The organism is Thalassolituus sp. (genome assembly GCF_984348125.1).
The window spans coordinates 1-57,671 of the sequence record NZ_CFHJLR010000004.1 but is presented as its reverse complement, the minus strand read 5'-3'; the positions used below and the strand labels follow the sequence as shown (position 1 = coordinate 57,671).

General features: G+C 52.1%; 49 protein-coding genes (1 of these 49 running past the window's edge). 23 read left to right on the top strand and 26 right to left on the bottom strand.

Going from position 1 to position 57,671, the window contains the following annotated elements; translation table 11 throughout:
• The 5 genes from AC5E51_RS04050 to leuC form a co-directional block, all read right to left on the bottom strand.
• On the bottom strand, positions 1-739 hold the start of the coding sequence (locus AC5E51_RS04050; protein WP_491778157.1) for a motility hub landmark protein FimV. 2,588 nt of this gene lie to the left of the window's left edge; only the first 739 of its 3,327 coding nucleotides appear in the window; it begins with the start codon at positions 737-739; its stop codon lies beyond the left edge, outside the window.
• Between the two features lie 248 nt (positions 740-987).
• Positions 988-2,109: an aspartate-semialdehyde dehydrogenase gene (asd, locus tag AC5E51_RS04045; RefSeq protein WP_301376774.1), complete on the bottom strand. Its 1,122-nt coding sequence runs from the start codon at positions 2,107-2,109 to the stop codon at positions 988-990.
• A gap of 4 nt (positions 2,110-2,113) precedes the next feature.
• Positions 2,114-3,199, bottom strand: a complete 1,086-nt coding sequence (gene leuB, locus AC5E51_RS04040) for a 3-isopropylmalate dehydrogenase (protein WP_491778156.1) — start codon at positions 3,197-3,199, stop codon at positions 2,114-2,116.
• 452 nt (positions 3,200-3,651) lie between these two features.
• Positions 3,652-4,290, bottom strand: coding sequence for a 3-isopropylmalate dehydratase small subunit (gene leuD, locus AC5E51_RS04035; protein ID WP_068441740.1), 639 nt, complete (start codon positions 4,288-4,290; stop codon positions 3,652-3,654).
• A gap of 14 nt (positions 4,291-4,304) precedes the next feature.
• Positions 4,305-5,723: a 3-isopropylmalate dehydratase large subunit gene (gene leuC, locus AC5E51_RS04030; protein ID WP_491778155.1), complete on the bottom strand. Its 1,419-nt coding sequence runs from the start codon at positions 5,721-5,723 to the stop codon at positions 4,305-4,307.
• Between the two features lie 156 nt (positions 5,724-5,879).
• Here leuC and AC5E51_RS04025 point away from each other — a divergent pair, with 156 nt between their 5' ends.
• From AC5E51_RS04025 to AC5E51_RS04015, 3 genes are all read left to right on the top strand, one after another.
• The gene (locus AC5E51_RS04025; protein WP_068441738.1) at positions 5,880-6,758 is read left to right on the top strand and encodes a LysR family transcriptional regulator; all 879 of its coding nucleotides are present in this window, start codon (positions 5,880-5,882) and stop codon (positions 6,756-6,758) included.
• A gap of 150 nt (positions 6,759-6,908) precedes the next feature.
• Positions 6,909-7,835 carry a universal stress protein UspE gene (gene uspE, locus AC5E51_RS04020; RefSeq protein WP_491778154.1) on the top strand — a complete coding sequence of 309 codons (927 nt, stop codon included), beginning with the start codon at positions 6,909-6,911 and terminating at the stop codon, positions 7,833-7,835.
• A gap of 35 nt (positions 7,836-7,870) precedes the next feature.
• Positions 7,871-8,350 carry a flavodoxin family protein gene (locus AC5E51_RS04015; RefSeq protein WP_491778153.1) on the top strand — a complete coding sequence of 160 codons (480 nt, stop codon included), beginning with the start codon at positions 7,871-7,873 and terminating at the stop codon, positions 8,348-8,350.
• Positions 8,351-8,464: 114 nt separating this feature from the next.
• Here AC5E51_RS04015 and AC5E51_RS04010 read toward each other — a convergent pair whose 3' ends face one another.
• The 10 genes from AC5E51_RS04010 to sdhC form a co-directional block, all read right to left on the bottom strand.
• Entirely contained in the window at positions 8,465-10,354 is a 1,890-nt protein-coding gene (locus AC5E51_RS04010; protein ID WP_491778152.1) for a propionyl-CoA synthetase, read from the bottom strand.
• A 148-nt stretch (positions 10,355-10,502) separates the two neighbouring features.
• A complete protein-coding gene (gene sucD / locus AC5E51_RS04005) occupies positions 10,503-11,375 on the bottom strand; it encodes a succinate--CoA ligase subunit alpha (protein WP_068436618.1) in 873 nt (290 codons plus the stop codon).
• Positions 11,375-12,541: an ADP-forming succinate--CoA ligase subunit beta gene (gene sucC, locus AC5E51_RS04000; RefSeq protein WP_297533279.1), complete on the bottom strand. Its 1,167-nt coding sequence runs from the start codon at positions 12,539-12,541 to the stop codon at positions 11,375-11,377. The genes sucD and sucC overlap by 1 nt, the downstream gene beginning before the upstream one ends.
• Before the next feature lie 241 nt (positions 12,542-12,782).
• Positions 12,783-14,225: a dihydrolipoyl dehydrogenase gene (gene lpdA, locus AC5E51_RS03995; protein WP_301388718.1), complete on the bottom strand. Its 1,443-nt coding sequence runs from the start codon at positions 14,223-14,225 to the stop codon at positions 12,783-12,785.
• 28 nt (positions 14,226-14,253) lie between these two features.
• On the bottom strand, positions 14,254-15,501 hold the full coding sequence (odhB, locus tag AC5E51_RS03990) for a 2-oxoglutarate dehydrogenase complex dihydrolipoyllysine-residue succinyltransferase (protein ID WP_068441719.1): 1,248 nt from the start codon (positions 15,499-15,501) through the stop codon (positions 14,254-14,256).
• Between the two features lie 29 nt (positions 15,502-15,530).
• The gene (locus AC5E51_RS03985) at positions 15,531-18,368 is read right to left on the bottom strand and encodes a 2-oxoglutarate dehydrogenase E1 component (RefSeq protein WP_076514763.1); all 2,838 of its coding nucleotides are present in this window, start codon (positions 18,366-18,368) and stop codon (positions 15,531-15,533) included.
• A 267-nt stretch (positions 18,369-18,635) separates the two neighbouring features.
• On the bottom strand, positions 18,636-19,346 hold the full coding sequence (locus tag AC5E51_RS03980; RefSeq protein ID WP_068441712.1) for a succinate dehydrogenase iron-sulfur subunit: 711 nt from the start codon (positions 19,344-19,346) through the stop codon (positions 18,636-18,638).
• A 15-nt stretch (positions 19,347-19,361) separates the two neighbouring features.
• Positions 19,362-21,137 (bottom strand): succinate dehydrogenase flavoprotein subunit, encoded by a 1,776-nt coding sequence (gene sdhA / locus AC5E51_RS03975; protein WP_068441708.1) that lies wholly within the window; start codon positions 21,135-21,137, stop codon positions 19,362-19,364.
• Between the two features lie 3 nt (positions 21,138-21,140).
• Complete coding sequence (gene sdhD / locus AC5E51_RS03970; RefSeq protein WP_068441705.1) at positions 21,141-21,491, bottom strand: succinate dehydrogenase, hydrophobic membrane anchor protein; 351 nt, start codon at positions 21,489-21,491, stop codon at positions 21,141-21,143.
• Positions 21,485-21,859, bottom strand: coding sequence for a succinate dehydrogenase, cytochrome b556 subunit (gene sdhC, locus AC5E51_RS03965; RefSeq protein ID WP_068441702.1), 375 nt, complete (start codon positions 21,857-21,859; stop codon positions 21,485-21,487). Before sdhC ends, sdhD begins: the two co-directional genes overlap by 7 nt.
• Before the next feature lie 565 nt (positions 21,860-22,424).
• Here sdhC and gltA point away from each other — a divergent pair.
• From gltA to AC5E51_RS03950, 3 genes are all read left to right on the top strand, one after another.
• Complete coding sequence (gene gltA / locus AC5E51_RS03960) at positions 22,425-23,702, top strand: citrate synthase (protein ID WP_068441699.1); 1,278 nt, start codon at positions 22,425-22,427, stop codon at positions 23,700-23,702.
• 73 nt (positions 23,703-23,775) lie between these two features.
• The gene (locus AC5E51_RS03955; RefSeq protein WP_297533278.1) at positions 23,776-24,642 is read left to right on the top strand and encodes an NAD(P)-dependent oxidoreductase; all 867 of its coding nucleotides are present in this window, start codon (positions 23,776-23,778) and stop codon (positions 24,640-24,642) included.
• Between the two features lie 115 nt (positions 24,643-24,757).
• Complete coding sequence (locus AC5E51_RS03950; protein WP_068441696.1) at positions 24,758-25,333, top strand: hypothetical protein; 576 nt, start codon at positions 24,758-24,760, stop codon at positions 25,331-25,333.
• Here the strand turns inward: AC5E51_RS03950 and AC5E51_RS03945 are convergent.
• Both AC5E51_RS03945 and AC5E51_RS03940 read right to left on the bottom strand, forming a co-directional pair.
• Positions 25,325-26,119: an MOSC domain-containing protein gene (locus AC5E51_RS03945; RefSeq protein WP_301376766.1), complete on the bottom strand. Its 795-nt coding sequence runs from the start codon at positions 26,117-26,119 to the stop codon at positions 25,325-25,327. The genes AC5E51_RS03950 and AC5E51_RS03945 overlap by 9 nt on opposite strands.
• A 57-nt stretch (positions 26,120-26,176) precedes the next feature.
• Positions 26,177-27,124: a chemotaxis protein CheV gene (locus tag AC5E51_RS03940; RefSeq protein WP_297533276.1), complete on the bottom strand. Its 948-nt coding sequence runs from the start codon at positions 27,122-27,124 to the stop codon at positions 26,177-26,179.
• A gap of 154 nt (positions 27,125-27,278) precedes the next feature.
• On the opposite strand from AC5E51_RS03940, the gene AC5E51_RS03935 reads away from it, so the two are divergent.
• Positions 27,279-28,496, top strand: coding sequence for an EAL and HDOD domain-containing protein (locus tag AC5E51_RS03935; protein ID WP_301376765.1), 1,218 nt, complete (start codon positions 27,279-27,281; stop codon positions 28,494-28,496).
• On the opposite strand, the gene AC5E51_RS03930 is transcribed toward AC5E51_RS03935, so the two are convergent.
• A complete protein-coding gene (locus AC5E51_RS03930) occupies positions 28,476-30,113 on the bottom strand; it encodes a glycerol-3-phosphate dehydrogenase/oxidase (RefSeq protein ID WP_301376764.1) in 1,638 nt (545 codons plus the stop codon). The genes AC5E51_RS03935 and AC5E51_RS03930 overlap by 21 nt on opposite strands.
• 208 nt (positions 30,114-30,321) lie before the next feature.
• Here AC5E51_RS03930 and AC5E51_RS03925 point away from each other — a divergent pair, with 208 nt between their 5' ends.
• Positions 30,322-31,398, top strand: coding sequence for an AraC family transcriptional regulator (locus AC5E51_RS03925; protein WP_488046206.1), 1,077 nt, complete (start codon positions 30,322-30,324; stop codon positions 31,396-31,398).
• Positions 31,399-31,438: 40 nt separating this feature from the next.
• Here AC5E51_RS03925 and waaC read toward each other — a convergent pair whose 3' ends face one another.
• A complete protein-coding gene (waaC, locus tag AC5E51_RS03920; RefSeq protein WP_297533272.1) occupies positions 31,439-32,461 on the bottom strand; it encodes a lipopolysaccharide heptosyltransferase I in 1,023 nt (340 codons plus the stop codon).
• A gap of 181 nt (positions 32,462-32,642) precedes the next feature.
• Here waaC and AC5E51_RS03915 point away from each other — a divergent pair, with 181 nt between their 5' ends.
• The 6 genes from AC5E51_RS03915 to AC5E51_RS03890 all read left to right on the top strand — a co-directional run bounded on the left by AC5E51_RS03915 (position 32,643) and on the right by AC5E51_RS03890 (position 43,444).
• On the top strand, positions 32,643-33,557 hold the full coding sequence (locus AC5E51_RS03915; RefSeq protein ID WP_301376761.1) for a lysylphosphatidylglycerol synthase transmembrane domain-containing protein: 915 nt from the start codon (positions 32,643-32,645) through the stop codon (positions 33,555-33,557).
• A 95-nt stretch (positions 33,558-33,652) separates the two neighbouring features.
• The gene (locus tag AC5E51_RS03910; RefSeq protein WP_488046205.1) at positions 33,653-34,723 is read left to right on the top strand and encodes a glycosyltransferase family 2 protein; all 1,071 of its coding nucleotides are present in this window, start codon (positions 33,653-33,655) and stop codon (positions 34,721-34,723) included.
• A gap of 7 nt (positions 34,724-34,730) precedes the next feature.
• Entirely contained in the window at positions 34,731-36,293 is a 1,563-nt protein-coding gene (locus AC5E51_RS03905; RefSeq protein WP_491778151.1) for an ArnT family glycosyltransferase, read from the top strand.
• Positions 36,290-37,048 carry a phosphatase PAP2 family protein gene (locus AC5E51_RS03900; protein WP_297533268.1) on the top strand — a complete coding sequence of 253 codons (759 nt, stop codon included), beginning with the start codon at positions 36,290-36,292 and terminating at the stop codon, positions 37,046-37,048. The genes AC5E51_RS03905 and AC5E51_RS03900 overlap by 4 nt, the downstream gene beginning before the upstream one ends.
• A 151-nt stretch (positions 37,049-37,199) precedes the next feature.
• A complete protein-coding gene (fabB, locus tag AC5E51_RS03895; RefSeq protein WP_491778150.1) occupies positions 37,200-38,411 on the top strand; it encodes a beta-ketoacyl-ACP synthase I in 1,212 nt (403 codons plus the stop codon).
• Positions 38,412-38,551: 140 nt separating this feature from the next.
• On the top strand, positions 38,552-43,444 hold the full coding sequence (locus tag AC5E51_RS03890) for an ATP-binding protein (RefSeq protein ID WP_491778149.1): 4,893 nt from the start codon (positions 38,552-38,554) through the stop codon (positions 43,442-43,444).
• 74 nt (positions 43,445-43,518) lie between these two features.
• Here the strand turns inward: AC5E51_RS03890 and AC5E51_RS03885 are convergent, their stop codons facing one another.
• Entirely contained in the window at positions 43,519-44,070 is a 552-nt protein-coding gene (locus AC5E51_RS03885; protein ID WP_068438844.1) for an RNA polymerase sigma factor, read from the bottom strand.
• A 166-nt stretch (positions 44,071-44,236) separates the two neighbouring features.
• Here AC5E51_RS03885 and AC5E51_RS03880 point away from each other — a divergent pair, with 166 nt between their 5' ends.
• A complete protein-coding gene (locus AC5E51_RS03880) occupies positions 44,237-44,632 on the top strand; it encodes an MAPEG family protein (RefSeq protein ID WP_068438889.1) in 396 nt (131 codons plus the stop codon).
• An 84-nt stretch (positions 44,633-44,716) separates the two neighbouring features.
• Here the strand turns inward: AC5E51_RS03880 and uvrB are convergent, their stop codons facing one another.
• Positions 44,717-46,750 carry an excinuclease ABC subunit UvrB gene (gene uvrB, locus AC5E51_RS03875; protein WP_297533265.1) on the bottom strand — a complete coding sequence of 678 codons (2,034 nt, stop codon included), beginning with the start codon at positions 46,748-46,750 and terminating at the stop codon, positions 44,717-44,719.
• Between the two features lie 111 nt (positions 46,751-46,861).
• On the opposite strand from uvrB, the gene AC5E51_RS03870 reads away from it, so the two are divergent.
• A complete protein-coding gene (locus AC5E51_RS03870) occupies positions 46,862-48,043 on the top strand; it encodes a pyridoxal phosphate-dependent aminotransferase (protein WP_068437466.1) in 1,182 nt (393 codons plus the stop codon).
• Positions 48,044-48,131: 88 nt separating this feature from the next.
• Here AC5E51_RS03870 and AC5E51_RS03865 read toward each other — a convergent pair whose 3' ends face one another.
• Both AC5E51_RS03865 and yaaA read right to left on the bottom strand, forming a co-directional pair.
• A complete protein-coding gene (locus AC5E51_RS03865; RefSeq protein ID WP_076514747.1) occupies positions 48,132-48,728 on the bottom strand; it encodes a YajG family lipoprotein in 597 nt (198 codons plus the stop codon).
• Positions 48,721-49,509: a peroxide stress protein YaaA gene (yaaA, locus tag AC5E51_RS03860; RefSeq protein WP_301376610.1), complete on the bottom strand. Its 789-nt coding sequence runs from the start codon at positions 49,507-49,509 to the stop codon at positions 48,721-48,723. The genes AC5E51_RS03865 and yaaA overlap by 8 nt, the downstream gene beginning before the upstream one ends.
• Before the next feature lie 205 nt (positions 49,510-49,714).
• Here yaaA and AC5E51_RS03855 point away from each other — a divergent pair, with 205 nt between their 5' ends.
• The 6 genes from AC5E51_RS03855 to AC5E51_RS03830 all read left to right on the top strand — a co-directional run bounded on the left by AC5E51_RS03855 (position 49,715) and on the right by AC5E51_RS03830 (position 56,488).
• Positions 49,715-51,016 (top strand): acyl-CoA dehydrogenase family protein, encoded by a 1,302-nt coding sequence (locus AC5E51_RS03855; protein WP_301376611.1) that lies wholly within the window; start codon positions 49,715-49,717, stop codon positions 51,014-51,016.
• Positions 51,017-51,028: 12 nt separating this feature from the next.
• The gene (locus AC5E51_RS03850; protein ID WP_297533262.1) at positions 51,029-52,240 is read left to right on the top strand and encodes an acyl-CoA dehydrogenase family protein; all 1,212 of its coding nucleotides are present in this window, start codon (positions 51,029-51,031) and stop codon (positions 52,238-52,240) included.
• 107 nt (positions 52,241-52,347) lie between these two features.
• On the top strand, positions 52,348-54,177 hold the full coding sequence (locus AC5E51_RS03845) for a long-chain-acyl-CoA synthetase (protein WP_301376612.1): 1,830 nt from the start codon (positions 52,348-52,350) through the stop codon (positions 54,175-54,177).
• A 160-nt stretch (positions 54,178-54,337) separates the two neighbouring features.
• Positions 54,338-54,832 carry a 5-(carboxyamino)imidazole ribonucleotide mutase gene (gene purE, locus AC5E51_RS03840; protein WP_068437450.1) on the top strand — a complete coding sequence of 165 codons (495 nt, stop codon included), beginning with the start codon at positions 54,338-54,340 and terminating at the stop codon, positions 54,830-54,832.
• A gap of 19 nt (positions 54,833-54,851) precedes the next feature.
• Entirely contained in the window at positions 54,852-55,928 is a 1,077-nt protein-coding gene (locus AC5E51_RS03835) for a 5-(carboxyamino)imidazole ribonucleotide synthase (RefSeq protein WP_301376613.1), read from the top strand.
• Positions 55,929-55,945: 17 nt separating this feature from the next.
• Positions 55,946-56,488, top strand: a complete 543-nt coding sequence (locus tag AC5E51_RS03830) for a DUF2058 domain-containing protein (protein WP_491778148.1) — start codon at positions 55,946-55,948, stop codon at positions 56,486-56,488.
• A 45-nt stretch (positions 56,489-56,533) separates the two neighbouring features.
• Here the strand turns inward: AC5E51_RS03830 and AC5E51_RS03825 are convergent, their stop codons facing one another.
• The 3 genes from AC5E51_RS03825 to AC5E51_RS03815 are packed head-to-tail and all read right to left on the bottom strand — an operon-like array spanning position 56,534 to position 57,404.
• A complete protein-coding gene (locus tag AC5E51_RS03825; protein ID WP_068438584.1) occupies positions 56,534-56,800 on the bottom strand; it encodes a hypothetical protein in 267 nt (88 codons plus the stop codon).
• A gap of 9 nt (positions 56,801-56,809) precedes the next feature.
• Positions 56,810-57,187: a hypothetical protein gene (locus tag AC5E51_RS03820; protein WP_068441567.1), complete on the bottom strand. Its 378-nt coding sequence runs from the start codon at positions 57,185-57,187 to the stop codon at positions 56,810-56,812.
• Between the two features lies 1 nt (position 57,188).
• Positions 57,189-57,404, bottom strand: coding sequence for a hypothetical protein (locus tag AC5E51_RS03815; protein ID WP_068438208.1), 216 nt, complete (start codon positions 57,402-57,404; stop codon positions 57,189-57,191).
• A gap of 127 nt (positions 57,405-57,531) precedes the next feature.
• Here AC5E51_RS03815 and AC5E51_RS03810 point away from each other — a divergent pair, with 127 nt between their 5' ends.
• The gene (locus tag AC5E51_RS03810) at positions 57,532-57,588 is read left to right on the top strand and encodes a DUF2058 family protein (protein WP_374047322.1); all 57 of its coding nucleotides are present in this window, start codon (positions 57,532-57,534) and stop codon (positions 57,586-57,588) included.
• The last annotated feature ends 83 nt before the right edge of the window (positions 57,589-57,671 follow it).

Below are 57,671 nucleotides of genomic sequence, written 5' to 3'. Positions count from 1 at the left end.
CAGCTTCGCGGTTATTTACCGTTTCAATGATGGAAGCATCAGGGATATCAAGAACAGTGTGGGTTTTGAGGCGATTGATATTGCCATTGATGAAAGCTCCAGGGTTAACGTCCTGCAGAGCGATCATCATTTGTTGTGGAGTCACAGACGCATCTGGCCGGGTTGCCAGAGCGATTTCCCAGAGGGTGTCGTTCGGCTGAACCTTGTAGGTGCCCGGCGCAGCTGGAGTCTGCCAGCTATTTGAGCGCTTAGGTGTAGGCTTCGGTTCTGGACGCGACTGAGGTGCTGTTACCGTCGTCTGTGACTGAACAGAGCCCGCAGGCACTGCAATTAATGGTTGAACCCGTCCTTCTTCGAATACCGGTGGATCAAGAAGAACGGTGTATTCGCGGAGCACACGACCTGCCGGCCAGTTGAGCTCTACGAGGAAATTCAGAAAAGGTTCATTAACGGGATCACGGGTCGTGATCAGAATGCGGTCGCCATTGACCGAAAACTTCATCTGCGTAAGGAACTGGTAGCGATCAATACCTGCGCGTTCGAAGTCAGCAGCACTGGCAAGCTTCGGTTTAATCTCCGAGCTGGTCAGACCTTGCTTATCAATAAGCTTGATCTCTGCGCTCAGGGGTTGATTCAGTGCAGAGTCCAGTTCCATCTCGCCCAGGCCCAACGCCAGAATATGAGATGATAAGGACATTCCCCCAGCCAACAGAATGCTTTTAGCAAGTAGGCGCTTCATTATTGCTTCCTTGTTGTCGTTCGCGACGATGTATCGCAGGTTTTCGAAAAACCGCTTTCTTTTTAGATGATCCTGACCCAGCTTACTTATAGATTCCGTTCATAAGCGATTCGTAGTATCAAATATAAAGAGAGCTAACGCAATATTTTGCCCGGTTTGCGGGGGATAAAAGCGTGACGTATGAAACACTTAGAGCATTTTTCTATCAGCCACCATGAAAAAAGCGGGGCAAATGCCCCGCTTTCTCATCACTGATTCAACAAAATGCGCAACATTCTGCGAAGTGGCTCAGCTGCGCCCCAAAGGAGCTGATCGCCGACGGTAAACGCAGAAATGTATTCCGGCCCCATATTCAGCTTACGAATACGGCCTACCGGGATACTCAATGTGCCAGTCACTTTTGCCGGAGTAAGTTCCGTCATGCTGGCATCACGATCATTCGGAATCACTTTCACCCAGTCATTATGACCGGCAAGAATCTCTTCGATTTCACTGACCGGAATGTCTTTCTTCAGCTTCAGTGTCATCGCCTGGCTGTGACAGCGCATCGCACCCACACGAACACACAGACCATCGACAGGAACCTGATCATCGCTGCGGCCCATGATCTTATTTGCTTCGACCTGGGCTTTCCATTCTTCGCGGCTCTGGCCAGATTCCAGCTGAGAGTCGATATAAGGGATCAGGCTGCCCGCCAGGGGCACACCAAACTGCTCTGTTGGCAATGCATCGCTACGGATGAAGTCAGCAACCTGACGGTCGATTTCAAGAATCGCGCTGGCAGGGTCATCAAGCTTATCTTTAACTTCGTCGCGAATCGCACCCATCTGGGAAATCAGTTCACGCATGTGGCGTGCACCTGAACCAGACGCTGCCTGATAAGTCTGAGGAGCAACCCACTCCACCAGATCTTTCTCGAACAGACCGCCCAATGCGAGCAGCATCAGGCTGACAGTACAGTTACCGCCAACGTAGGTTTTAACACCTGACTCAATGCCTTTTTCGATCACATCTTTGTTCACTGGGTCGAGCACGATGATGGCGCTATCATCCATACGCAGCGAGGACGCAGCATCAATCCAGTAACCGTTCCAACCTGATTCACGCAGCTTACCGTACACTTCTTTGGTGTAATCACCGCCCTGACAGGTCAGGATCACGTCCTGTGCTTTCAGCGCGTCGATATCGAATGCATCTTCGAGCGTGCCGCAATCTTTACCTGCAAAGTCCGGAGCAGGCTTACCTTTTTGGGATGTGGTAAAAAATACCGGGTTAATCTGATCGAAGTCTTTCTCTTCCTGCATGCGCTGCATCAGGACAGAGCCGACCATTCCGCGCCAGCCGACCAGGCCAACATTCAACTGTGACATGTAATTAAACCTCCTGCAGGGCGGCTACAACCGCTTCGCCCATTTCAACGGTGGAAACTTTCTGCGTACCTTCAGAGAAGATGTCGCCAGTACGCAGACCTTTATCGAGCACGTTGCTTACCGCCTGCTCAATCGCATCAGCAGCAGTACCTTCACCCAATGAATAACGCAACATCATCGCAGCTGACAGGATGGTTGCCAATGGGTTAGCGATGCCCTGACCAGCAATGTCTGGTGCAGAACCGTGGCATGGCTCGTACATGCCTTTATTGTCTTTATCCAGAGAGGCGGAAGGCAGCATGCCGATAGAACCAGTCAGCATTGCAGCTGCATCTGACAGGATGTCACCGAACATGTTCCCGGTAACCATCACGTCGAACTGCTTAGGTGCACGTACCAGCTGCATCGCCGCGTTATCAACATACATGTGTGACAGTTCAACTTCTGGGTATTCTTTGCCCACTTCTTCCAGAATTTCGCGCCACAGCACGGTCACTTCCAGAACGTTCGCTTTGTCGACTGAGCACAGCTTTTTGTTACGCTTCATTGCCGACTGGAAAGCTACGTGAGCAATACGCTTAATTTCAGACTCGCTGTAAACGTAGGTGTTGTAGCCTTCGCGCTCGCCGTTTTCCAGAGTACGGATGCCACGTGGTTTACCGAAGTAAATACCACCGGTCAGTTCACGTACGATCAGAATATCCAGACCAGACACCACTTCAGGCTTCAGTGAAGACGCGTCCGCCAGCTGTGGGTAAAGAATTGCAGGACGCAGATTACCGAACAATTCCAGACCAGAGCGCAGACCCAGCAGACCTTTCTCAGGACGCAGTTCGCGATCTTCCAGGTTATCCCACTTAGGACCACCCACTGCGCCCAGCAGAATTGCGTCTGCTGCGCGAGCTTTGTCCATGGTTTCTTCTGGCAGTGGCGTACCGTGTACGTCGTAGGCAGAACCACCGACCAGGCCGTCCACCAGCTCCAGACCGAGATTGAATTTTTCGTTCGCTACGTTCAGAACCTTAACGGCTTCTGCAACGATTTCCGGGCCAATACCATCGCCTGGCAGAATCAGTACGTTTTTGCTCATTTCTATTTCCTGTATGCACGCCGACCTTCTGGTCTGACGTGATAATTTTGTTAACCCGGGTTGTCACTGGGGCTTTTAATCCAGCTCGCCGTAAACCCATCCATGGGGGCTCCCTTGTGCTCTCCGACCACCATGGATGGTGGAAGTGCCGGGATCTGTATGGAACAGATCTGGCCATGGCACAAAGGGCTGGCTTAAAAGCCCCAGCAACACCCCTTAAATATTCCTAGCCGCAAGAGCTGTTGTTTCGATACACATACTCGTCGGCTTCTACAGTTAGAGTGAGTCGCATATCCGCTCGGGGACTGTGTGCCGTAAGGCCGAATCTGTTCCCGACAGATTTCGGCATTTCCTCCATCCCTGGAGGTCAGACGCGGCATCCGAGCCTACAGGGACGTATTCACGGCGAGTCCCGGAGTGGAAATCGAATCACTCTTTTAGCGGCAGCTCCCCTACGCAAACAACCAAGGAGAGCTTGCGCGACGCTTCTCCTCGTACGCTTTAATTTCGTCAGCGTCCTGCAACGTCAGGCCGATATCGTCCAGACCATTCAGTAAACAGTGACGACGGAAATCATCCACTTCAAAAGCGATCTCTTCACCTGAAGGCGTCACCACCTTCTTGTTCTCCAGATCGACCGTCAGCTGATAACCTTCGCTTGCTTCAGTCTCTTTAAACAGACGATCAACCGTCTCTTCATCCAGAACAATCGGCAACAGGCCATTCTTAAAGCTGTTGTTGTAAAAAATGTCCGCATAGCTTGGCGCAATAATCGCGCGGAAACCGAAGTCTTCCAGCGCCCAGGGTGCGTGCTCACGGCTTGAACCACAACCGAAATTTTCACGCGCCAGCAGAACGGATGCACCGGCATAACGAGGCTGGTTCAGTACGAAATCAGGATTCAGCGGACGACCACTATTATCCGCATCCGGCTGCCCCTCATCCAGATAACGCAGTTCATCGAACAGGTTCGGACCGAAGCCAGAACGTTTGATCGACTTCAGAAACTGCTTAGGAATGATCATATCGGTATCGATGTTGGCGCGGTCCATAGGAGCGACAACACCCTGATGTACAGTAAATGCTTTCATCTCAGGTTCTCCTATTAAAATTCACGCACGTCGACAAAGTGACCAGCAATCGCAGCTGCTGCAGCCATCGCCGGGCTCACCAGATGCGTGCGGCCACCGTAGCCCTGACGACCTTCGAAGTTACGGTTAGAGGTAGAAGCACAATGCTCACCGCTGCCCAGTTTATCGGCGTTCATCGCCAGACACATAGAGCAGCCTGGCTCACGCCATTCGAAACCAGCTTCAACGAAAATCTTATCCAGACCTTCTTTCTCTGCCTGCTCTTTCACCAGACCAGAACCCGGTACGACTAAAGCCTGAATCAGGCTATCCGCCACTTTACGGCCTTTAGCTACTTCAGCGGCGGCACGCAGATCTTCAATACGGGAGTTGGTGCAAGAACCGATGAATACACGATCCAGCTTAATGTCCGTAATTTTCTGCCCCGGCTTTAAGCCCATGTACTCATAAGCACGAGTAAAGCCTGAACGCTCCACATCGTCTTCAGCGTCTTCAAGCGTTGGAACCGTGCCATCGACAGTAGTCACCATCTCTGGAGAGGTACCCCAGGTCACCTGAGGCTTGATATCTTCTGCGCGGATTTCCACCACTTTGTCAAATTCAGCATCGTCGTCTGACTTCAGATCAGACCAGGCCTCCAGTGCCTGTTCCCAGAGCTCGCCTTTTGGTGCAAACGGACGACCTTTCACGTATTCCGCGGTGATGTCATCGAACGCTACCATACCCACACGGGCACCGGCTTCGATGGCCATGTTACACATGGTCATACGGCCTTCCATGCTCATAGAGCGGATAGCAGAACCACCGAATTCCATGGCACAACCGTTACCACCAGCGGTACCGATCACACCAATCACATGCAGAACCACGTCTTTACCAGTGATGCCTTTGCCCAGCTCACCGTCGACCTTAATCAGCAGGTTTTTCATTTTTCGCTGAATCAGGCACTGAGTGGCCAGAACGTGCTCAACTTCTGACGTGCCAATACCATGCGCGAGTGCAGCGAACGCGCCGTGGGTTGCCGTATGGGAGTCACCGCACACAACCGTCATGCCCGGCAGTGTCGCGCCCTGCTCAGGACCAACGACGTGCACGATGCCCTGACGCTTGTCGGCCATTTTGAATTCGTTAATACCGAAGTGATCGCAGTTGTCATCTAAGGTTTTCACCTGAATGCGCGATACCGGGTCCTGAATACCTTCGATACCTGATTTACGCTCAAGTACGGTGGTCGGAACGTTATGGTCAGGTGTCGCCAGGTTAGCGTCTAAGCGCCATGGCTTGCGACCTGCAATACGCAGACCTTCAAACGCCTGTGGAGACGTCACTTCGTGCAGAAGCTGACGATCGATGTATATCAACGCTGTGCCATCTTCACGGATTTTCACCACGTGCTGATCCCAGAGTTTGTCGTAAAGAGTCTTGCCGGCCATGCTCGGTACTCCCATATCTTTAGTTAGGTTCTCATCATTAATCACTTGCTGAATGATACCTGAGCTGATAAACAACAGAAATTCATATTTTTTCTAGTTTGAATTCCTACTGGGAATACCAGCTACTATTTAGTATCAGCTCTTCCGGGGTGTGACATGGATACACAATCGTTAAAGGCGTTTATAGCAGTCGCTGAGCAAAAGTCATTTTCAGCGGCAGCAGAGTCTTTGTATCTGACGCAATCAGCGGTCAGTAAACGTATCAAGCAACTGGAAGAACAGCTAGGCACCACTCTGTTTGATCGTCACAACAGAACCATCAGCCTGACCGAGGCTGGCGAAGCCCTGCTCCCCCGAGCGCAACATATTCTGGATCTTGTCTCAGACACAGAACTTGAACTGGAGAATATTTCCGGCGATATCAGCGGCAGCCTGACCTTAGCGACCAGCCACCATATAGGCCTGCACCGACTACCGCCTGTTCTCAGAAAATTTGTACATGCTCACCCAAATGTGGATCTCGACCTGCAGTTTATGGGCTCTGAGCGTGCCTACCAGGCGGTGAGACTACGTCAGGTCGACCTCGCACTGACAACACTGGAGCAAACACCCAAAAGCGATATTGCTGCCATCCCTCTCTGGCAAGACGACATGGTGTGCGTCTGTGCAGCCAATCATCGGCTGGCTGGTATCCCTCAGGTCTCACTTCAGGATCTGTCGTCCGAGCCCGCCATACTGCCCGAGCCAGATACGATTACCTATCAGCTCATAAACAATGTCTTTGCTGCCGAAGGACTGACCTTAAAGGCACCCATGCCTACCAACTATCTCGAAACCATTAAGATGCTTGTCTCGGTCGGGATGGGCTGGTCGGTGCTGCCCTCATCAATGGTGAATGATGACGCTTTAACCGTAATCAACTGGCCGGGGACGAGTCTTCGCCGACAGCTTGGCGCCGTATTCCTGAAACATCGAACGCAAAGCAATGCAGCTACCGCACTGATGGACCTCCTGCACGCCAGTGCCGACGACTAAAGTAAGAACCTGACCGGCCAATAGGGGTCGTACCTTAAGGCGATTTACCTTGAGACTACTTACCTTGAGGCAGAGCAAGACGCTGACACCTGAAAGCGATATGCTCACTAAGAGAACGGACTACGCCATTGCGGCGCTGAGGAGAATATCATGCTCGATATCAATCACATTCTGGTAGTGCTGGATAAACACGACGAAGAGCAGCCTGGCCTGCAGCGCGCATGCTGGCTGGCGAACGCGCTTGATGCCGACCTGACATTAATCACCTCAGCCTGGGACAGCTTTAGCGACCAGGCCTCACAATTGGCAGACACGACCGCAAGTAGTGTGAAGCAAGCCCTCCTGCGTCAGGCGCAACTCTGGCTGGATTCGCTTACTGAGCTGGATAGCTGCAAAGGCCTGCGCGTAAATACAGAAGTTCATTGGCAGAAGCACCTGCACGATGCCGCCATTGAATCGGCTCGCGATACGGAGTTTGACCTGGTTATTAAGTCGACTCAGAAACACGGCCTGATCGATCGGCTGTTCTCGCACTCTGACTGGAACCTGATGCGCCACTGCCCGGCGCCTGTCATGATGGTTAAATCATCCGATGCCTGGAAGCACAACCGTATACTCGCCAGTATTGATGCCACCAGCTCAGACAAAGGGCACACTCTTATCAATGACAACATTTTGTCTTATGCAGAGCATCTGGCTGATCACTTTGATACGGACCTGCATATTGCAAACGCTTACCCTATGGTCGCTGTCGCCCTCGCCATGGTGCCTGAGGTTTCTCCACCAGAAGACATTCAGAATTACATTACTGACCAGCATAAAGAGGCAACAGCTCGCTGGGCCAAAAAGTTCAACGTCGCTGAAGATCATGTCCACGTACTTGAAGGTGATGCTGAACAAGTCGTGCCGGATGTGGCCGCAGAGATTGAAGCCGATCTCGTCGTCGTTGGCACTGTCGGTCGCGAAGGTCTGAGCGGTGTCCTGATTGGCAACACAGCAGAAGCGCTCGTCGATAAACTCAGTTGCGATGTATTAATCATTAAACCCAAAGACGGCGTTAATCCTGATATTGAATAACCCACATATCGCGTAACCCCGTAAGTCGAGAGAATATGAAATCCGCTGATAAGCAGACAAAGAACCTCCTGATTATTGCGCACTGCCCCTCTGAAAATCTGGCCCGTCTCCGTGACGGGCTTATTTCTGGCATAGAAAAAGCTGGCGTTAATCTCACATTCACCGCCAAAGCACCGTTAGATGCAGGCGTCGATGAACTCATGCACGCCGATGGGGTTGTGTTATTGACCCCTGAAAACCTGAGCTATATGTCAGGTGCAATGAAGGACTGGTTTGACCGCGTTTATTACCCGGTCCTGGACGACAAACAGGGGCTCCCCTGTATTGCCATCGTACGTGCAGGCCACGACGGCACGGGCACTGTCCGCGCCCTGCAAACCATCACAACCGGATTGCGCTGGCGCTGGGCTCAGGAACCAGTGGTGCTCAGAGGTACGTGGCAGGAAGCATGGCTGGAAGAAGTCGGTGAGATTGGTGAGGCCATCGCAACCGCTCTGTCGGAAGGTATTATTTAGCAGGATAAAAAAACGCCGACCCGAAGGCCGGCGTAGAGGGGGAGCAATCATAAAGGTTGTTTTGCAACAACCGTAAGCTCAGATACGGCATTCACGTATCAGTTCCTCAGAGTTTCATTTTCTTAAACCTTTTTTCGATAAAACCTCTTCGATTTCGACAAGACACGCCGGATCATCGATAGTTGACGGAGTTTGGTACTCCTCACTGTTAGCGATGTTGCGCAACACCTTACGCAGAATCTTCCCTGAGCGGGTTTTCGGTAGACGCTGGACAACCACAGCATGACGGAAACTGGCAACGGCACCGATGTTGTCACGCACTCGCTGAATGACTTCGGACTCCAGAGTCGCTTCATCGATTGTCACACCATCTTTTAACAGAAGAAGACCCAGGGGTTCTTCGCCTTTGAGGTCACTGGCCTGGCCAATCACAGCGCACTCCGCAATTGCATCATGACCAGCCACAACCTCCTCCATTTCACCGGTCGACAGGCGGTGGCCTGCGACATTGATGATGTCATCGGTGCGCCCCTGAACAAACAGGTAGCCATCCTTATCGATGTAACCACCATCACCCGAAACGTAGTAGCCGTCGAAGGTGCTCAGGTAACCATCCACAAAGCGGTCGTGATTGTTCCAGATCGTTGGCAGGCAGCCCGGGGGCATAGGTAATTTGATGGCAATACTGCCCTGCTCACCGGCAGGCACAGGCTTGCCGTGACCATCCAGAATTTCAACATTAAAACCAGGAGACGGACGCGTTACCGAGCCAGGCTTCGTTTCCGCAAGACCATAGCCCACGTGATTTCCCGCAATCGCCCAGCCAGTTTCCGTCTGCCACCAATGATCCACGACGGGCCGTTTCAGATGCCCAACCACCCAGTCGTAAGTGGGTGGATCAAGACGCTCACCGGCCATAAAAATGGTTGTTAATGCGCTGAGGTCGTACTGTCCAGCAAGAGCACACTCCGGGTCTTCCTTCCGTACAGCACGAAACGCCGTTGGTGCAGCAAATAAGGCCTTAACCTTATATTCAGCACACACTCGCCAGAAGGCTCCAGCGTCTGGCGTTTTCACCGGCTTACCTTCATAAAAGACCGTAGTACAGCCGGTAATCAAAGGCGCATAAACAATATACGAATGCCCAACGACCCAGCCGACATCCGAAGCCGCCCAGAAGACATCCCCCGGACCTATGTTATAGACGGAATCCATGGAATAACGCATCGCCACGGCATGGCCGCCATTATCGCGGACAACCCCTTTGGGCTTACCGGTAGTCCCTGAGGTATAAAGAACATACAGGGGATCTGTAGACAACACAGGCACACAGTCCGCCGGAGATGCCGACGCCAGCGCCTCTTGCCAATCCAGATCAAAACCAGCAGTCAGATCACAAGGATGCTGCTCTCGTTGCAGTACCAAACAGGAATCAGGTCGGTGACTCGCCATGGATAGCGCATCATTCACAATCGGTTTGTAGGGGATAATCCGGTCGACTTCTATTCCGCAGGAGGCCGTGACAAGCACTTTAGGCGTTGCATCATCAATACGGACGGCTAATTCGTTGGGCGCAAATCCACCAAACACCACCGAATGAACCGCCCCGAGACGAGCGCAAGCCAGCATAGCAATCGCGGCTTCAGGCACCATCGGCATATAGATAACAACCCGATCCCCCTTTTCTACGCCCCGGGCAGCCAGCACGCCTGCGAAAAGCGCCACTTCTTGGGTTAATTCACGATAGGTATAAGAGCGTTTGCTTCCAGTAACAGGCGAGTCGTAAATAAGTGCAGCCTGATCGCCACGGCCATTCAGAACGTGATAATCGAGTGCCAGAAAAGAAGTGTTCAATTCACCATCGGCAAACCAACGGTCTATTCCATTTTCATCCTGACTGAGTACCTTGGTTGGTTTTTTAAACCAGTGCACTTTCTCTGCCTGTGCAGACCAGAACGCCTTTGGATTGTCGCGAGCCTCGCGGTAATCGGTTTCATACATCATTAGCCACCTCCAGGTATTCATTCAGAATACGAAAGTCGACTAACAGCGCCTATTCGACTTAGGGATAGAATCGCGGTTGCTCTTAAAATAAAAAAGCCCGCGACTGAAACAGTGGCGGGCTTTTATATTGTCTGACTTCAGCTAAGACTTACCAGCCAGTCAGTTCCTTCAGTGTCTTACCGATATCAGCAAGGCTCTTACAGGTTGCTACACCAGCATCATTGAGCGCCGCGAATTTCTCGTCTGCTGTGCCTTTGCCGCCCGAGATAATCGCGCCGGCATGGCCCATACGCTTACCTGGAGGTGCAGTCACACCTGCAATGTAAGAAACCACAGGTTTAGTCACGTTCTCTTTGATGAAGGCTGCTGCTTCTTCTTCGGCAGTACCACCAATTTCACCAATCATTACGATGGCTTCAGTGGCAGGGTCTTCCTGGAACATTTTCAGGATATCAATGAAGTTAGAGCCCGGAATCGGGTCACCACCGATACCAACACAAGTCGACTGGCCGAAACCTTCGTCAGTGGTTTGCTTAACCGCTTCGTAAGTCAGGGTACCCGAGCGGGATACAATACCCACTTTGCCTGGCAGGTGAATATGACCAGGCATAATACCGATCTTACATTCTCCCGGAGTAATAACCCCTGGGCAGTTCGGACCGATCAGCTGCACACCAAGCTCATCGCACTTAACTTTTGCATCCAGCATATCCAGAGTAGGAATGCCTTCAGTAATACAAACGATCAGTTTGATACCGGCATTTGCCGCCTCAAGGATTGAGTCCTTACAGAACGGCGCAGGTACATAAATCACAGATGCCTCAGCCCCTGTAGCGTCAACGGCTTCAGCGACAGTATTAAACACTGGAAGGCCAAGGTGCTCAGTGCCACCTTTACCCGGTGTAACACCGCCAACCATCTTTGTGCCGTACTCAATGGCCTGCTCAGAATGGAAGGTACCTTGAGAGCCAGTGAAGCCCTGACAAATAACCTTGGTATCTTTATTAATTAAAATACTCATTATTTGCCCCCCGCAGCTTTAACCGCTTGCTCCGCAGCATCCGCAAGGCTGGTTGCTGCAATAATATTTAAACCACTTTCAGCCAGAACTTTAGAACCAAGTTCCGCATTGTTACCTTCGAGACGTACAACCACCGGCACTTTCACACCGACTTCTTTTACCGCCCCGATTACGCCTTCAGCGATCATGTCGCAGCGTACAATACCGCCGAAAATATTAATCAGAACGGCGCTGACATTTTCGTCGGAGAGAATAATTTTGAATGCTTCAACAACACGCTCTTTCGTCGCGCCGCCGCCCACATCCAGGAAGTTCGCAGGCTGGCCACCGTGCAACTTAACGATGTCCATGGTACCCATCGCCAGACCTGCACCATTCACCATACAACCAATGTTGCCATCAAGGGCGACATAGTTAAGTTCGAATTTCGCTGCGTGTGCTTCACGCTCATCTTCCTGAGAAGGATCGTGCATTTCCTGCAGATCTTTGTGGCGATACACAGCATTGCTATCGATGTTAATTTTCGCGTCGAGGCAGTGGAGATCGCCCTCATTGGTAACTACCAGAGGGTTAATTTCCAGCAATGCCAGATCTTTTTCGTGGAATAATTTAGACAGACCAAGGAAGATTTTTACAAATTGCCCTACTTGTTTTCCTTCAAGACCCAATTTAAAGGCCAGATCCCGGCCTTGGTACGGCTGCGCGCCTACTAAGGGATCAATCTCGGCTTTCAGGATTTTTTCAGGTGTTTCGTGTGCGACTTTCTCAATCTCCACACCACCTTCGGTCGATGCCATGAACACAACACGACGGGAAGAACGATCAACAACGGCACCGAGGTAGAGTTCCTGATCAATATCTGTGCAGGATTCAACCAGAATGCGAGAAACCGGCTGGCCGTTTTCATCTGTCTGATAGGTCACCAGGTTTTTACCCAGCCACTGATTAGCAAAATCGCTGATCTCTTCTTTTGAGCTGACCAGTTTCACACCACCGGCCTTACCGCGACCACCCGCATGTACCTGTGCTTTTACGACCCAACGGTCGCCACCGATTGTGTCGGCTGCTGCAGCTGCCTCTTCCGCTGTTTTTGCCGCCACTCCTTTTGAGACTGGCAGGCCGTACTGAGCGAACAGCTGCTTACCCTGATATTCGTGTAGGTTCATCGCTTTGTCCTGTTCTTACAATTTAACGTTCAGGTCTTGTCTGACGGAGACACATTGTATGGGTTCCGCCATTTCAGAAACTTGTGTGGAAAAGATAGTCCTGATTTTCTGATTAGAGAAATAAGGGGCCAATCCACCGTCGCTGTTACAGTTTAGACAGGTTGTAATAAAGCCACAAAAAAAAAGCCCGGTAAACCGGGCTTTAGTATTATGTCCTGCACACTGTGGTGCATAGACCAGCTTACTTGGCTTTAGGGCGACGATTGGCCTTATGAATGGCCTGATTGTTCACCGCAAGCGCAGCTTCATGCACAGCTTCAGAAATGGTTGGGTGTGCGAACACCATCATACCCACGTCTTCAGCGCTGGAACCGAATTCCATAGCAACAACGATCTGCTGACAAAGATCACCAGCATTCGGACCGATCACACTGGCACCAAGAATACGGTCAGTTTCAGCATCGGCGATAATCTTCACGAAGCCATCCGTATCTGCAGCGGCCATCGCCCGGCCATTAGCAGCGAACGGGAACATACCAACGTTATATTTTTCGCCATTTGCTTTCAGTTCATCTTCGGTTTTACCGACCCAGGCAATTTCTGGGTGCGTGTAAATAACAGAAGGAATGCAGTCGTAATTAATCTGCGCTTTATGACCGGCGATGCGCTCAGCAACCATGACGCCTTCTTCAGACGCTTTATGTGCCAACATAGGACCACGTACTACGTCACCTACAGCCCAGACTCCAGGAGCGTCTGTTTTACAGGTTTCGTCGACGTGAATAAAACCACGCTCATCAAGGTTAACGCCGCAGTCACCTGACAGCAGACCTTCAGTGTAAGGACGACGACCAACCGCTACGATCAGCTTATCGAACTCTTCTGACTTTTCACCTTCAGAATCCTGATAGGTCACGGTCACTTTCTTACGCTTAACATCCGTACCAGTGACTCGTGCACCGACGCGAATATCCATGCCTTGCTTGCCAAACAGCTTCTTAGCTTCTTTAGCTACCGTCTGGTCAACAAGGTGAAGGAAATTATCCTGCGCTTCGAGAACCGTAACTTCTGAACCGAGACGACCCCATACAGAACCAAGCTCAAGACCGATAACACCGGCACCAATAACACCAAGGCGCTTAGGCACCTTAGTAAATTCCAGCGCACCGGTAGAATCAACAATAACGTCGTCGGCCAATGGCGCTGGTGGAATTTCAACCGGCACAGAACCCGTCGCGATAATTACGTTTTCTGCATCAAGCACTTCAACGTTACCGCTGTGGTCAGTGAACTCTACCTGCTTGTTAGCAAGCAGTTTACCTGTCCCTTCAAACGACGTTACACCGTTTGCTTTAAACAGCGTCGCAACACCCATGGTCAGGTTTTTAACGATCTGTTCTTTGCGGGCCATCATCTTTTCGATATCGATGGAGACCTTACCGGTAGAAATACCGTGCAGTTCAAACTTCTCGTGCGCTTCTTCATATTTGTGAGAGCTGTCGAGAAGTGCCTTTGAAGGGATACAACCTACGTTCAGGCAGGTGCCGCCCAGCACAGGCTTATCTTCTTTGCTGACCCATTTTTCAACACACGCAGTCTTCAGACCAAGCTGCGCACAGCGAATAGCTGCTACATAACCACCAGGACCACCACCGATGACTACAACATCAAATTGTTTGCTCATAATAAATCCTTAAATTTCCGAAACCCTATCAGATATCCAGCAACAGACGCGCTGGATCTTCGAGCAACTCTTTAATGGTTACCAGGAACTGTACTGCTTCTTTGCCATCGATCATTCTGTGATCGTATGACAGAGCAAGATACATCATTGGCTGAATAACAACTTCACCATTCACTGCCATCGGACGTTCCTGAATTTTGTGCATTCCCAGAATAGCAGTCTGAGGAGGATTCAGAATAGGCGTCGACATCAGTGACCCGAAAATACCACCATTTGTGATGGTAAAGGTGCCACCCTGCATATCATTGATACCCAGCTTACCTTCGCGGCCACGCTTACCGAAATCACCAATAGTGCTTTCAATTTCCGCCAGACCCATGCTGTCAGTATCACGCAGAACTGGAACAACCAGACCGCGTTCAGTAGAAACGGCGACACCGATATCCTGATATCCGTGGTAAACCATGTCGTTACCATCGATAGATGCGTTAACCGCAGGGAAACGCTTCAGGGCTTCAGTAGCCGCTTTCACGAAGAAAGACATGAAACCGAGTTTCACACCGTGCGCTTTTTCAAAAGTATCTTTGTACTTTTTACGCAGCTCCATAACCGGGCCCATGTTCACTTCGTTGTAGGTCGTGAGCATGGCAGCGTTCTGTTGCGCCTCGACTAAGCGACGAGCGATGGTTGCACGGAGACGAGTCATAGGAACACGTTTCTCAATGCGGTCACCTTCATCAGCCATAGGTGCAGCGGCGGCAGGTGCAGCAGGTGCCGACTTAGGCGCTTCTGCTTTTGGTTCTGGAGCAGCGGCAGGCGCCGGCGCAGAACCACCCTTCAGATGATTAACGACATCTTCTTTGGTAACACGACCGTCTTTGCCAGTCGCCTTGATCGATGACGGAGCAATACCATTTTCTTCAACCAGCTTACGCGCAGCCGGGCTCATGATGATGTCACCATCATCAGATGCTTCTGCAGTTTCAGCAGGCGCCGATTCGGTTTCATCAGGCGCTGAAGAAGACGCAGCATCCACCGCGCCCTCTTCAAAGATTGCCAGCACTTCGTCACTCAGAACCACATCGCCCTCTTCTTTATGAACGGTTTTTAATGAACCGTCCGCAGGAGCGACAACTTCGAGTACGACTTTATCCGTTTCAATATCCACCAGAAGCTCGTCGCGCTGGATGGGTTCACCCGGTTTTTTGTGCCAGGTTGCCACAGTGCCATCAGCGACAGATTCAGGAAAGGTGGGTGCCTTAATTTCGATGCTCATTCGATTTTCCTTAGAGTTCCTGCGATACGTCAGCCCTGGAGATCCAGAGCGTCACGGATTAATTTTTCCTGTTGCTCCAGATGGAGCGCCATGTAACCAGCAGCTGGAGACGCAGAGTGATCACGCCCTGCGTACTCAAGATGCCACTTTGGATTCAGGTCATGCGCGACTTTGCGCATATGGTGCTGGCTGCTGTACCAGGCGCCCATGTTCATCGGTTCCTCCTGCACCCAGTAAATGTCCTTGGCGCCTTTGTATGGCTCCAGAATCTTACCGAGGAAGTTATGAGGAAACGGATAAATCTGCTCAATCCGAATGATCGCAATATCGTCGATCTCTTCCGCGCGGCGGCGTTCAAGTAAATCGTAGTAGACCTTACCGGAACAGAGCAAAATTCTGCGGACTTTTTTCGGATTAATATCATCAATTTCGTCGAGACAAGTACGGAAGCGGCCTTCAGCCAGCTCTTCAAGCGTACTGGTCGCCAATTTATGGCGCAGTAACGACTTGGGCGACATCACAACCATTGGCTTACGCAGTGGGCGAATCATCTGACGACGTAGCATATGGTAAACCTGCGCCGGTGTTGAAGGCACACAGATCTGAACATTGTGTTCTGCACAAAGCTGCAAATAACGTTCAAGACGCGCAGACGAGTGCTCTGGCCCCTGGCCTTCGTAGCCGTGTGGCAGCAGCATAGTCAGACCACACAGACGGCCCCACTTGTGTTCACCTGACGAAATAAACTGGTCGAATACCACCTGGGCACCGTTGGCAAAGTCACCAAACTGCGCTTCCCAGATAACCAGAGTCCCTGGTGTCGTGGTTGCATAGCCGTATTCAAATGCCAGTACGGCTTCTTCAGAGAGAAGCGAGTCGTAGATATCAAACTTCGGCTGACCTTCTTCGATATGCTGAAGCGGCACATGAGTGCTCGCATCTTTCTGGTTATGCAGCACGGCGTGACGGTGAGAGAACGTACCGCGACCTACGTCCTGCCCCGTAAGGCGGATTCCGTAGCCCTGTTTAATCAGAGTGGCGTACGCCATGGTTTCTGCGAAACCCCAGTTGATTGGCAGAGCGCCTGCAGCCATCTTACGACGGTCCTCAAGAATCTTGCCGACCTGACGCTGAACTGCAAAGCCTTCTGGCGGTTCCTGAAGCTGATGCGCGAGTTCCTGCAGCTGCTTCATATCAAACTTAGTATCGCCTTTGGTCGTCCACTCATGGCCGAGGTACGGACTCCAGTCGACGAACAATTCTTTGTTCGGCTCCTTAACCAAGGACTTAACCACGTGAAGACCATTATCCAGAGCCAGTCGATACTCTTCTTCGAGCTGCTTACTGGTGTCTTCAGTCAGGACGCCCTCTTCAACCAGACGCTTCGCGTAAAGTGTACGGGTTGTCGGGTGGCTCTTAATTTTCGAGTACATCAGCGGCTGAGTACCTGATGGCTCGTCAGCTTCGTTGTGACCGCGACGGCGATAGCAAACAAGGTCAATCACCACGTCTTTACGGAACTCGTTACGATAATCAACGGCCAGCTGAGTAACAAAAAGCACCGCTTCAGGGTCATCGCCATTCACGTGCAAAATCGGCGCCTCAACCATTTTTGCAACGTCAGTGCAGTATTCCGTTGAGCGGGTATCTTCACGCTTAGAAGTCGTAAAACCGACCTGGTTGTTAATGACGATGTGAACAGTACCGCCGGTTTTGTAAGCGCGTGTCTGAGACATCTGGAATGTCTCCATAACAACACCCTGCCCCGCGAATGCTGAGTCACCGTGAATACTGACAGGAACAACCTTTTCACCCACAGGATCACTACGACGATCCTGACGCGCACGCACCGAACCCTCAACCACTGGAGAAACAATCTCAAGGTGAGATGGGTTGAATGCCAGCGCCAGGTGAACTTCACCGCCCGGTGTCATCACGTTCGAGGAGAAGCCCTGGTGATACTTCACGTCGCCGTGAGATTCGTATTCTGCTTTACCATCAAACTCATCGAAAAGATCTGAGGTTTTCTTACCCAGTGTATTAATCAGGGTATTCAGTCGGCCACGGTGGGCCATACCGATCACGATCTCTTTTGCACCGTACGTACCGCTGCGCTGAATCAGCTCATCCATTAACGGGATAAGAGACTCACCACCTTCCAGGCCGAAACGCTTAACACCCGGATAACGAGAGCCCAGGTATTTTTCCAGGCCTTCTGCAGCCGTCAGACGCTCCAGCAGGTGCATTTTGATTTCTTCACCGTATTTCGGGTGAGAGCGGACGCTTTCAAGACGTTGCTGGAACCAGCGCTGCTCTGCGGTATTGACGATGTGCATGTATTCAGCACCCACCGTTCCGCAATAAGTGGTTTCTAACGCATCAATGATTTCTTTCAGTGTCGCCTGATCCTGACCGACAAACAGGTTTCCAGTCTGGAACACTGTATCGAGGTCAGAGCGGGTCAGGCCATGAAAATGCAGATCAAGATCAGGAACAGTCTCGCGAGTCATCAACGCCAGAGGATCAAGCTTAGCGTGCTGGTGACCACGGCCGCGATACGCATTGATCAGCTGCAGTACTTTCATCTGCTTGCGCTCGTGTTCGCTGCTCACTGGCGCGGACATCATAGGCTTAGCGCGACGCTGATTCTTTGAAATGAGTAGAAATTGATCCCGGATGGGCTTATGCGGGGTGTCGACGGTGCTGTTTTCGTCAACGCGAGGGAGTTTGTCGAAATAGTTGCGCCACTCTTCGGGCACTTCGTTTGGATCGCGGAGATAGGTTTCGAACAACTCCTCGATGTAAGCAACATTACCACCCGCTAGCTGCGAAGTGCTCCATAGTTGCTCCATTGTCAGTTCGTGCATGTATGACCACCCTGTGTCAATTTCTGAACAAGGGAATGCCACCACAGAGATGCATGCACCGACTCTAGCACAAGGCGAAGTAGAGGGTCGATCGGATAGATCGCAAGGCCTCTGAGGTAGCACCGGGATGCCCGGTTCCCTCAACTGTAAACTAGCTTAGTCAACAATGGGACTTTTTGGGTTCCATTGCGAATAAAATTGTCGACGTAAGCGGGTTGTATGTCCAACCCGACTTACGTCTCATACCACCGGTCGGAAGTGGTACCGTTACACCTGCTGTGACAGCAGCATGTTACGGATGTGTCCAATGGCGCGTGTTGGGTTCAGACCCTTCGGGCACACATTGACACAGTTCATGATTCCGCGGCAACGGAATACAGAGAACGGATCGCTCAAACCTGCCAATCGCTCTTCAGTTGACGTATCGCGGCTGTCTGCCAGGAAACGATAAGCCTGAAGAAGACCTGCCGGGCCAACGAACTTGTCTGGGTTCCACCAGAATGAGGGACAAGACGTTGAACAACATGCACACAGGATACACTCATACAGACCATCGAGCTTCGCACGCTCTTCTGGCGACTGCAGACGCTCGATAGCTGGCGCCGGAGTATCGTTATGCAGGTACGGCTTGATCTTCTCATACTGCTGATAGAACAGCGACATGTCGATAACCAGGTCGCGGATTACAGGCATGCCTGGCAGCGGGCGCAGAACCAACTTGTCCATTTTGCCTTTGGTCGCTTCAGAAATCGGAGTAATACACGCCAGACCATTCTTACCATTGATGTTCATACCATCAGAACCACACACACCTTCACGGCATGAGCGGCGGTAAGCAACAGAAACGTCCTGTTCCTTAACCAGGTGCAGCACATCCAGCACCATTACGTCTTTACCACCAGGAATGGTAATTTCGTAATCCTGCATGTATGGGGCTTCATCCTTCTCAGGGTTGTAACGATAAACACTAACTAACATATCAACACTCCCCTCTTAATAGGTACGGACTTTAGGTGGGAAGGCCTCAACGGTCTTAGGCGCGAAGTTCACCGCACGCTTGCCGATCGTCTTGGTTTCCGGGAAGTACAGTGAGTGACACAGCCAGTTTTCGTCATCACGCTCGGTGAAGTCGTTACGGGCGTGGGCACCACGTGACTCTTTACGCTCAATCGCAGCAACCGCGGTTGCATACGCAGTTTCGTAAAGGTTATCCAGTTCCAGAGCTTCAATACGCGCGGTATTGAATGCATTGCTCTTGTCGTCGAGAACCGTGTTCTTAACACGCTCACCGATTTCTTTGAGCATCTCCAGACCTTTCTCCATGCTTGGACCTTCGCGGAATACCCCGAAGTACAGCTGCATGGTTTTCTGAAGATCAGCACGAACAGCAGCAACGCTGTCACCAGAAGTCTGAGTATTCAGACGATTCAGGCGAGCCATTGCACGCTCAATGTCTTCTTCTGTTGGATCAACAAAGTCGAAACCATCTTTAAAGTTCTGCTCAACCTGCAGACCCACCGCACGACCAAATACAACCAGGTCAAGCAGAGAGTTACCACCAAGGCGGTTCGCACCGTGTACAGATACACAAGCGATCTCGCCAGCAGCGTAGAGACCTTCTACTACCACGTCGTTACCGTCCGCATCAACGGTCAGTGCCTGACCACCGATGTTTGTCGGAACACCACCCATCATGTAGTGACAGGTTGGAACAACAGGGATTGGTTCTTTAACAGGGTCAGCGTGCGCAAATGTGCGAGACAGCTCAAGAATACCCGGAAGCTTAGCGTTCAGGGTTTCTTCGCCCAGGTGATCCAGTTTCAGGAACACGTGGTCGCCATCTTCACCACAACCGCGACCTTCAAGAATTTCCATAACCATGGAGCGTGCAACAACGTCACGACCTGCAAGGTCTTTCGCGTTAGGTGCATAACGTTCCATGAAACGCTCGCCGTCTTTATTGATGAGGTAACCACCTTCACCACGACAACCTTCAGTCACCAGAGTACCAGCACCCGCAATACCTGTTGGGTGGAACTGCCACATTTCCATGTCCTGCATAGGAACGCCAGCACGAACCGCCATACCAACACCGTCACCAGTGTTGATCAGAGCGTTAGTCGTGGACTGATAGATACGACCCGCACCACCAGTCGCCAGTACAGTTGCCTTAGCTTTGATGTAAACAGTTTCGCCAGATTCGATATCGATAGCGATAACGCCCGCTACCTGACCGTTAGCATTTTTAACCAGATCAACGGCATACCATTCATTCAGGAAGGTAGTACCGCCTTTCAGGTTGCCTTGGTACAGGGCGTGCAGAAGCGCGTGACCTGTACGGTCAGCAGCTGCACAGGTACGGGCTGCCTGAGTAGGATCGTTAGGACCTTTCGACTGACCACCGAATGGGCGCTGATAAATACGGCCTTCTTCAGTACGGGAGAAAGGCAGACCCATGTGCTCAAGCTCGAATACCGCCTGAGGGCCTACGGAACACATGTATTCGATAGCGTCCTGGTCACCGATGTAGTCGGAACCTTTAACGGTATCGTACATGTGCCAACGCCAATCATCGTTTGGATCAGCAGACGCGATCGCACAAGTAATACCGCCCTGGGCAGATACAGTGTGCGAACGGGTTGGGAATACTTTAGTAACACACGCGGTTTTGATGCCTGACTCAGTCAGCTGCAGTGCAGCGCGCATGCCCGCACCACCACCACCGATTACGATGGCGTCAAACGACATAGTTCTGATTTTGCTGCTCATGACTTACACGCTCCAGAGAATATCGATGCCCCAGACCAGGTACGTGAACAGGAAACCTGCCATTACCAGCTGGAAAATAAAACGAAGAGACGTCGACCCGGTGATGTAGTCAGTGGAAATTGTCCACATACCAACCCAGGCGTGAGCACAGATAGAGATCAGTGCTGCCAGGCTGAATACTTTCATCCACACCTGAGAAAAAAGACCGTGCCACTCAGCAAAAGTCAGGTCCGGAGTAGCGACTACGAATCCAAACAGGAACAGAGTGTAAATAGCAAGAATGACAGCTGACAGACGCTGAATCACCCAATCGTAAAGGCCACTACGGCCAAAGTTTGTAACACTGTTTACCATACCCAGACTCCCGCCAGAACGATCACTACGACACCGGCAATCAAAGTAATGATTGCGCCGGTACGACCGCTTTCTTTGGTTTCACCAATTCCCATGTCCATCAACAGGTGTTTTACACCCGCCACAAAGTGATAACCCAAAGCAGACAGAATGCCCCAGGTGATGAACTTGGCCAGGCCACCATTCATTACTTCTTTCAGCTCATTGAAAGATTGCTCAGACTCCAGCGAAGCTCCAAGTGCACGGAGCATGAAGGCCACTGCAAAAAACAGAGCAAAGCCAGAAATACGGTGCAGGATGGACGCCTTGGCAGGAAGTGGGAGCTCAATAGTAGTCAGATCCAGATTTTTAGGTCTATTGCTATTCACGGCTCTATTACACTCTTATATGGGCCCGAAACTCCTGTCCGAAATCACTCAGACTGGCCCCGGGCACAGGCTCACGAAGGTTGACGATCCCCCTGTACAAGTCTTGCACAAGTTTGTCGCCGCGACAAATTATAAGCAGCGTAACCGTGTTTTACAAATGGCATGACAGCCTTATGACAGAGCATTCGGCAATTTCACCCCGTATATCTACACTGTTGACTGGTTGAGGTATCCCTGATGATGCGAGCAGTAACCGCAGCACCAGCAAATCCCGGCTCCAACGTCAGACATTAGTCGCAGGCTCCGGGTTAACAATCTGAACCATCTATACTTGACTCGAACCAGAAACTTATCATTGCCCTGGCGACAATTGACAAACCAGCTCCACAATCTATAGTTGTGCCCCTTTGTTTGGGGGTAACACCTTAAAAAGTGTTCTCTCCTGTGCTGAAATTCTGGCTGACCAGGCTGAATTTCGCAGCTGTAAAAAGCACAGCGACCGGGAGAGTTGGAGAACTTACAATGTTCTCTGGGGTATTAATCAGATAGCAGGAGGCCTCATTTCATGGCTGACAAGAAAGCAACACTGAAAGTCGATGGCGTAGAAGAAACATTAGAACTGCCGGTATACGAAGGCACCGTAGGACCTGATGTCGTCGACGTTCGCAGTCTGACTGGCAAAGGCCTGTTTACATACGACCCTGGCTTTGTATCAACCGCAGCAACCGAATCTGCGATTACATACATCGACGGCGCAGCTGGCGTACTGCTTCACCGCGGTTACCCAATTGATCAACTGGCTGAGAAGTCAGACTACCTGGAAACCTGCTACCTGCTGCTGCACGGCGAGCTGCCTGATGCAGAGCAAAAAGAAACATTCGTCAGCACCATTAAGAACCACACTATGGTTCATGAGCAGCTGAGCCATTTCTTCAACGGCTTCCGACGTGATGCTCACCCGATGGCTGTTATGTGTGGTGTTGTTGGTGCACTCTCTGCGTTCTATCACGACTCACTGGATATCCATGACGAGCATTCCCGCATGGTATCTGCACACCGTCTGATCGCGAAAATGCCGACACTCGCTGCAATGGTTTACAAGTACAGTATCGGCCAGCCGTTCATGTACCCGCGCAACGACCTGAGCTACGCAGAAAACTTCCTGCACATGATGTTCAACACGCCATGTGAAGAGAAGAAAGTAAGTCCGGTTCTGGCAAAAGCAATGGACCGTATCTTCCTGTTGCACGCTGACCACGAACAGAATGCATCGACCTCAACCGTACGCCTGGCTGGCTCTACTGGCGCCAACCCGTTCGCATGTATTGCGTCTGGTATCGCTGCACTCTGGGGCCCCGCCCACGGTGGTGCAAACGAAGCCGTTCTGAACATGCTGAATGAGATCGGCGACGAGTCAAACATCGACAAGTTCGTTGCAAAAGCGAAAGACAAAGAAGATCCATTCCGTCTGATGGGCTTCGGTCACCGCGTTTACAAGAACTTCGACCCACGCGCTAAAGTCATGAAGCAGACCTGTGACGAAGTTCTGGCTGAGCTCGGTATGGAAGATGATCCACTGCTGAAGATCGCGATGAAGCTGGAGAAGATTGCGACTGAAGACGAGTACTTCATTAAACGTGGTCTGTATCCTAACGTTGACTTCTACTCGGGTATCATCCTGAAAGCCATCGGCATCCCGACTGAGATGTTCACTGTGATCTTTGCAACTGGCCGTACTCCGGGCTGGATTGCACACTGGAACGAAATGATCAGCGGCAACTACCGTATCGGTCGCCCGCGTCAGCTGTACACTGGTTACGCTAAGCGTGACTACCCAGGCTAACGCCAGGGATAAGAAAAGCCGCTGACCAGCGGCTTTTTTTTTCGCCTCGAAAAACTGCACATAAGGATACCCCGTGAATATTCTCTTTATCGGCCTTGGCAATATGGGCGCCCCCATGGCTGCGCACCTCGCCAGCGCAGGCCACTCCCTGACCGTAGCAAACCGCAGCCCTGCCAAGGTTGCCCAGTGGCTCGCCAGCAACCAGGGGCAGGCATTAGCAACGCCCTCTACCCTCCCCGTGCAGACGGACGCTGTCATACTCTGCGTGAGCCGGGATGAAGACGTCGAAGAGTGGCTGATAGATAACGGTATAATAAATCAACTCAAGCCGGGTGCACTGATCGTCGATCACAGCACCACGAGTGCAGGCCTGGCCGAACGGATGGCCGCCGAAGCCTCAGAGAATGGCGTATATTTCTGTGATGTTCCCGTATCAGGCGGTCAGCAAGGTGCTCAGAATGGTCAGTTATCACTTATGGCGGGATGTGATTCCAACGCCTACGAGCGACTGGTAGATCTCACAGCACCATACACCAAAGCCATTGCGCACATGGGCGATCCGGGCTGTGGCCAGAAGACCAAGATGGTCAATCAGATCTGTGTCGCCGGACTGATTCAGTCTCTGGCCGAAGGGATCCACTTCGCTCAGGAAAGCGGCCTTGATCCAAAGAAGGTCATGGAGCTTGTCGGGCAAGGCGCCGCCAGTAGCTGGCAACTGATCAACCGCCACCAAACCATGATAGACGGCGACTACGACCACGGATTTGCTGTCTCGCTAATGCACAAGGACCTGCAAATCTGCCTCCACGAAGCCAGAGCTGAAGGCGTTTCTCTGCCCATCACCGAGATTGTGGATAGCTATTACCAACAACTCGAATCGGATGGCAACGGCCATAAAGACACGTCATCCCTGCTTTTACGACTACAGAAGCGCGAATAAAAGCAAGAGCCAGAAGGACACAGAACCTGACTATTGCATGACTTACACTGTTATGACTGGCTCCGGTGCGTACTTGTACTAAGCTAAGTTCAAACCTTTTCCGGATGCGAACTCCATGGCGCAACTTGAACGACATTCTCTCAGCCGCTCCGTCCCGGACGATCAGCTGAACTGGAGCCAGATAGGCGAAACCCTGACCTTGCTGGCACTGGCCGTCGCGCAGATCGATACCTCAATGAAAGAAGGTAATGATTCGGTAGATACTCTGACGCACAGCTTTACCTCAATCGCCAGCAAGTCGCGTCTGCTACTCGACCACTTTGCAAAGGTAGACCCGAACGCTCCTCAAGAAATTAAAAACGCCGCTGAAATCATCCACGCAGAAGTAGGCAAAGCCGTTGTCGCTTTTCAGTTTTACGATCGCTTGTCCCAGCGCATGGAACACGTAGGTGAGAGTCTCGAGAAGATGGGCCACCTGATCAGTGATCCCAAGGGCCGGTATATTGAAAAAGAATGGGTTCAGCTACAGAGCGAGATTAAAGCGAACTACACCATGGAAGCCGAACGTATTATGTTCGAGCACATCCTTGCGGGACGTTCAATCGCTGAAGCGCTCGAAATCTACCACCACCATTTTAACAAACCGATGGACGACTCCTTCGGTACTGATGACGACATCGAATTATTCTGATTCCGCGTAAAGCGCCTCACCTACCCCGAGGCGCTTCCCGGTGAATATTGCGTTCTGACCGAATATTATCCGGCCCTCAATCCGGCACCATTCTTTTAGTGCACTCATGACTTCAGGGCTGCGCTCAAGCGTGTCGGGATCACGTGTTGGAATAACACAACGCTCACAAGGCTTCACCAATGGCAGAACCTCGCCCAGATTCGTCGTTAACCTCGTCCAATCACGCTCTGCAAATGCGATATCAGCGCCTTCAATGACAATATTAGGCCTGAAACGACGCACATCGACAGGTACCTGTGCTGCCTCAGTCAACGCATCAAGGCTTTCCTGAGTAACCACAAGGAGCGGAAATCCATCCGCGTAACCTACTGCCGTATCGTCCGGGGCGTATTTGTTATCCGCCCTACGGGGGTTATTGTCCGGAAGCATAAACAAACGCGCAGGCTGCTCCAGAATGTCCGACAACCAGACTGCGACGTCATCGCCACAATTAACGCCAGTCACTTCATCACTCCAGATACGGACACGTTGTGGCTCCGCTGACGACGTCGTTGATACCTGCATCTCCCCTCGTTCCGGGTATCCAAGTACGAGTTTATCCGCCTCAAACCTAGGTTGAATGTACGCCATCGCTGGCACTTCTCTCTGAGTAATAAAGTCACCGCTGGGTGAGGCAATGACGAATCTGCGATCGCCGACCGGTCCATTCTGATCGAAACTTAATGACTCCACTTCGATACCAGAGCAGGACTTAACCGGATAGATAAACAGGCGGGATATTTTCATAAGAGCTCCTCAGAGAGCCCCCTAGTTTATACATCAGATCAGGCGGGGTATATGCCGTCAGCCTGCCGCGGACTGCTCGACTTTCATACGGATCAGTTTCTGCACTTCCTCAGCCAGACTGTGCGGTTTGAATTTCGACAGGAATCCATCGCAACCAACCTTCTCAACCATGGCTTTGTTGAAGTTGCCCGACAGTGACGTATGCAGTATCACAAAGGTATCTTTCAACTCAGGGTCTTGCCGGATTTCGGTAGTCAACATATAACCATCCATTTCCGGCATCTCAGCGTCTGTAATGATCATCAGCAGCCGGTCGCGGATATCCCTCCCCTCCTGTTTCCAGTGCATCAGAGTCTGATACGCTTCCAGGCCGTTACGCGCCTGAACAATATTCAGCCCCATCGGCGCGATCACGTTTTTCATCTGCTCCAACGCGACGTTAGAATCATCGACAATCAGAATATCTTTGCCGTGCACCTGTTCAAGCAACTCACGATCATAGGCATCCTCTGTGAGCTCAAGCTCATAAGGACTGATCTCAGCCAGGACCTTTTCTACGTCGATAATCTCAACGATGCGCTCGTCAATCCGGGTAATCGCCGTCAGGTAGTGTTGCCGACCCGCACCACCCGGAGGCGGCAGAATTTCATTCCAGTTCATATTCACAATACGATCCACACCACCAACGAGAAACGCCTGAATCGTCATGTTGTACTCAGTGACGATGATATTGCAGTTGCTGGTATCCCCTATCATCGGGCCCATCTTCACGGCCGCCCTGAGGTCAACAACAGGCACGGTTTGCCCCCTGACATGACAGACGCCGCGGATACAGGGGTGACTGTCCGGAATCTTGGTTAGTTCAGGCAGGCGCATAACCTCCTGCACCTTAAACACATTGATTGCAAAGTATTGCTGGCCACCCAAATGGAACAGCAGTAGTTCCAGCCTGTTCTGCCCAACGAGCTGGGTTCGGGCGTCAACACTGCTGAGTACGTTGCTCATAATCTACTCCGGACATCGTTACTCAGAAAAGTGTAGTCAAGCATCACCAAAACGCAGAACAAAATACCAGCTACACTCATTTTAATTGCCGGACAAACGTACGCTCCGGTGCGACAGATTTCGAAAAAACTCAACCAGACAGTCAGGATCACATATGCAAGACCGCCCATTACTGGCACGACAGCCCATTCTGGACAGCAACAAAGCGATATATGCCTACGAATTGCTATGTCGCCCCATCCCTGACGCATCAGAAGCCTGGCAGGATGCACACGGTAACAGTGCCACTACCGAAGTTGTCATTGGCGCGCTCCACGAAATTGGCATGGCACTGGTGACCGGCGGCCGCCCTGCGTTTGTTAATTTCACGGCAGACTTTCTCAGCATTGATCTACCGCTATCGCCCGACGAGATGGTCATTGAATTGCTGGAACATATCCCGGCGACAGATAAGAACATCAACGCGGTTACCCGGCTTAAGCAGCAGGGCTTCCGTATCGCTGTCGACGATTTCACAGGTGATGAGGCACAGGCTACCTGGCTCAAGTACGCAGATATCGTCAAGGTTGACCTCCCCGCGCTTGGCTCTCCTGATAATGCTGGAGCGGTTCGCAAAAAGTTTCACCGTGAAGGCTTACTCTGGCTGGCGGAAAAGGTAGAAACCCACGAAGAATTCGAGCACTGCAAGGCTGCAGGTTACGACTTATTTCAAGGCTATTTTTTCTCAAAGCCTGTGATTCTGTTCGGGCGACGAACACCTGACTCTCACCTTGCGGTCATGCAGTTGCTAGGCGCATTAAATCAGGAAGAAGCCGATTTCGACGATATCGTCGACACCGTGCGCCGCGACCCTCAGTTAAGCTATCGGTTGCTGCAAATGGCGAACTCACCGCAAGTGAATCACGGAGCCCCCATCACCACTCTACAGAGAGCAGCAACCGCACTCGGGCTCAGCCGAATACGTAATTGGGCGAATCTACTCGCCCTGGGCAAGCTCTCCGACAAACCGGCAGTGCTTCAACAACAGGCCCTGTTTCGTGGTTACCTGATGCAGAGCCTGTCAGCCGGAACAGACACAATGGAGCCGGATACCGCGTTCACTCTGGGGCTCTTTTCCCTTCTTGATGCCATGCTGGATATGCCCATCGATGAAGTCTGCGCCCGCGTAAATCTGCCAAAAGAGCTCACCCAGGCAATTACCGAAAACGCGGGGGTATACGGTCAACATCTGAAAGCATTGATGCAGTGGGAAAAAGGAGCCGCCGACACGATCGACTGGGCGTCACTTGAAGTCACGCCCAGCGAGCTGGAAGCAAGCATTGAGCAAGCAATCCTTACGGTGTCACAGCAATCAGGCGATCTCGGCCTCTGAAGTCTTTGCAGCCTGCTCAGACTGTGCGGATGGCAACGAATAGAATTGCGACCACAGGCGACGATAGCGCTCGACTTCGGCGGCCCAATGTTCATCAGACCAGCCAAGGATTGGCTGCAGCCTTTCTTTCAGATCAGGCAACAGATCAAGCCCTCCATTTTTGAGCAAGAGTCCAAGACGGCTGCGCCTGAGCAGCAGATCATCCAGATGCACAACGGCCTCACTCGCGGCCTGCCAGCGAAGCTCGGCCCAGCAAGTATGAGTCCCTGGGATAGGCTCCAGATCCTCCGCGCCACCGTGTGCTTTCGCAGCGCCAATGATCTCAGCCGCATCGCGGCCATAGAACCCAGCCAGCCGATGCGCCATCTGTTCGCTTGCGAGAGAAGCAATGCCTGGATCGGTAATACTGAAAACCGGCGCTTTCTTATCGACTTCGTACCCTGGCAGCTCTTCGCGAGCCTCTTTAAGAACATCAAGCGCAATCAAGCGGAAAGTCGTCAGCTTACCCCCACTAACGGACACCACACGCCCATCTTTCCAGACGGTATGGTCACGACTCTCTTTTGAACTGTTCTTGGCGCCGCTGGCCACCAGAGGGCGAACTCCTGCCCAGCTGGAGATAACATCCTGCTCCTGAATTGCAGCCTCAGGAAACTGGAACGATGCCAGGGCAAGCAGGTAGTCCATCTCGCGACGGGTAATGCCCACTTCGCCATTATCGGGTTTTGGGTGATCGAGATCGGTAGTGCCGATCACCGTACGGCCCTCCCATGGATACACAAAGATGGGACGCTGATCCTGAGGATGAAGGATGGTAAAGGAAACATCCACCGGCAGGCGCTCTGCCGGAATCACAATGTGACTCCCCCTCGCCGGTCGCACATTGGCACTCTGGCCCAGCTGTTCGCGCAGTTCGTTGACCCAGACCCCCGTCGCATTCACAAGCACTGAGGCGGTGACCTTGCAACTGGCGCCGCCCACTGTATCCCGTAGCGAAATGGTCACGCTATCTGCATTCTGCTCAGTACGATCAACGGCGACATAATTCAGCACTTCCGCACCGTCACGCCGGGCCTCGTGGAGAATACGCATCACCAGGCGGCTATCGTCCGTGACGGCGTCTGCAAATTCCGATGCACCGGTGAGTCCATCCGGATTAAGGAAAGGATAGCGCTCACGGACGGCATCGGCCCCATGGAAAGTGTGATACTTGCGCCTTGCCAACAGATCATAAACCTTCAGCAACATGCCGAACGCAAAGCGACCCGGAAAACGGCCTTCGTAATGCGGCATCATGTAAGGCATCAGGTCCACCAGCCCCGGAGCCTCCTGCATCAGACGCTCGCGCTCTTTAACCGAATGCAGCGTCGTCCGGACATCTCCCTGAGCGATGTAACGAAGTCCACCGTGAACCATTTTGGAAGAGCGGCTGGAGGTCCCCCAAGAAAAGTCCTGACGGTCAACGAGTAACACACGCAGCCCCCGCCGGGCGGCCTCTCTGGCCACGCCTGCGCCGGTGACACCACCACCAGCAATAACAATATCCCAGTGTGTATTCTCCGTCAGCGCTCGCCAGCTCTGCTCTCTTCCACCAGATTTCCAATCAGTTATGGACATAGACCTCCCCCTTTTTTGTGCATTCTGCGCCATCTCACCTCAGGAATGAAAGGCCGGAGACTATATAACCGAGCACTAACATTCTGTAACACACATGTGCTTGCCGCATACGAAGCGTTAAATCAGTATAACGATCATCCTATGTTTCTGCTGATCTACCCTTAGGTGCGGTTCTGACACAGAATGTTCCAGATACATGGAAGAACTTATGAACAAGAATAATAATTATGTCCCCGGCACAGTGTCGTCGGCGTTCGTTCGTTTGTTTCTGCGCACTGCGCAGGACTACGGTATAGCGCCTACCGATGTACTCAACGCATGCTCTGTTAATCACGGAGTGCTGGACAATCGCCTGGCCAGAGTAGAGGCATGTGATTTCGAAGCCATGATGCGCTGGATGATCACTAAGGCAAGCGATCCGGAGTTTGGTTTCAAAAGTGCCCGATACGTCGCGCCCGGCGCATTTGGTCTTGTCGGCTATCTGATCATGAACTGCCAGAGCGGAGGAGAAGCTTTCCGGCTGGTTCCCCGCTACGAGGCACTGATTGGCAATCTCGGCACGACCGATCTCGCTGAAGGTGAGCACATTGTTTCAGTGCGCTGGAACTGCTATTGCCGCGACACACTGGTCCGCCCTCATCTGATTGATGAATATTTGGCCACCACCGTGGAGTATGCGCGCTGGGTGACCGGCCGGGACGATATCGCACCGATAAGAATCTATTTCGAACACAAAGCCCCACCGGCGGAGACACTTGAACGCTATCAAGAGTACTTCCGCTGTGAACTGATCTTTGATTCAGGAGTAAACGTAATGGAGTTTGACGCATCACTGATGGACCTGCCGATTCGCCACCCCGATCCAACACTGCTTAAAACGCTGCAGGAGCAGGCAGAGAAGCAACACCAGGAGCTGCAACAGTGTGACCCTGTTGTGATTCAGGTTCGCTCTACACTGCAGAATATGATGGAACGGACGATCCCTCGCCGGGAACGCGTCGCCAGCCAGCTGGGCATGTCTGAACGAACTCTGCAGCGACGTCTTCTGGAGGCTGAATCTTCTTATCAGCAGATCCTCGACGAACTCCGACTCGAACTCTCTCAGGAATGGCTGACAACAAAGGAATGGTCAGTGTCCGACATCGCGTTACGACTTGGCTTCACGGAACCACGTTCATTTCAACGCCGTTTCAAAACCTGGACAGGCATCTCGCCGGGTGAATTCCGTCGTCGCGAGCTGAACTCATCGATGGAGCAGTCAGCGCGTCACGTGCGTAGCGCCTGATGGCAGATAGGGACAACTGATGAACAAAAGCGAGGCCTGTTCAGGCCTCGCTTATTTGTATCAGTAACTGATCTTTAACGCGCTCAGGGGTAATTTCCCGATAGCATGGCGGCTGGATGTCTCCGGGCTCGTTCAACAAGCATTGCTTGGAACGACACGGAGCACATTCCAGCTCACTCTTAATGATTTCACAATGCGGCCCAAGCACGCCGGTCAGTGTCGCATCGGTTGATCCGAAAATAGCGATCATGCCTGTCTCCATTGCCGCAGCAAGATGAGACAAACCAGAATCCACACCGACGACGCCTTCGGCATAGGCGAGCCAGGCACTGACTTCGTTCAACGGCATACGAGGGAGGACCTGGGCCCCCTCAATCCCATCAACAATGCGTTCAGCCCGTTCACGCTCTTCGTCATTGCCCCAGAGTAAGACCACTTTCTTCCCCTGAGCGACGCCAAGCTCAGCCAGCGAACGCCAGTAGGCTTCTGGCCAGAGCTTTGTTACCCATGTTGTTCCATGCAGAAATACCCAATACTCACCTTCGATATCCGGGCGTTCCCACCGTGACTTATCAATACCGTAAGCCAGCTGCTCCGGCAGGCGATAATTCAGTGCGCGGGCGAACAACTGACGCGTTCGGAGAATCGCGTGCTGGCCCTTAGGCACACGAATGCGACGTTTATAGGCTAGCGCTGCCAAAGGTTCTCTCAGACTCGCCCGGTCAAGGCCAGCTTTAGTTCCGCGCGCCAGACGAGTATACACAGCACTTTTGATCAACCCCTGAGCATCCAGTACCAGATCGTATTTTTCCTCGCGGATGGAGCGGTAGAAGGCCTTCATCTCTGCGCGTACGGCCGGATCTTTTAACGACTTACGCCAGCGCCGCCACGCTACAGGAATAACGCGCGTGACCGCAGGGTGCCACTCAGGCACTTCGCTGAAACCTTCTTCAACCACCCAATGAAATTCAATATCGGGCACCTGCCGGAACGCATCCTGCACCGCAGGAAGCGTATGAAAGACATCTCCAAGAGACGATGTTTTTACCAACAGAACTTTCAACTGAATTTCTCCAACAACGAGCAGTCAGCCTGACCCTTCAGGCGCTATGATCGCCAAATTGTAGCGGAATGGTGCAATCCACAACAGGTGCGAATAGCAGACGTGGTTTTTAAGCGGTATTGCCACGATGGTGCTCAACATAGAGAATACGCGCCAGCTTCATTACAGGACACTTCTTCTCGTGCTGACTTCGTGGAAATTCTGGCTGGGTACGGCCCTACTCTTTGGTCTGGTCTGGCTGGTAGAGGCACACTATGGCTGGGCCAGGATCGCTGAGAGCTGGCAAGCAATTGAACCACGCCAACTGGGCATCGCACTGTCATTGATGCTCGTGAGCTACCTGCTGCGTGCGCTGCGTTTCTACGATTTCTTCGGCAGTTACACGAAAGGACAGTTTGCCCCACTGTTAAGAATCACCGTCCTGCATAACTTCTTTAATAATCTCCTGCCGATGCGCAGCGGTGAGGCAACCTTCCCGCTATTAATGAAACAGCAGTATCAGGTTCCTTACCGTCATTCCGGTCCTGCTCTGCTCTGGCTAAGACTGCTCGACCTATATGTTTTGCTGGCTCTGGCGTTTATCAGCCTGCAAAGCCTGATGCCCTGGGGATCAGAAGTCCGCTACGCGCTGGCAGGCGCGGTACTCGCGGCCCCTCTGCTCGCGCTGATTTTACAGGAGACTGTCCGCAAGCATCTTCAGTCAGGCCAGGGCTGGAAGGTCAAAGCGCTTGAACTGATGACGGCACTGCCGGACAACCCCTTTACCTTTATCCGCGCCCTGCTCTGGACCATCATCAACTGGGTGGTAAAACTCGCCGTGTTCAGTTGGCTACTCAGTGCCTTCACTGGCCTCACGCTCAGTGCCAGCTGGAGTGGTGCGACGACAGGCGAGCTCAGCTCGGTATTGCCCATCCACGGATTAGCAGGCGCCGGCACCTACGAAGCTGGCGTACTGGCTGGCCTCCTGCCCTGGGGGATTGAGAGCGGCCCAGCTCTCGCAGCAGCGGTAAACCTGCACCTGTTCGTGCTCGGCAGTACATTTATCCTCACTGGCATACTAACCCTTGCAACTCAGCGTTCGGTTATTAAGCACTGAAGTCCCGGAATTCTGAGGGACGCGGTTATTTTACCGGGTACGAGTTTCCGGTATCATCGCGCACGACTTTCTAAAGACTAAGCGTGGTATCTCCCTTGACTGAGGCAAAAAACGCCAAGCCATCTCTCTCCATCGTTATTCCTATGTATAACGAAATAGAAAATGTAAAACCAATGGTGGAAGCGGTTCATAATGCTCTGTCTGCTTACGAAGGTAAGTGGGAGCTACTGGTCGTCGACGACGGCTCGACTGACGGCACGCCTCAGGCCCTGCAACGCGAAGCCGACGACTACGGCCGCCATGTCCGTGTGATCGAACTGCGCCGTAACTTCGGCCAGACCGCAGCCATGCAGGCGGGCATCGATGAAGCCCGCGGTGACCTGATCGCTACCCTCGATGGTGACCTGCAGAATGATCCGAATGATATTCCACGTATGGTCGACCACCTGATTGAGCGCGACCTCGATCTGCTTACTGGCTGGCGTAAAAACCGCAAGGACGACCTGTTCCTGCGTAAGATTCCATCACGCATTGCAAACCGCCTGATCGGCAAGATCACAGGCGTGCGTATCAATGATTACGGCTGCTCTCTGAAAATCTACAAGTCGTCTGTTATCAAGCAAGTGCGCCTCTACGGTGAAATGCACCGTTTTATCCCAGCCTGGGTAGCTGCGGTTGTGCCACCAAGCCGCATCGGTGAAATTGTTGTTAATCACAACGCACGGACCGCAGGCGAGTCGAAGTACGGTATCTCACGTACTTTCCGGGTGATTCTGGATCTGCTGTCTGTCTATTTCTTTATGCGCTACCGCGCCCGCCCGGGTCACTTCTTCGGGTCTATCGGCCTGGCGCTCGGCTCTGTGAGCTCTTTGTTGCTGGTGTACCTCGCGATTGTTAAGTTCGCTATGGGCGAAGATATAGGAGGTCGACCACTATTCCTCATCGCGGTGGTCTTCCTGATTGCCTCGCTGCAGTTCCTGACAACCGGTGTACTCTCAGAGCTGATCTCGCGTACTTACTTCGAATCTTCGAAACGTGAACAGTACGTCATCTACCACAGAGACGATGAAGTACCAGCAGGTGAAGACGACTGGGCTGAAGCCAACACAACAGCGCAGGCATCCGACACGGGCGCTTCCGAGACAACGAACTCATCTACCAGTTGATTTCTTTATGAGCCGTACTGCACTGCCTCTCTGGCTGCTGGGGTTTGTCATCGTCCTGATGACTATGAACCTCAACGGCTTCCTGCTGTTTGACCATGACGAAGGCGCATTCAGCGAAGCGACACGGGGAATGTTCGAGCGTGGTGATTTCATCACCACTTACCTCAATGATCGCATCCGTTTCGATAAACCCATTCTGATTTACTGGCTCCAGGCCGCCTCTGTCGCAGCCTTCGGCACAGATGCCTGGGTATTCCGGCTGCCATCCGCTCTGGCTGGCATTTTGTGGGTGCTTGCGATCTTTGCCTTCACCCGCAAAGTAACAGACCAGCAAACCGCCATTGCCGCCGCGCTTATGGCAGCGACCGCTGCAGGCATCAATGCCATTACCCACGTTGCCACGGCTGACGGCCTGCTCAACATGATTCTGGCCACCACCATGCTGGCCATGTATCTCTATTCTCAGGCGCCGTCGCGCGGCCTGCTGATTGGGATCTATGTACTCATGGCACTCGGCACACTGACTAAAGGCCCAGTGGCAGTTGCTATTCCGTTTATGGCCGGAGGCCTGTTCTACCTGAGCAGTGGCTACCGACAGGAATTCCTGCGGGCGATTTTTTATATTCCCGGCTGGATCATATTCCTGCTGATCGCAGCCCCATGGTATATCGCGGCGTATCAGATTCACGGTCAGGAGTTTATCGACGGCTTCTTTATGAAGCACAACGTCAACCGTTTCAATAACGCGATGGAAGGACACGATGGCGGGCTTCTGTTTTACCCCATGGTACTGCCTTACGTGCTTGCCCCTTTTGGTGGCCTTCTGCTGCGCATACTGCCATCCATCAAAACCACACTGGCAGGCGGCGATCATCTGAACCGCTTCCTGTGGATCTGGTTCCTGGTCGTACTGGTCTTATTCAGTCTCGCCAGTACTAAGCTGCCACACTACATCCTCTATGGGGTAACACCGCTGGTTATTCTGATGGCACGTTATCGTAACTGGCTACAGAGCCGCCTTCTGGCCGCCCTTTTCCCACTGATTCTGTTTGGCCTTATGGTCGCCTTCCCTCTGCTGATCCCGATTGTAGAGGCGCGATTGACCAACCCGATTGAGATCGCCACTGCGCAGCGTGCTGCGGAGTACTTTAATATTGATTTTGTGATTCTGGCGGCCCTTGGAACGATCGCGGCGCTGGCTCTGATTTTCTGGAAGCGCTTCAGCCCATGGTTTGGCCTGGTTATGGCGGGCGTCGTGCAGTCTGTTCTGCTTTGGTTCCTGTTCATCCCGACCTTCAGTGAAACCCAACAGCGTCCGGTTTGGGACGCCGCAATGTTTGCCAAAGAACTGGGCGAGCCGGTGGTTACTCAATCCATTGATATGCCGAGTTTCAACGTCTATCTCGATACCTGGACTGAGCGCCGTCGATTGAAGCCGGGCGAGGTAGGTTTTGCCCGCGAAGACAGAGTGAAACGTATTGAACATCCTTTTGATGTTTTATATCAGTCAGGCCCGATCATGATCATTCGCCACAGCGGCGGCCAACCGGAAAGTGAAGCGACCGAATGAAGACAGATACGCTGCTCATCAGCCTCGCCATGCTGCTGCTTGTTCTGGCAGCAGGCGTAACGTCGCAAGGCTCTAATCAGGAAATATTCCTCTGGTTCAACGCTAACGCGGGCGTTCTACCAGATGCCTTCTGGGCCAACATGACCTTTGTTGCCGACACCTTGTTTGCCGTTGCTGTGATCGCGATTGTTGCCAGCCGTTACCCGCATATTTTCAATTCCGGGTTTGTACTGCTGATTATCGGCGCCCTGTTCGTTCATGGTCTGAAGAACCTGCTTGAAATACCGCGTCCGCCTGCCGTGTTAGATGCCGACGTTTTCAAGGTCATCGGTCCCGTCGTTAAGAACCACGCGTTCCCGTCCGGGCATTCCTTTACCGCATTAGCGACCGCTGGTTTGCTCGCCCTCAACATGCGAAGCATCGGCGGTACGATTGCGCTTCTCGTGATCGCTCTGGTTGCCGCGATCAGCCGTGCCGCGGTTGGCGCGCACTGGCCGCTGGATATTCTGGTCGGTTCTGCCGCAGGCCTCATCTTTGCACTGATCGCTCAAAAGCTGACGGATGAGATCTGGTGGCTTCAGGGCAAAGGGCTTGAACGCTTCGCAGCTGGCCTGATGACCATCACCTGTATCACTATGTTATTTCACGACAGCCGCTACCCCGACACCCGAATTCTGACGGTTGCCGCGGCTGTCATTGCCCTGCTGTCACTCGCCTCATATTGGCGCCAGACAGTCGCAACGTTGCGCAAGTGAGCCAAATCCGGCCCCTCTCCACCGAAAACACACATTTTAATTTGTTCCCGGCGCCCAGTGCTTTATAGTGAGGGGCTTCTGTGGGAGGAGGCGTCCGTGAGCCTTCCACGTGTGTTTAAGGTATCAGAACAGAAGGCAAGGTTTAGTCGTAATGCGCCGCGTCGTTATCACTGGGTTAGGAATTGTTAGTTGCATCGGCAACAATAAGGAAGAGGTACTGACCTCCCTTAGAGGCCAGACATCGGGTATCCGTTACATCCCCGAATACGAAGACGCGGGCTTCAGAAGCCACATCGCTGGCAGACCACAAATAAACCCAGATGATCATATCGATCGCAAGCAGCGCCGCTTCATGGGCGACTCTGCTGCCTACTCCTACATTGCTCTGAAAGAAGCCATCGCAGATGCAGACCTCAGCGAAGATATGGTCAGCAGCCCGCGTACTGGCCTGATTGCAGGTTCTGGCGGTGCATCATCCAGCGACATCGTTGAAGCCGTCGACACCCTGCGCGAAAAAGGCATCCGTCGTGTAGGCCCATACCGTGTGACCCGCTCTATGGGCAGCACCGTATCGGCCAACCTGGCCACCCCATTTTCTATTCGTGGTGTGAACTACTCCATTACCTCCGCGTGTGCGACCAGCGCCCATTGTATCGGTAATGCAATGGAGCTTATCCAGTGGGGTAAGCAGGACATTATGTTCGCTGGCGGCGGCGAAGAAGAACACTGGACGCTGACCATGCAGTTTGATGCGATGGGCGCCCTTTCGACCAAGTACAACGACACCCCGGATAAGGCCTCTCGTCCTTACGATGCGACTCGCGATGGCTTTGTTATTGCCGGCGGTGCGGGCATGGTCGTTCTTGAAGAATACGAACACGCGGTCAAACGTGGCGCGACGATTTATGCCGAAATCATAGGCTATGGCGCGACCTCTGACGGCGCTGACATGGTTGCTCCTTCAGGCGAAGGCGCCGAGCGTTGCATGCGCGATGCTCTGGAAATGGCCGGCAACCCGAACATCGATTATCTGAACACCCATGGCACCAGTACGCCAGCGGGTGATATTTGCGAGCTTGACGCTGTTAAGCGTGCCTTCAGTGGTAACGTGCCCCCTTTCAGCTCAACCAAATCTCTGACTGGCCACTCTCTTGGAGCGGCGGGTGTTCAGGAAGCTATCTACTGCCTGTTAATGCAGAAAGACGGCTTTATCACCGGAAGCGCGAACGTGACTGAACGCGATCCGGGCGCGGCGGACGTGCCGCTTGTTACCGAAAACCGCGATGCCAGTTTGACGACGATCATGTCAAACAGCTTTGGCTTTGGTGGTACAAACGCCACCCTGGTATTTAAAAAGGTGTAACAAGCGGATCACCGTGGCATACCTCTATCCGGGATACCGGAGCTTACTTAATGGGGCATAAAAACTAAAAAAGTCAGGCATGTAACCCAGTGACATCGGGTTCAGTGAAACGCCTGAAAATGACCAACGGAATACAACGCATGACACAACAAGAATTACCGAATCATACGGACCCGTTATTTCAGATCGCCGAAAAATTATCGGCGGACTTCTCGCTTTTTCCCGAGTATGAAGACAACGCGGTTGATCACAAAGTTAAAGGCCTGATTGCTCCTCAGCAATGCGCTATTGAGCTGGATCGACTGAGAAAGCTCAACATCGACGACTACATTCAGAGCGTCGTTGCACCCAGCGAAAATCCTCAGCGCACTGACGCAAAGAGTATCGTTCAGCATCTCGTTGTTCGTGTAGTCTCAGAGGTCGAAGACGGGCCACTGTACTGCGCTGAAGCTGATCTCGATTTCGGTGGTCAGATTCGCCGTGTTGGCTTTATCTGCCAGAACCGCTCCCACTCCAATGGCGCGTGGGGGCCGATTCATCACAACCGTGCGGCACAACAGGCAAAGAATTACGCCAGTCGTGCGATGCCGATCATCACCTTTATCGATACCCCAGGGGCCGACGCTGGTGAGTTGGCCAATGCCAATAACCAGGCGCACTCAATCAGTCATCTTATCACCGAGATGGTGAACAACGATGTACCGACCATCGGTATTATCTGGGGCGCAGGTTACTCTGGCGGTGCTATTCCTCTGGCCGCAACCAATATTCTGCTGTCAGTACGCGATGGTATTTTCAATACGATTCAGCCGCAGGGGCTTGCCAGTATCGCTCGCAAGTACAACCTGTCATGGCAGGAATGTGCAAAGTACGTCGGCGTATCCGGCTACCAGCTGCGCGAATCCGGCGTGATTGATGGCATCATTGATTACGCACCGACCGATGCCGATGAAAAGCGTGCAAATCTGCTGCGTGCAATTACCAGTGGCATTCAATCCATCGAAGAAGGTGCGAAAGAATTTACGCGCAATAACCCTTACCTGATGGATCACTACAAGCGCAGTATTGATCGTTTTCTGAACCCATCAGAAAAACTGTCAACGCTTGAGAATAACGCGAATTTCTTCCTTGCTCAGAGCCCGACAGAACATATCAATATTTTCGGCCTGTGCTATCGCTATACTCGCTACCTGACCCTGCGTCGTCGTATTCACTCGACCACGGTTGAGAACTACGGCCGCCTTGCGGACAAAGAAATCCCAGCGGGTCAGCTGGAGCAACGCATCCAGAATGAGCAGAACCGTAAGTTCCAGAAATGGCTACAGGCGCCTGAAAAAATCGTGTACGACGATGGCCTGCAAAAGAGCTGGAAAACCTTCTGGGCGAAATACGAAGAACGTGACGAAAGCCGTAATACCATCGTCCGTCTTTTCCTGGGTGAACCAAAGAATAACTACCTGAAAGCAAAGCAGGACCTTTGCTTTAATTTCGGCCTGTATCTGTTTAACCGCTGGAAGTCTGATGCCGCGGTTAATTTCCAGGGCCTGCTTAATTACCTTGAAGACTATCGCCAGAGCCGCTTTTTGCTGCGCTCGTCCGATATTCTTGATGCCGGCGCCGTTGCCGATTTTATTGAAGACAATCCGCACCCACTGGCGGCTTATATTCGTGAGCAGTTACCACACGAAACCCGTCAGGAGCTGACCTCCGAGCGCAACGCCGAAAAAGGCAAAGGGACCCTGCGTCAGTCTCTGGCGACCGCGCTGAATACCATTCTTTCAGACGAACTACTGCCAGAAAGCATCCGTGCCGAACTGAAACTCTCGACACGTTCAGAAGCTCTGTGCAACAACGAAGAAACACAAGCGACTGAAGCCAACCGCCGAATTATTGAAGAAGCGCTGGCACCGTATATTCAGTTCCGTCAGGAAAATATTCAGAACCCGGCTAATCCAGACATCACGATTCTGGATGCCATTCTGCATGACGAACTGCGCGAAGAGTTCCGTCACGTCTGCCAGAACATGCTGGTGTTCGGCAGCCTCTACGACAACTTTATTCATAACCTGGTCAGTGTCGCGAAAGAAGCGAACAACAACCGTGCGCTTTCCCGCGACTCTGTGAAAGCACTGTTGGATAAGTCTCTGTCGGAAGCGACCAAAGGCGAAAGCTACACCATGAAGGAGCTCGAGTCTTTCAATTACTGGCTCAGCTATTTCATCAAGAGTTCGCAGAGCGGTGAATTCCTGAAGTCTGTCGAAGAGTGGAAAAAGCTCGCGTTCCCGCGCTTGTCCGAAACTCTCTTCGTGGTGATCACGTTTATTTTCGAGAAGCTTCTGCCTGAGTACTACAACGCAGAGCAATCAGGAAAGAGCTATAACGGGCGCATCAACCCGGTCAGCATCGGTCGTCGTAAAGATTTCTGGAACCGTCTGACCATGGCGTATCACGACCTGCTTATTCAGGACGTACTTGATGACACCAAACGTCAGAAGCGCACATCACCGAAGGCCATCATTGACCGTTTCTTTAATAACTTTGAAGAAATCAATGCCAACCTGATGTCAGCTGACCCAGTGGCCTTTCCGGGTTTCCGTTCTTCTATCGAAAAAGCGCTGAAAAATAATATTCAGCCATGTGGTGTTATCACCGGCCTTGCGGATATTAATATCGGTGGCAAGACACAGCGCGTCGGTGCGCTGGTATCGAACCTGGATTTCCAGGCTGGCGCATTTGATATGGCCAGTGCCGAGAAATTCTGCAAATTAATGGTCGAATGCGCTCGCCAGCAATTGCCTGTCGTTTGCTTCGTATCCTCCGGCGGCATGCAAACCAAAGAAGGTGCCGCGGCGCTCTTCTCAATGGCTGTTGTTAACGACCGTATTACCCGCTTTGTTCGCGACAATGACCTGCCTCTGGTGGTCTTTGGTTTTGGCGACTGTACCGGTGGTGCTCAGGCGAGTTTCGTAACGCACCCGCTGGCGCAAACCTATTATTTCTCAGGTACAAATATGCCGTTCGCTGGGCAGATCGTTGTACCTAGTTACCTGCCAAGTACCTGCACTCTGTCGAACTATTTATCCGTTTCTTCAGATTCAATGGACGGACTGGTTTCGAACCCATTCTTCGACGATCTCGATGAACGCCTGCGCGAAATTGACCCGGATATGCCGGTGGCACGCTATAGCGTTAACGACGTACTCGAACGCGTCCTTGAAGGTTATGTTTCTGCCGCACGCATGGCACCACTGACCGCCGAAGACGAAGTCAGCCAGAAAAAATACGGCAAGATCAACAAGGTCATGGTTCACGCACGTGGTTGTACCGCTGTTAAGCTGATCCGTAAGGCACAGGAAAACGACATTAAAGTCGTACTGATCCAGTCTGATCCGGATATGGAATCCGTACCTGTTGATATGCTTGGGCCACAGGATCGCGTTGTCTGTATTGGTGGTAACACACCGGATGAAAGTTATCTCAACGCCAAGTCTGTCTTGCGCATTGCTCATCACGAAGGGGTTGATGCACTGCACCCAGGGATTGGCTTCCTGTCAGAAAGCAGCCAGTTCGCTGCACTCTGTGGCAACCACGACATTAATTTTGTTGGCCCACCGGTCTCCTCAATGGAAACCATGGGTAACAAATCGAACGCCATTAACACCGCGATGCGCGTGAACGTGCCTGTTGTCCCCGGCTCTCACGGTATTCTGACCAGCTCCGCGAATGCCGCGAGCGTTGCAGATGAAATTGGCTACCCGGTACTGCTTAAAGCCGTACATGGTGGTGGCGGTAAAGGGATTCAGGTTGTTGAATCAGCAGACCGCATTCACGCCCTGTTCCACCAGATTTCTACCGAAGCAAAAGCCGCCTTTGGTAATGGTGATGTTTACCTCGAGAAATATGTGACGTCTCTGCGCCACATTGAGGTTCAGGTTCTGCGTGACTCTCAGGGCAACACCAAAATCCTTGGCCTGCGTGACTGCTCCGTTCAGCGCAATAACCAGAAAATTTTCGAAGAGTCAGGCTCTACCATGCTGCCGCGCGAGCTGGAGCAAGGTGCCTACGATTACGCAGAAAAACTGGCAGACGCTGTCGACTATGTTGGCGCCGGTACCGTTGAGTTTATTTTTGACCTCGACAACATGGCGATCTACTTCATGGAGATGAACACCCGTCTTCAGGTTGAACACCCTGTGACCGAACTGGTTTCTGGTATCGACATTGTCTCGACTCAGTTCCGTATTGCGGAAGGTGGTGATATCGCTGATCTGAAACCAGATCACAAAGGCTACGCCATTGAAGTTCGTATCAACGCCGAAAAAGCCGTATTCAAAGGCGATGACGTGGAGTTTGTTCCAACACCAGGAACGATCCGCGAATGTGTATTACCGAAATACGACCACATCGAATTAATTTCGATGGCTGCCGCAGGCAAGCAGGTATCGCCGTTCTACGACAGCATGGTCGCGCAGATCATCTGTTATGGCGAAGACCGTAACGACACCATCGCAAAATTGCGTAAGTACCTGGATGAAGTAAAAATCACCGGCGTATGCACCAACATCCCGCTTCTCAAGCGCGTGCTGGACGACAACGTATTTGTTGATGGCGTTTACGATACGACTTATCTGCCGAAATTCCTGGATCGGATTGATCTCGATGCACTGATTAAAGACATCGAAGACGCGGCAGACATGAACGCAGATGCCGTCGACGCCTCGCAGCTCAAAATTGAAGGCTCAGACGAACTGAAAGTACTTTCACCGTCGACCAGTATTTTCTACGGTTCATCTTCTCCGAGTGAGCCTGCCTTTGTGAAAGAAGGTGACGTGATTGATGTTTCTCAGACCCTGTGTCTGATGGAAGCCATGAAAATGTTCACACCGCTGAGCCTTAAACAGTTTAACCGTGCTGGCAGTCAGCTCTATCCGGCTAAGCAGAAGTTTAAGGTAACTCGTGTTATGAACACGGATGGTCAGCAAGTGAATCAGGGCGACCTGCTCTTCGTTGTGAAACCTGTCGCTGAGGCCTGATCGCTCGTCTCACGCTTGTGATCAGCTCAGTTAATAAAAAAGCCCGCAATTGCGGGCTCTTTTATGTGTTCTTTTTATTGATAGGCTTCGTTGATCAGATTACTGGTTTCCTGCAGGAGCTGATCTCTGACCATAGTTCTCGCCCGGTGCAGACGGCTCTTAACCGCCGCGACTGACTGCCCTGTTTTATCCGCGATTTCACGATTAGTCAGCTGTTCATAATCCTTCATCAGCAGTACTTCGCGATATGTATCGGGAAGATCACGGATAGCCCGCGTCAGGTCGATCAATTGATCCTGCTCAGGCGTCGTGTTCAACCACTCCAGGGCGGTACCATCACCATGCGGGTCGAAATCAAAGGCAACACGCCCCAACCTGCGACACTCGCGCCGAGTTGTCGTAAAAAGCCATGAAGATAACGCTGCTACGATTTTAAGACTGTCTAAGCGGCGCGATACAGTGATCAGTACTTCCTGCACGGCATCATCGACGTCATTAATCACACAGTGCTTCATTGCGTAGTTGTGAATATTCGGGCGAACTGCCTTCAGCAGCTCAGATAAGGCCTTATCATCCCCCGCCTGAGCGCGCTCAATAACCGCTTCCTGAATTTCCTTAATAGTCACCGAACCAACTCCTTATCCCTTTCAGTGAAATATTTTTTCTCGCTGGTGAATCCTTTTTGAATCCTGCCGCCTCTTATAGAGACCTACCGCCAGACTGTCACCTCATTACGAGCACAGCGGCCTAGTTTTATAGAAGTTTGACTATTTTTCTACAGGAGAAACCCGAATGACGACCGAAATGATGTCACTGCTGACGTTTGCGATGACCTGCCTGATTGTTCTGTTACTTCAGGCCACCATTGCAATGAAAGCGTATGGGATATCGTACTTTATGAGCAACCGCGATGAAGCACCCGCTGAGGAAAGCCCTCTCGCGCAACGCTTTAACCGGATTGTCAGCAACAACATTGAAACAGGTTTCATCTTTGTCGCTCTGGTTCTGGTCGCTGCACAAACAGAGATTTCAAACGGGCTGACCGTTTTGGGCTCAATTGTGTTTGCCGCAGCACGTATTGTTTACCCTGTGATCTATGCGGCGGGCATCCCTGTAGTCCGTACCCTGGTCTGGGACACTGGCATCGTTGCCCTGTTTGTTATCTTCACAGGCATCGTGACTGCCTGATAGCGCACAACCTTTGCCAAAACACTAAAAAAGCCCTCGGTACAGACAGAGGGCTTTTTGATTTAAGCAGTGAGAAGAACCCGCTCAGCTATTCTGGATCATTTTCTCTTTCATTGAATGCAGCAGGTCACGCAGTTTGGCCGCCTCTTCAAAGTTCAGATCCTTCGCAGCTTTAAACATATCGTCCTCAATTTTGGATATGCGTTTCCCGAGTTCCGCTGCGTTCAGGTGCTGCCAATCGTCCGCCGAATAGCCTGCTTCCTTCTCTGCCACCTGCTGACGAGCACGTCCTCGCTGCTTGCCTTTTTTACCCGGAGGCGGAGCAGCCTCAAGAATATCTTCGACTGACTTCATAACACCTTTCGGTGTAATACCATGCTCTTCATTAAAGGCGAGCTGCTTCTCACGACGGCGATCAGTTTCATCCATTGCCCGCTGCATTGAATCGGTCACACGGTCAGCGTACAAAATCGCTTTACCATTCAGGTTACGTGCCGCCCGACCTATGGTCTGAATCAGAGAGCGCTCAGAACGCAAAAAGCCTTCTTTATCGGCATCGAAAATAGCAACCAGAGAAACTTCCGGAATATCCAGACCTTCCCGCAGGAGGTTAATCCCCACCAGCACATCGAACTCACCTAAGCGCAGATCGCGGATGATCTCAACCCGCTCAACCGTATCAATATCGCTGTGCAGATACCGAACGCGAACCTGCTGTTCATGCAGGAACTCGGTCAGATCTTCGGCCATCCGCTTCGTCAGTACGGTAATCAGAATCCGCTCGCCCTTCTCAACCCGCTGATGAATTTCATGCAGAGAGTCATCCACCTGACCTGTGGCCGGGCGAATTTCAATTTCAGGGTCCACCAGCCCGGTCGGGCGAACTACCTGCTCGACGACGTTGTCCTGATGATCCTTCTCATAAGGCCCTGGAGTCGCGGAAACAAATATGCACTGTGGCACAATCGATTCCCACTCTTCAAAACGCATAGGCCGGTTGTCCAGTGCCGATGGCAAACGGAAACCGAACTGAACCAGAGTTTCTTTACGAGAGCGGTCCCCCCGGTACATGCCGCCAATCTGCGGAATCGTCACGTGCGACTCATCAACGAACACCAGGGCATCGTTGGGAATGTAATCAAACAAGGTCGGCGGCGCATCGCCTGCTGCGCGCCCCGACAGATATCGGGAGTAATTCTCGATACCCGAGCAGTACCCAAGCTCCTGCATCATTTCAAGATCGTACTTGGTGCGCTGCTCAAGTCGTTGCGCTTCTACCAGAAGATTCTCTTTGCGATAGTACTCAAGGCGCTCTTTCAGCTCTTCCTTAATACCTTCAATGGCATCCAGAATTTTCTCGCGTGGCGTCACATAGTGCGTTTTCGGGTACACAGTGACACGCGCCAGGCGGCTGTAGATCTGGCCAGTCAGCGGGTCGAACGTGCTTAACTGCTCGACCTCATCATCAAATAACTCCACACGGATAGCTTCATCATCGCTTTCCGCCGGGAAGATATCGATCACCTCACCGCGCACACGATAAGTACCGCGATGGAAGTCTGCGTCATTGCGGGTGTACTGCAACTCCGCCAGTCTGCGCAGAATGTCACGTTGATTGACCTGATCACCGCGCACAAGGTGCAACATCATCTTAAGGTAAGAATCAGGATCACCCAGACCATAAATAGCCGACACGGTGCAGACGATAATGGCATCACGACGCTCCATCAGCGCTTTAGTCGCAGACAAACGCATCTGCTCAATGTGCTCGTTCACCGAGGCGTCTTTATCAATGAAAGTATCAGACGACGGGACGTAGGCTTCTGGCTGGTAGTAGTCGTAGTACGACACGAAGTATTCAACGGAGTTATTCGGGAAGAACTCTTTGAACTCCCCGTACAACTGCGCTGCTAATGTTTTATTGTGGGCCATTATGATGGCCGGACGCCCACACCGGGCAATCACGTTGGCCATGGTGTAGGTCTTACCGGAGCCCGTTACACCCAGCAAAGTTTGTTTGAGCAGGCCGGCATCGACACCTTTCACAAGGCCATCAATAGCTTTTGGCTGGTCGCCTGCGGGCGAATATTTGGATGACAGCTCGAATGGCTTACTCATGAGGATTCCAGTTAACGTCTAAATCCAGTAAGATTATACGTTGTTTTAGGGCCTATTTTGAGGCCCGCTATTTTTTAGGCACACATCGTGGCCGTGCTAGAGGAAAGTACATTGGATCTTAAATTGTCTGATCGCGTTCAACTGATCAAGCCATCCCCGACCCTGGCGGTGACCAACCGTGCAGCAGAGTTACGAGCGGAAGGCAAAGACATTATCGGGCTCGGTGCTGGCGAACCGGATTTTGATACTCCGGACCACATCAAAGCAGCGGCTGCAGAAGCTATCGATAAGGGCTTCACCAAGTACACAGCCGTTGACGGTACCCCCGGTCTCAAGTCTGCCATTATCGACAAGCTGAAAGCAGACAATGGCCTCAGTTACGAACCGAACCAAATTCTGGTTTCCTGTGGTGGTAAGCAGAGCTTCTTCAACATGGCTCTCGCGCTGATCAACCCAGGTGACGAAGTCGTGATTCCAGCGCCGTACTGGGTATCTTACCCGGATATGGTCAAAATCGCGGAAGGCGAACCTGTCATCATCGAGACCGATGAATCGACTCGTTTTAAAATCACCCCAGAGCAGCTGGACGCGGCCATCACAGACAAAACCCGTCTGGTGGTACTGAACAGCCCGTCAAACCCATCTGGCGTGGCATACACCAAAGATGAATTTATTGCTCTCGGCGACGTTCTGCGTAAATACCCAGACGTACTGATCGCAACCGACGACATGTACGAGTACATCTGGTGGGCTGACTTTGGTTTCGAAAACATCGTTACTGCCAACCCAGACCTGTACGAGCGCACTATCGTTCTGAACGGTGTCTCAAAAGCCTACAGCATGACTGGCTGGCGCATCGGCTACGCGGCAGGCCCGGCTAAGCTGATCGGCGCAATGAAGAAAATTCAGTCACAGAGCACGTCTAACCCTGCGTCTATCTCTCAGGTTGCTGCAGAAGCAGCACTGCGTGGCGGCCGTGATTGCGTGACTCCGATGGTTACCGCATTTAAAGAACGTCACGATTACATCGTTGATGCACTGAACGGTATTCCGGGCATCACCTGTATCCCAGGCGATGGTGCTTTCTATGCCTACCCTTGCGTGAAAGGCGCTATGGAAAAACTGGGCATTACTGACGACGTTGAATTTGCTGAGAAGCTTCTCAGTGATGCAGGCGTTGCTCTGGTTCCTGGCTCAGCCTTCGGTACACCGGGTTATATGCGTCTGTCGTTCGCGACTAGCATGAATACTCTTCGTGATGCCGTTGCCCGACTGAGTAAAGCGTTGAGCTAATTGCTCAAGCTATCAGTTAGCAACTCTCATAAAAAAGCCCGCTGATGCGGGCTTTTTTATTGGTAGAACTGCCAGTTCAGCAATGAGCTTAAACGCCCAGATATTCGCGTAGCTCTGGGTCGCTGAAGATGTATTCCCACAGACGGTCGAGTACATCGTTTACCCATTTTTCGTTGTATTCTTTCACCGGTGCCGCAGCCACACGACGCGATTCGCTCAGACCATACGGCTTAGTGAACGTCGTATTACCATCCAGTACCGTCATATTGAATCGAATACTGACACTGCAGGCTGTGACCAGAAAACCTTCATTACAGCTGTAACGGAAACGATTCACCGCCAGCTCAAGCTTCACCGGATCAAGCGGGCTTTCACCACCGAACCCGAGTTGCGTCATGCTGTCCTGCAAGCGACGCGTCAGCACCGCCGACAATTCATCCTGAACATACAAAGGAGAGTTTTCGGCCAGACGTCCACCACGGCTACCCAGCGACTGACGCTCGTCAGGGCTGATTTCTTCGCGGTTGTCGACCACACGAATCAAGGCACCACGGGACACCGACGCAGCGGGCTGCTCGATTTCATAGTTCTCGCTCAGTTCAATGGTCTGCGGTGCAAGAACACACCCCGTCAGGCCGGTGGCCAGCACAGTGCTGGCCAGCAAAGTCAGAACGCTCTTACGCATTCGGTACATCCTTCTCTGCACGTTTAAATACCCACTCTGTGGCGGTCGATTCTTCTTCAGAAAAGCGATAGCCCGCCACATCAAATTTCTTCAGATCTTCAGGGTTATCAATACGCTGAGTGATCTGGTACGCCGCCATCAGGCCTCGCGCTTTTTTCGCATAAAAACTGATAATTTTGTACTTACCGTTTTTCTCATCACGAAACACTGGCGTGATCAGGTCTGCTTTTAACGCCTTCGGCTTCACCGACTTGAAGTACTCGTTCGACGCCAGGTTCACGATGGTATTGATACCAGATTGCTCAGTGAGTTCATTCAGAGCGTCGGTGATCTTGTCGCCCCAGAAAGCATAAAGATCCTTGCCGCGATCGTTGCCGAGTTTCGTACCCATCTCAAGGCGATACGGCAGAATCAGATCCAGCGGACGCAGCAAACCATACAAACCTGAAAGAATACGCAGGTGACCCTGTGCGTAATCCAGGTCGTCTTTGCTCATATTGTCGGCATCAAGGCCGGTATAAACGTCCCCTTTAAACGCCAGCACAGCGGCTTTTGATTCCCCTTCAGGAAAAGGAATCTTCCAATCACTGTAACGCTGCACGTTCAGCTCAGACAATTTCGGGCTCAGCTTCATCAGAGCGCCGATTTCGTCCGGAGAATACTTACGCAATACATCGATCAACTCAGCCGAATCATCCAGATAATCTGGCAGACTGTACTGATCCGTAACCGGCGGTGTCTCAAAATCCAGAGTCTTGGCGGGTGAAAGCAATGTAAGCATGTCGATCCTCAGCAGATATTGGTTGCGGTCATGATACCTTGTGCCCGCGTAACTCCCAAACGTGTCCTGTGTTTTGGCATTCCGGCCCGTTATGTCCGGTCAGGGCTGCCAATGCAGCCACTGTAATAAAGATGTGAGAATGGCCGACACAGGATAAATTCACTCTGTCGTGTTTCCTCAAACGAGTCATCAAGAGGTGTTATAAATGGCAAAAGATATTCAGGGGCTGGGCTTAGGTCTGGCGGTACGCTTTTCTGGCAGTGAGTTCGCCAGGAAGTACAAGCTCCGCCGTCCGGCAGAAAAGCTGGCCTACGCAGGCACCAAGAAAGGCTTCGAAGTCATCGGTCAGATGGTGGCAAAGAAGAAAGCTAAGAAATCCGAAGATCCTAAAATGCTGCCAGAGCCGAGCACGGCTGGCCTGTTCGACCTGACCCTGTCAGAAGAACAACAGATGATCAAAGACACCGTGCGTTCATACGCCGAAGAAGTTGTCCGCGGTCTGGCGCACGATGCCAACGAAGACATGAAACTGCCGGAAACTTACCTGCAGGACATCATGGACCTCGGCCTGAACTACTTCTCAGTGCCAGAAAGCATGGGCGGCGCGGCTCAGAGCTACAGCCCGACCACCAACGCCATCATTGCTGAAGAGCTCGCCTGGGGCGACTTCTCACTGGCCTACGCCACACTGGCCCCCGTTGCAGTCGCAAATGCCATCGTTAAATGGGGCAACCAGAAGCAGAAAGAAAAGTACCTGCCTGAGTACCTGGCAGAAACGCCTGTTAAAGCAGCGATTGCGGTACAGGAACCTACCCCTCTGTTTGATCCGGCAAAACTGTCAGCAAAAGCGAAGAAAACCAAAGCCGGTTACACCATCTCAGGGGTTAAGAGCCTGGTACCGTTTGGCGGCGAAGCGTCAATGTATCTGGTGGCAGCGCGCTACAAGCGTCGTAACCGTCTGTTTATTGTTCCGGGTGATGCACCAGGCGTTCAGTGGCAAGCAGCTCCGGCCATGGGCCTGCGCGCTACCGCAACGGGCACACTGACTCTCGACAAAGTACTGCTCGGCCCGGATGCCCTGCTCGGCGATGACAGCTTTAACTTTGAAGCCTTTATGGACCTCGGCCAACTGCACTGGTGTGCACTGGCCATCGGTGCCTGTCAGGCAGCACTCGATTATCTGATTCCTTACGTGAATGAGCGTGAAGCCTTCGGCGAGCCAATTTCTCACCGTCAGGCGGTAGCCTTTATGGTTGCGAATATCGGTATCGAACTCGAATCTATGCGCCTGATGGTCTGGCGCGCAGCGGCACTTGCTGAAGCTGGCAAGCCATTCCATCGCGAAGCCTACCTTGCACACATCCTGTGTTCTGAAAAAGCCATGGAAATCGGCACCAACGCAGTTCAGCTGCTGGGTGGCCATGGTTTCACCAAAGAACACCCAGCTGAGCGCTGGTATCGTGATCTGCGGGTTCTGGCCTGCATCAACGGCGGCATGCACCTGTAAGGAGAAGCACAGATGATTAATTTAGAAAATCCGAAAAAATTCCGTGCCCTTGTTAACCAGGCACACCAGGTGGCGGCGAGTGTTTTCCGTCCGGTATCGCGTAAGTACGACCGTTCTGAGCACGCTTACCCAGTCGAACTGGACATGCTGGCCTCCATCATGGACGGCATGAACGACGGCACCACAGGCGAAGGCGCCGGTGCTGGCAAACTGAAGCAGGATAACGGCCCGAAGAAAGAAGGCATCCAGAACGGCACCAATATGTCGACAGTACTGTCTCTGGCGGAGCTGTGCTGGGGTGACGTTGGCCTGTCTCTGACATTGCCACGTCAGGGCCTGGGTAACGCCGCGATTGCAGCAGTTGCCGACGACGAGCAGTTTGCACGTTTCGGTGGTAAGTGGGCAGCGATGGCCATTACTGAACCAGGTTTCGGTTCTGACTCGGCAGCTGTTCGTACCACGGCGATTCGTGATGGCGACGAGTACATCATCAACGGTGAAAAAATCTACGTTACCTCAGGCGAACGTGCTGACTGCGTTGTGGTCTGGGCGAGCGTTGACCGCTCTCTTGGCCGTGCGGCGATTAAGTCGTTCATCGTAGAGAAAGGCACGCCGGGCATGGAAGTTGTCCGTCTTGAGAAGAAGCTGGGTATTAAAGCGTCTGACACCGCTGCGATCACTTTCACCGACTGCCGCATTCCAGCGAGCAACCTGCTGGGTGATCCAGAGGTTAACGTTGAAAAAGGCTTTGCCGGTGTCATGCAGACCTTCGATAACACCCGCCCGGTCGTTGCGGCCATGGCGATTGGTGTGGCTAAGGCCTCTATCGATCGCACCCGCGAACTGCTCAAGCAGCTCAAGGTAAAAACCGATTACCGCACGCCGTACAAACTGGCCTCACAACTCGAAGCCAAACTGTATCGCTATGAAGCAGAATGGGAAGCAGCACGCTTGCTGACTCTCAAAGCTGCATGGATGGCCGACAACGGTATGCCGAACTCTAAAGAGGCGTCCATGTCGAAAGCTAAGGCTGGTCGTACTGCGAACGAAATTACCCTTGGCTGTGTCGAGATGCTTGGCATGCTGGGTTACGGCGAAGACGAACTGCTTGAGAAGTGGTCGCGTGACTCGAAGATTCTCGACATCTTCGAAGGCACACAGCAGATCCAGCAGCTGATTGTTGCTCGTCGTCTGCTCGGCAAATCATCCGCCGAACTGAAGTAATCTGTACGACAAACTAAGCACGGGGCCTGGCGCCCCGTTGCTGTATTAACAATGATAATTTTCCGGTAACGTCGCACTCCGGACTTTCGAGCGAGACTCTTACCCGTATGACTCAATACAACGAAAAACTGGTTTCACTGCCGAATATTCTGACGCAATTGGCAAGCCAGGCCACAAGCATTCCGATCAAGCTGAAAGGTGTGTATGAACTGGCAACCAGCAAACCTGAGAAAGAGAAATCAATCGGACTTCTGCTTGAGAAACACGCACGCCAGCGCCCAGAACACATCGCTATCCGCTACGAAGATGTGACTTACACCTATGATCAGGTAAACCGTAAAGCGAACCAGATCGCGCATTATCTGACCTCTCAGGGCATCGGCAGCGGTGATGTGGTTGCCGTGGTTCTTGAGAACCGTCCGGAAACCCTGATTTCAGTACTGGCCATCGTCAAGCTCGGTGCCATTGCCTCCATGATCAACACCAGTCAGCGTGGCGACGTACTGCTGCACAGCCTGACCCTGGTCAAACCGAAAATAATCATCGTTGGCGAAGAGATGCTGGAGAACGTTAAGACGGTCGAAGGTGATCTCGATGACGCTTCGCTGAAGTCGCTGCATTATCTGCGCGACACCGGCGAAACTGCATGCCCAGAGCACTACACCAACATCCTGACGGCCATCGAAGGCCAGTCGGACAAAAACCCGGATTCCACCAAAAAAGTGAAAATGCACCAGCCGTGCTATTACATTTTCACCTCCGGTACCACCGGCCTGCCAAAAGCCTCCGTGATGAGCCACTATCGCTGGTTCAAGTCGCTGGCGGGCATGGGTCTGGCGTCCATGAACATGAGCAGCAAAGACATTCTGTATGTGTCTCTGCCGCTGTACCACAACAACGCACTGACTGTATCCATGGCTGCAGTTCTGGGTTCAGGCGCCTGTATGGCGATTGCGCGTAAGTTCTCAGTGTCACGTTTCTGGGACGACATCCGTCACCACAACGCGACGGGCTTCTGCTACATCGGCGAGCTGTGCCGCTACCTGCTGAATGCGCCGGCCAAGCCGTCGGACTCCCAGCACAACATCCGTGTCTGTGTCGGTAACGGCCTGCGCCCGGACATCTGGATGCAGTTTAAAAACCGTTTCAACATTGATCACATCAATGAGTTCTACGGTGCATCCGAGTGTAATCTGGTATTCACCAACGCCTTTAACCTCGATAAAACAGCGGGTTTCTGCCCTCTTTCGTACAACATCGTTAAGTACGACATCGAAGAAGACGCACCACTGCGTGATGACAAAGGCTTTATGATTCCGGTGCAACCGGGCGACAGCGGCCTGCTGATCACCGAGGTGAACGACAAGCAACCGTTTGAAGGCTACACCGACGAAGACGCCACCAACAGCAAACTGCTGCGCAACGTCTTCAAGAAGGACGACTGCTGGTTTAACACCGGAGACCTAGTGAATAACCAGGGTTACAAGCACGTATCCTTCGCTGACCGCCTGGGTGATACCTTCCGCTGGAAAGGCGAGAACGTCGCCACCACAGAAGTTGAATCCATCCTGATGGAACTCGACAGCATCGAACACGCCGTTGTCTACGGTGTTCAGATCCCTCACACCGATGGTCGTGCGGGCATGGCAACCATTACGCCATCTGTCCCTCTGGAAGAGTTCGACTGGGCAGCGCTGTCTAAGCACGTTCGTGAGAAAATGCCTGCTTACGAGATTCCGGTATTCATCCGCGTGCGCGAGCAGCAGGAAGTCACCGGCACCTTCAAATATCGTAAAGTGGAGCTCAAGAAAGAAGCCTACCACCTCGATAAAGTGGGCGATGAGCCAGTGTATGTGATCGTTGGCAAAGACAACGATTACACCGAGCTCACCAGCGATACCGAAGCGAAAATCGACGCAGGTGAACTCAGCCTCTGATCATCTGACGGTTATCGTCATTGCCAGTGCAGTCATTCTGCACTGGCATCCCCTTCTTAACGCCTGAACCTTTCCCCTATCCCCGCCCCCTTGTGGTAGAATTCGCCGCTTTCTTTGCACGCTTGCGCGAAGTTACGCCGCAAACATGAGGACACAAGACATGACAGTACCTGTCGGAATTATCATGGGCTCCAAGAGCGACTGGCCCACCATGAAGCACGCAGCCGATATGTTGGACCTGCTGGGCGTAGACTACGAAGTCAAAGTCGTTTCGGCGCACCGCACCCCCGACCTGCTGTTTGACTACGCAAAAACCGCACACGAGCGTGGCCTCAAGGTCATCATCGCGGGCGCAGGCGGCGCAGCGCACCTGCCGGGCATGGCAGCATCCCAGACCTCACTGCCAGTATTGGGTGTACCGGTAAAATCCCGCGCCCTGAACGGCATTGACTCACTGCTCTCCATCGCTCAGATGCCAGGCGGCGTAGCCGTTGGTACACTGGCCATCGGTGATGCAGGCGCGAAAAACGCAGGTCTGCTGGCCGCACAGATTCTGGCCACCTCAGACGCTGACCTGATGAAGCGTGTTGACGAGTTCCGCGAAACTCAGAAGAACACCGTATTGTCGCAGCCAGATCCACGAATTATTGAATAACCGCAGCACGGACATCCCGATGAAAGTAGGTATTTTAGGTAACGGCCAGCTTGGCCAGATGTTAGAAACCAGTATCACTGATCTTAAGGATATTGAGGTTTCACTGTACGACCTGCGCGCGCACACCGACGAAGCGCTGGAAGCATTTATTGCCTCGGTCGACATCCTCTCGTACGAGACAGAAAACATCCCGGCGCACATCGTGACCTTACTTGAGCCACACGCCGACAAGCTCTACCCAGGCCTGAACGCCCTGAAAACCTTCCAGAATCGTCTGCTGGAGAAAAATGCACTGCGTAACGCAGGCATCGCCACCGCAGAATTCCGTGCCGTGAACTCACTCGAAGACGTTCATACAGCGGTACAAGAACTCGGCCTGCCGATCGTGATGAAAACCACGACCGAAGGTTACGATGGCAAAGGCCAGTTTGTACTGCGTACGCCAGACGACGCAGCACCGGCCTGGAACTCCATCGGCAATCGCGAACTCATCGCTGAAGCCTTTGTACCTTTCGAGCGCGAAACCTCAGTTATTGCCAGCCGCGACCGCGACGGCAATATCGTCGTATTCCCAATGACCGAAAACGTACACCACGAAGGCATCCTGCGTTACAGCCTCTACCCTGCACCGGCACTCTCACAAGAGAAAGCTGAGCAGGCTGAACGCTATATCCGTCAGCTAGCAGAAAGCCTCGACTACGTCGGCACCATTACCCTTGAGCTGTTCGACACCGAAGACGGCCTTGTTGGCAACGAAGTAGCACCACGTGTACACAACTCTGGCCACTGGTCGATTGAAGGCACCGAAGCCTCTCAGTTCCGTAACCACATGCTGGCCATCACAGGCAAAAGCCTCGGCGCGACCGAGCCTAAGTTTGCCTCCGTCGCTATGCTCAACGTGATCGGCGAAGAAACTCCGGCAGAAAAAGCCGAAAGCATCGACAACGCCTACCGTCATTCCTACGGCAAAGAAGCACGCCCTGCCCGTAAGCTCGGCCACGTCACCGTGACAGGCAATACCGATGCAGAACGCGACGCCACCATCACAGAACTGAACGCCCTGATGCCCGAAGGCATCTGGCCACCGAAACACTAAGTGGAGCTGACCGGATTATGGGTAAATCACTCCAGGATCAACTGCTGGGCCTCGGTTTAACCGACAACAAAAAGCAGAAGAAAAACGAAAAAGAGAAAAAGCGCCAGGAACACCTGAAGCGCACCGGGCAGGAAAACAACGCCGACGAGTCCCGCGAAAAAGCGGAGCAAGCGCGTAAAGAAAAAGCCGCCCGCGACAAAGAACTGAACAAACAACGCGACGAAGAAGCCCAGAAAAAAGCCATCAAGGCTCAGGTGCAGCAACTCGTCGACAACAACCTGATCAGCGCTGCACAAGGCGACATCAAGTATCAGTTTGTTGATGGCAAGAAAGTAAAAAGCCTCTACGTTGATCAGGCTGTATGGGACCGCCTGTCGAAAGGCCAACTGGCGATCATCGCGCATCGCAACAGCTACGCAGTGATTCCACTGCAAGTAGCTAAGAAGATCCGTGAGCGCGACGACGGCCACTTTATCGTGATCGCCGAACAGACCGACGGCCAGATGGATGAAGATGATCCGTATGCAGCGTATCAGATCCCAGATGATCTGATGTGGTGATTGAAACGAAAAGCCCGCTTATTAAGCGGGCTTTTTTGTTGGTAATCAGGGAATCTCGCCATCCCAAACATCAGCAAAACCAGCATTGCCGCAATGGATATGAAGAGTTGTATAAAGACTTTCGAGAATCGAGTCCAGATCACTCTGCCCACTAGTATCGTCCACGATCTTCCAGTAAAGCCTCGCCAAAGCGATTACGTCCTGCTCACTGGCAACACCAGTTTCAATCACATTTAAAATCGACGCATCTTCTGCTGCGCTAGCAAAGCGAACAAGAATGGATTTTTCTTCTTCAGTTAAAACGTCAGTCATTTCAGTCGGTTAAACTTTAAACTCAATGGGATCTTTCGATACAAAACCCTTCTTTCTCATGACCGTAATAGCAATAATCTGTCGATGATCATTACCTGTTCGATCAATACTCATTTCAACAGCACACGGTATATTGATGTCTGTTTTAGTGCAGCGTACGTTAAATGTATCGAGATGTTTGAGCAGAAGAAGTTTTCTGATATGAACGGTAGTAAGGCGATTAAAGATTCCTTTCAGCTCAGTTAGCGTGATCCCTGGGTTATTTCTCGGATGGTTCATTCGATCCTTCACGAAGTGAACCGACATTTTGAAGCTCAATCTATCCTGGGAAAATTGTTCATTGAGAACACTTTCCAATGTCGATATTTCATCCAATGAAATACTCATGTTACTTCCCTTTAAATTTTCTATAGATTTCTTCCAATTTCGTATTGAGTTCGTCAGAGGTTTTCGCGCGTACAACCCCCGCTTCTTGGGATTCAGTTACTGTGCCAATTCGTACCTCGAATTCCACATTATCAAAAGATTCAACAAAAACAGCCTCGCCCGACTCCTTGTCTATAAATGAGGCATAATTATCGTCGATCGACATATCAAATTTCATAAAAATCCCCTACACCATATCACCCATACAACCAACCGACATCGTATGGCTACAGCCCCATATATACAATACGGAAGAAAAAAATAAGATCATTCACCTCATCACCAGAACAATAAGCCTGCGCTAGATGGATGAAGACGATCCGTATGCAGCGTATCAGATCCCCGATGACCTGATGTGGTGATGGATACGAAAAGCCCGCTTAATAAGCGCACTGCTGTCCCACAGTTTTGGGATCATATAACGAGCCTCATCTGAGGCTCGTTT

Bases quoted from the DNA above. Each gene is read 5' to 3' on its own strand.
- asd (WP_301376774.1), bottom strand. From the start codon at position 2,109: ATGTCACAGTTGAATGTTGGCCTGGTCGGCTGGCGCGGAATGGTCGGC.
- leuB (WP_491778156.1), bottom strand. From the start codon at position 3,199: ATGAGCAAAAACGTACTGATTCTGCCAGGCGATGGTATTGGCCCGGAA.
- leuD (WP_068441740.1), bottom strand. From the start codon at position 4,290: ATGAAAGCATTTACTGTACATCAGGGTGTTGTCGCTCCTATGGACCGC.
- leuC (WP_491778155.1), bottom strand. From the start codon at position 5,723: ATGGCCGGCAAGACTCTTTACGACAAACTCTGGGATCAGCACGTGGTG.
- AC5E51_RS04025 (WP_068441738.1), top strand. From the start codon at position 5,880: ATGGATACACAATCGTTAAAGGCGTTTATAGCAGTCGCTGAGCAAAAG.
- uspE (WP_491778154.1), top strand. From the start codon at position 6,909: ATGCTCGATATCAATCACATTCTGGTAGTGCTGGATAAACACGACGAA.
- AC5E51_RS04015 (WP_491778153.1), top strand. From the start codon at position 7,871: ATGAAATCCGCTGATAAGCAGACAAAGAACCTCCTGATTATTGCGCAC.
- AC5E51_RS04010 (WP_491778152.1), bottom strand. From the start codon at position 10,354: ATGATGTATGAAACCGATTACCGCGAGGCTCGCGACAATCCAAAGGCG.
- sucD (WP_068436618.1), bottom strand. From the start codon at position 11,375: ATGAGTATTTTAATTAATAAAGATACCAAGGTTATTTGTCAGGGCTTC.
- sucC (WP_297533279.1), bottom strand. From the start codon at position 12,541: ATGAACCTACACGAATATCAGGGTAAGCAGCTGTTCGCTCAGTACGGC.
- lpdA (WP_301388718.1), bottom strand. From the start codon at position 14,225: ATGAGCAAACAATTTGATGTTGTAGTCATCGGTGGTGGTCCTGGTGGT.
- odhB (WP_068441719.1), bottom strand. From the start codon at position 15,501: ATGAGCATCGAAATTAAGGCACCCACCTTTCCTGAATCTGTCGCTGAT.
- AC5E51_RS03985 (WP_076514763.1), bottom strand. From the start codon at position 18,368: ATGCACGAACTGACAATGGAGCAACTATGGAGCACTTCGCAGCTAGCG.
- AC5E51_RS03980 (WP_068441712.1), bottom strand. From the start codon at position 19,346: ATGTTAGTTAGTGTTTATCGTTACAACCCTGAGAAGGATGAAGCCCCA.
- sdhA (WP_068441708.1), bottom strand. From the start codon at position 21,137: ATGAGCAGCAAAATCAGAACTATGTCGTTTGACGCCATCGTAATCGGT.
- sdhD (WP_068441705.1), bottom strand. From the start codon at position 21,491: ATGGTAAACAGTGTTACAAACTTTGGCCGTAGTGGCCTTTACGATTGG.
- gltA (WP_068441699.1), top strand. From the start codon at position 22,425: ATGGCTGACAAGAAAGCAACACTGAAAGTCGATGGCGTAGAAGAAACA.
- AC5E51_RS03950 (WP_068441696.1), top strand. From the start codon at position 24,758: ATGGCGCAACTTGAACGACATTCTCTCAGCCGCTCCGTCCCGGACGAT.
- AC5E51_RS03945 (WP_301376766.1), bottom strand. From the start codon at position 26,119: ATGAAAATATCCCGCCTGTTTATCTATCCGGTTAAGTCCTGCTCTGGT.
- AC5E51_RS03940 (WP_297533276.1), bottom strand. From the start codon at position 27,124: ATGAGCAACGTACTCAGCAGTGTTGACGCCCGAACCCAGCTCGTTGGG.
- AC5E51_RS03935 (WP_301376765.1), top strand. From the start codon at position 27,279: ATGCAAGACCGCCCATTACTGGCACGACAGCCCATTCTGGACAGCAAC.
- AC5E51_RS03930 (WP_301376764.1), bottom strand. From the start codon at position 30,113: ATGTCCATAACTGATTGGAAATCTGGTGGAAGAGAGCAGAGCTGGCGA.
- AC5E51_RS03925 (WP_488046206.1), top strand. From the start codon at position 30,322: ATGAACAAGAATAATAATTATGTCCCCGGCACAGTGTCGTCGGCGTTC.
- AC5E51_RS03905 (WP_491778151.1), top strand. From the start codon at position 34,731: ATGAGCCGTACTGCACTGCCTCTCTGGCTGCTGGGGTTTGTCATCGTC.
- AC5E51_RS03900 (WP_297533268.1), top strand. From the start codon at position 36,290: ATGAAGACAGATACGCTGCTCATCAGCCTCGCCATGCTGCTGCTTGTT.
- fabB (WP_491778150.1), top strand. From the start codon at position 37,200: ATGCGCCGCGTCGTTATCACTGGGTTAGGAATTGTTAGTTGCATCGGC.
- AC5E51_RS03890 (WP_491778149.1), top strand. From the start codon at position 38,552: ATGACACAACAAGAATTACCGAATCATACGGACCCGTTATTTCAGATC.
- AC5E51_RS03880 (WP_068438889.1), top strand. From the start codon at position 44,237: ATGACGACCGAAATGATGTCACTGCTGACGTTTGCGATGACCTGCCTG.
- uvrB (WP_297533265.1), bottom strand. From the start codon at position 46,750: ATGAGTAAGCCATTCGAGCTGTCATCCAAATATTCGCCCGCAGGCGAC.
- AC5E51_RS03865 (WP_076514747.1), bottom strand. From the start codon at position 48,728: ATGCGTAAGAGCGTTCTGACTTTGCTGGCCAGCACTGTGCTGGCCACC.
- yaaA (WP_301376610.1), bottom strand. From the start codon at position 49,509: ATGCTTACATTGCTTTCACCCGCCAAGACTCTGGATTTTGAGACACCG.
- AC5E51_RS03855 (WP_301376611.1), top strand. From the start codon at position 49,715: ATGGCAAAAGATATTCAGGGGCTGGGCTTAGGTCTGGCGGTACGCTTT.
- AC5E51_RS03850 (WP_297533262.1), top strand. From the start codon at position 51,029: ATGATTAATTTAGAAAATCCGAAAAAATTCCGTGCCCTTGTTAACCAG.
- AC5E51_RS03845 (WP_301376612.1), top strand. From the start codon at position 52,348: ATGACTCAATACAACGAAAAACTGGTTTCACTGCCGAATATTCTGACG.
- purE (WP_068437450.1), top strand. From the start codon at position 54,338: ATGACAGTACCTGTCGGAATTATCATGGGCTCCAAGAGCGACTGGCCC.
- AC5E51_RS03835 (WP_301376613.1), top strand. From the start codon at position 54,852: ATGAAAGTAGGTATTTTAGGTAACGGCCAGCTTGGCCAGATGTTAGAA.
- AC5E51_RS03830 (WP_491778148.1), top strand. From the start codon at position 55,946: ATGGGTAAATCACTCCAGGATCAACTGCTGGGCCTCGGTTTAACCGAC.
- AC5E51_RS03825 (WP_068438584.1), bottom strand. From the start codon at position 56,800: ATGACTGACGTTTTAACTGAAGAAGAAAAATCCATTCTTGTTCGCTTT.
- AC5E51_RS03820 (WP_068441567.1), bottom strand. From the start codon at position 57,187: ATGAGTATTTCATTGGATGAAATATCGACATTGGAAAGTGTTCTCAAT.
- AC5E51_RS03815 (WP_068438208.1), bottom strand. From the start codon at position 57,404: ATGAAATTTGATATGTCGATCGACGATAATTATGCCTCATTTATAGAC.